Raw genomic sequence first — 56,468 nt, forward strand, 5'->3', positions numbered from 1 at the left:
ATGATCTACCAGATGGCGGATACGGCAATGAACCCGCGCCAGACGGTGCGCAATATCATCGGCCGACCGCTCTCCTTCTACTTCGGCATGCACGGCGCCCAGAAGACCGAGCGGGTCAGGGAATTGCTCGACCAGATCGAGATGGGACCACGTTTCCTCGACCGCTACCCGGCCGAGCTTTCCGGTGGCCAGAAGCAGCGCGTCGCTATCGCCCGGGCGCTCGCCGCCAGGCCGGAACTCATCCTCTGCGACGAGCCGACCTCGGCGCTCGACCCGTTGGTGGCCGAAGGCATCCTGAATCTGCTTCTCAGGCTTCAGGAGGAAACCGCTGTTTCCTATGTCTTTATCACCCACGACATTGCCATCGTCCGAGCCATTGCCGACAGCGTCGCGGTCATGCACCGCGGTCGCCTGGTGCGCTTCGGGCCGAAGTCGAAGGTGCTCTCGCCACCCTTCGACGACTATACCGACCTGCTCTTGAAGTCGGTGCCGGAGATGGAAATCGGCTGGCTGGAAAAGGTGCTGAAGACGCGGCGCATGGAGAGCGCCGGCAATTGATCGAGCGCCTCTCCCTGCCGCGGGGAGAGGGGGCCCATACAGGCTCTGTCCGCAGGCCGAAGACCGCTCTTCCTCCCTGCCGGCCGGCTCAATAGTCGGTCGGCACCGTCAGCACCTCGGCCGCCGGCGTCTCGAGAAAGCTCCTGACTGTCGAGGGCAATTGCCGAGATCCGAAGGCGAGCACGCCGCAACGCCCCAGCATCTGACGGATATCCGGCTCCTGTCCGATATGACGCCAGATCATGCGCGATGCGTAGGGCTGGTTTTCCTTGCGCCAGGAAACGCCCATGGTCGTGCCCCGGAGGTAGACGCGCTGATGCAATTCGAACGGCATCAGGATCGTTTGCGAAAGCATCGGCGCCCGACCGACGCTGCGTTCCGTGATGAAGATGCGGTTTCGCCAGAAGGTTGCGAGCCCGACATATTTTGAGAACTGCCGGATTTCGTTTGCGGCATCGCGGATGCGCTCGATCGATTTCACGCGGACGGAGCCGCTCTCCTCGTATATCCGCGTGCAGGAGCAGACAACGAGGCCCGGCCAGGACGGCGAAGTGTGATAGGTCTGGTAGTAGCCCAGGTGTCGCCTGAGGGCCGAGATATCGCCAGGAAAGCCTTCGAACAGCAATCTCGCTTCGGAGCGATCGCGGTCGGGACGCGTCATCCGCGCCTCGAACAATTTCGGCGAAAGCGAAAAATCCTGCGTCGAAAGCCCGAAGAACGTCGCGATCCGCGCGACATTGTGCGGCGACGGCCGCGCCTCGCCGTTGATGTAGCGGTTGAACTGCTGGCGGTTGATGCCGATTTCGCGGCAGATCTGCGAGATCGAACGCCGGGTCGCGCAGGCGAAACGCAAATTAGTGGTGAACGTATCGTCCTGCTGCACATCAGGCTCCTGAATTCTTTGCCTTCAGGCAGCGTAAACTAGCGTCAATCAGCGTCAAGTCGCGAAATTGTGTCGCGTCAGGTAGGCGCTAGGTTTTCGTCAAACAACACACAAAGGGAACCCGGAAATGACGGAATTCACGAAGCGTCCCGACGGCCTTATCGCCCCGACTGGCATCAACCGCCGCGGCTTTCTCGCAGGCACGGCAGCGCTGGGTTTCGGCGCCGGCCTCGGTGGCACCATGCTGCCGGGCAAGGCCCAGGCACAGGAACCTAAACGCGGCGGCCACCTGAAGCTCGGACTCAAAGGCGGCGCGACAACGGATTCCCTCGATCCAGCCGCCTATACCGGCTCCGTCTCCTTCGTGATCGGCCATCTCTGGGGCGACAAGCTCGTCGAATCCGATCCGGTGACTGGCGCGCCTCTGCCCTCGATCGCCTCGTCCTGGGAGCCATCCGCGGGTGCTTCGGTCTGGACCTTCAAGATCCGCAACGACATCGCCTTCCATGACGGCAACAAGCTGACGGTCGCCGACGTCGTCGCGACATTGAAGCGACACTCCGACGAGGGCTCCAAGTCGGGCGCGCTCGGCCTGATGCGGTCGATCAAGACGATCGAAGAAAAGGCCGGCGATCTCGTTCTGACGCTCACGGAAGGCAATGCGGACTTGCCGCTGCTGCTCACCGATTACCACCTGATCATCCAGCCTGGCGGTGGTGTCGAAGATCCTGCCTCCACGATCGGAACGGGACCGTACAAGCTCGTAAACTATGAGGCCGGCATCCGCGCGACCTTCGAGAAGAACGCCGCCGACTGGCGCTCGGATCGCGGCTTTGTCGACAGCGTCGAGATCATCGTCATGAACGATAACTCCGCGCGAATCGCGGCCCTTTCCTCGGGCCAGGTGCATTTCATCAACAACGTCGACCCCAAGACCGTATCGCTTCTCAAGCGCGCCCCTCGCGTCCAGATCCTTCAGACGCCAGGCAAGGGCTTCTACAGCTTCCTGATGCATTGCAACACGGCGCCCTTCGACAACAACGATCTCAGGCTGGCGCTGAAATACGCGATCGATCGGCAGGCCATTCTGGATCGCGCCGTCGGCGGCTACGGCAAGCTCGGCAACGACTATCCGGTCAACGAAAACTACGCGCTCGCGCCGACGGGCATCGAGCAGCGCGTCTACGATCCGGACAAGGCGGCCTTCCATTACAAGAAATCCGGTCATGACAGACCGATCCTGCTGCGCACCTCCGATGCCGCCTTCCCAGGCGCCGTCGACGCGGCGGTTCTCTTCCAGGAAAGCGCCCGCAAGGCTGGCATCGAACTGGAAATCAGACGCGAACCGGAGGACGGCTATTGGACCAATGTCTGGAACGTCCAGCCATTCTCCGCCTCCTATTGGGGTGGGCGCCCGACACAGGATTCCCGCTACTCTACCTCCTACCTCTCGAGCGCGGAATGGAACGACACGCGCTTCAAGCGCGAGGATTTCGACAAGCTCTTGTTGCAGGCACGCTCCGAACTTGACGAGGCAAAACGCAAGGAACTCTATCGTACGATGGCGGTTATGGTGCGCGACGAAGGCGGCCTGATCCTGCCCGTCTTCAACGACTACGTGAACGCCGCCTCCGCCTCGCTGAAGGGCTTTGTGCACGACATCGGCAACGACCTTTCGAACGGCTATGTGGGAAGCCGCGTCTGGTTCGACAGCTAAAGCGGAACAGGGAAAAGTGCGGGCGGTTTTCCGCCCGCATCCCGCGCTCTAATAGTCAGGCATGGATCGGGAGGTAGGCAATATGGCCGATCGCAACTTTTCCGTCATCGAGAACGAATGGATCACGCTCACGGACGGGACGCGGCTTGCCGCGCGCGTCTGGATGCCCGAGGGCACCGAGCAGAATCCGGTGCCGGCCGTACTCGAATATCTACCCTATCGCAAGCGCGACGGCACGTGCGCTCGCGACGAATCCACCTACCCGGTCTTCGCAGCCGCCGGCATTGCCGGCGTGCGCGTCGACATCCGCGGCTCGGGCGAATCCGACGGCGTGATCGACGGCGAATATACGCCGCGCGAGCTTTCCGACGGCTGCGAGATCATCGAATGGATCGCGTCGCAGCCCTGGTCCAACGGCAAGGTCGGCATGATGGGCATCTCCTGGGGCGGTTTCAACTGCCTGCAGGTCGCGGCCCTGAAGCCGCCGGCGCTGAAAGCCGTCATCTCGATCGCCTCGACCGTCGACCGTTACAACGACGACATCCACTACAAGAACGGCTGCCACCTCTCGGCGCAGCTCTCCTGGGCGGCGACCATGCTCGCCTATCAGTCGCGCTCACCAGATCCCGAACTTGTCGGCGAGCGCTGGAAGGAAATGTGGCTTGAGCGGCTCGAAAACGAACCCTTCTTCCTGGAGGAATGGCTCGAGCACCAGCGCCGCGACGATTTCTGGCGCCACGGATCGATTTGCGAGGACTTCGAGGGCTTTCCGATTCCCGCGCTGGTGATCGCGGGGTGGGCCGACGGCTATCGCAACACCCCGATCAAGGCTGTCGAGGGACTCGGTGGCAAGGCCAAGGCTTTGATCGGGCCCTGGGTGCACAAATATCCGCATTTCGCCTGGCCGAAGCCGCGCGCGGATTTCCACAGCGAGGCGATCCGCTGGTGGAACCGCTGGCTCAGGGACGAGAAAAACGACGCGGAACAGCTGCCGCAGATGCGCGCCTATATCCTCGACGGGCCGAGACCTGCGCTCAGGCGAAACGAAGACCCGGGGCGATGGATCGCCAAGGACGTTTGGACGGCGCCGGAAATGTGCGAGTTTGCCATCGCCGGCGACGGCAGCCTGACCGCGGGAGCCTCGGCGGCGAAGGGTGTCGGCGACATTTATCTCCGCTCGCCGCTCGATACCGGCACGGCCGCCGGCGAATATTTCACGCTGAAGCCGGACGCCGAAATGGCGGGCGATCAGCGCATCGACGACGCCGGATCGCTCACCTTCGAAACACACCCGCTGCTTGAAGCGCAGGATTATCTCGGACAGCCGGTCCTCCGTCTCGGCGTGTCCTGCAGCGCCGAAACCGCGAACCTCGTTGCGCGCCTCGTCGACGTTCATCCCGACGGCACCGCAACGCGCGTCGCCTTCGGCGTGCTCAATCTCGCCCACCGGAACGGCAATGCAACGCCGCAGCCGATGGAGAAGAACCGCAGGACGCGCGTCACGCTGACGCTCGACGCCTGTGGTTATCGCTTCCGCGCCGGCCACCGCATCCGCCTGTCATTGTCGACATCCTACTGGCCAATGATCCTGCCACCGCCAACCGATCCCGGCCTGACGATCGACACGGCCAGCTTGTCGCTGTCGCTGCCACTCCTCGGTAATCATCGCGAAATCGTCGTGCCGAAACCGGCGAATCCCGATCCCTTGCCGCATTACATCGAGCACTCGCCGGGAGAGACGCGCCGCACCGTCGAGCGCGACATGACGAAAGGCGTGACGCACTACCGGATCTACGAGGACACGGGTCTTCATGAGCACCCTGATACCGGCAACGCGACACGCGATATCCGCGACGAAACCTGGTCCATTGCACCTGACGATCCGCATTCCATGACGGGCCTTTCTACATGGACCTGCGTTGCGCAGCGCGGCGATCAGGTCGTCAAGACAGTCTCGACCTCACACCTGGCCTGCACGGAGGCGGAGTGGATCACCTCGGCAAAACTCGAGGCTTTCGAGGGCGAGCGGAAGATCTTCGAGAAGGCCTTCGAGAAGCGGTTCAGGCGGGATTTCATGTGAATAGGGGAGCGGACCCCCCTCATCCGGCCTGCCGGCCACCTTCTCCCCGCAAGCGGGGAGAAGGGACTCGCGGAGCCCGCTCGGTCCCCCTCCCGAAGACAAAGCCGCGCGACTTTTCAGGCGCGCAAAGGACGCTGTAGCACGTTGAAAGGAAACATGCGGTGGCAGATGGAGCGAACCAGCGTCGATGGCGAAACTGATGATGCGTCAACTGCGACGGCGTCCCCTCTCCCCGTCTTCGCGGGGAGAGGGCTAGGGTGAGGGGCGATTCACCCAGCTCAGTTGCTCCCGCGACTTAACCCTCTCAGCGCGTCCACCGCCCGCTCGGCGTCCGCCGCCGGCACGAAGATATGGTCGTGGTAATAGGCCGCGACGATATTGGCGCTGATCCCGGCCCGGGTTAGCGCCCCCGACACCGCCGCCGTCAAGCCCACGGCCTCAAGCGCCGAGTGCACGCCGAGGGTAATGAGTCGCAGAACCGGGCCATAGGAAAGCCCGGCCGTATCCGCCCGCGATCGTTCGAGAATGAGCGTCAGGCCTTCCGCTTCGCGGAACGTGCCGATCGGCTCCAGCGCAAGCCAAGGCGCGGCATCGCCTTGAACCGTGCAATAGACATATTCGCCTTCCTGCAGGATCGGCGTCATCTCCGCCAACAGTCGGGCAAGGTCGGTCTCTCCGCTCATGGCCCGCCCCTCACCTTGTCCCGACCAACCGCGCCACGCCGTGGACGAGGTGCAGAAAGCCTTCTTCTGCGCCGGGGCTCATGTGCCGGGCCCGAAGCCAGGCGTGGATCATCTGCGGTTCTTCACGATAGGTGACATCAACGCCCGCCTGTGCGAGCCGCGCGGCATAGTTCCGCGCGTCGTCGCGCAAGGGATCGAAATTCGCCGCGGTGATATAGGCCGGCGGCAAGCGGGAAAGATCACTGGCCCTGAGCGGATGGGCGAAAGGATTGTCCACCGGCGCCTGCAGCACCTCCCGGTAATGAGCGACATCCGCCGTTGCAAGACCAGGCGCCTCCCCCATTTCGATATAGGAGCCGCTGACGAGATCGCCGCCGAGAGCCGGGTAGATCAGCGCTTGACCTATGATGCCGGAAAGCCCCTCGGCCTTCGCCTTCAGCACGATGCCCGCGGTGAGATTGCCACCTGCACTGTCGCCGGCGACGACCACCGGGCGACCTCTCGCGAGCAGGCTCTCCAACACCTCATAGCAGTCATCGAACGCGGCCGGCCAGACATGTTCGGGCGCAAGCCGGTAATTGACCGCGACGAGTTCCACCCGCGCGCCATGTGCAAGCTCCGCACAGATCGCATCATGACTCTCCAGCGAGCCGACGACGGAACCGCCTCCATGGATGTAGAGGATGCGGGCCTCGGTCGTAACGTCCGCTGGCCGATACAGCCTTACCGGGATGCGTCCACCGACTCGCTCGTCCTGCCGCGTCAGCCCCGCCGGAGACGGCGCATCGAATTCGGCGCAAAGCGCGTCGTACCACTGGCGCTGCTGCTCAATGGAGGCGCTGACCGCATCCGCCGGATAAAACGCCTCGCAGCGTTCGTGAAAGGCGAGTATCTCCGGCTCGGTCGGCATTGATCGCGATGTTTTCGAAGCCATCCTGCTCTCCCTCGAAAAGACCTTACCATCGGCGTCTTTCTGCGCACGACAAAATGCGGCAGCGCAGGACGCAGCCGCGTTGCCTCGCTTGCCATCGGGTCCCTGCCCGGTGTTAAGTCCGTGCATGGCATTCACACTCCGGCAATTGCAATATTTCATCGCCGTCGCCGAACAGGGCTCGGTCACCCGCGCCGCGCAGAACCTTTCGATTTCGCAGTCCTCGATCACGGAAGCGATCAAGGAACTTGAAACCGACCTAGGAGTGGAACTCTTCGACCGTCACCCGCGCGGCCTGTCGATCACCCACAACGGCCACCAGTTCCTGCGCCACGCGACGAAGATCCTGGCTGACGTCTCCGATGCACGGCGCAGCTTTTCCGACAGCCGCGAGGAACTTGGAGGCAAGCTCAATCTCGGCGTTACCTCCCTTGTCGCGGGCTATGTGCTCTCCGACCTGCTCGCTCGCTACCGCCGCGCCTGCCCCGGCGTCGAAGTGAGCGCGATCGAGGACAATGGCTCCTATCTTGAGCATCTCCTGATCGGCGGCGAGCTCGACGTCGCCGTCATGGTCATCTCGAACCTGCGCGACCGTATGGCGCTGCAGGCGGAAATCCTCGAGACCTCCCCTTACCGTGTCTGGCTTCCGATCGGCCATCCGCTCGTCAGCGCCGACATCATCTCGGTCGACGACATCGCCAAGGAGCCGCTGATCATGCTCACCGTGGACGAAATCGAGGAGAACACCGGCAAGCTCCTGACGGCGCTTGGCGCCCGCCCGCACGTCGCCTTCCGCACCCGCTCGGTCGAGGCGGTCCGAAGCCTGGTCGCAACCGGCGCCGGTATTGCCCTCTTGCCCGATCTCGTCTACCGCCCCTGGTCGCTCGAAGGCGACCGGATCGAAAGCCGCGACGTCTCCGGCGCATTGCCGGTGGTGCAGGTCGGCATGGTCTGGCGGAAAGGCTCCAGCCTGCCGCAATCGGCCCGCGATTTTGTCGGCATCGCCGAAGCCCTTCGCAGCGCCCGTCCCCGCTAAGCGTGTGTTTGACTGGAGAGGTGCACACAGAACGCGCACCCTCGCATCAGCCCTCGATATCGGAAAAAGCGATAGCGACATTCTGATTAATGAATTTGCGAATACGGAGAAATCAAGGCACGCTTCGATCCGGGAACAAAGCTGCAGAAACGCGGCATAAACTGGGGAGACTTCCGATGAAGCAGATCTTGAAATCCTGCACGGCGCTTACTCTTTCGCTGGGCCTCGTCGCCCCTGCGCTCGCGCAGGAGCCGCTGAAGGAGTTGGGCAAGGGCGAAGGGGAGCTGTCGATCGTCGCCTGGGCCGGTTACATCGAGCGCGGCGAAACCGACAAGAACTACGATTGGGTTACCGACTTCGAGAAAGAGACGGGCTGCAAGGTCAGCGTCAAGACCGCAGCCACCTCGGATGAAATGGTCGCGCTGATGAACGAAGGCGGCTTTGACCTCGTCACTGCCTCTGGTGATGCCTCCCTGCGCCTCGTCGCCGGCAAGCGCGTCCAGCCGATCAACACCGACCTCATCCCGAGCTGGAAGACGATCGACGAGCGCATGCAGAGTGCGCCGTGGCACACGGTCAACGGCGTCCACTACGGCACCCCCTATGTCTGGGGCCCGAACGTGCTGATGTACAACAAGGACGCCTTCAAGGGCGAAGCGCCGAAGAGCTGGAACGTCGTCTTCGAGGAAATGACGCTGCCGGACGGCAAGTCCAACAAGGGCCGCGTCCAGGCCTATGACGGCCCGATCCACGTCGCCGACGCCGCCAACTACCTGATGGCGCACAAGCCCGATCTCGGCATCAAGAATCCTTACGAGCTCAACGAGGATCAATACAAAGCCGCACTCGACCTGCTTCGCACTCAGCGCACTCTCGTCGGCCGCTATTGGCACGACGCGATGATCCAGATCGACGACTTCAAGAACGAAGGCGTCGTTGCCTCCGGCTCCTGGCCGTTCCAGGTCAACCTGATGGAGGCCGAAAAGCTGCCGATCGCCTCGGTCATCCCGGAGGAAGGGGTAACGGGCTGGGCCGATACGACCATGCTGCACGCCGAAAGCGCGCACCCGAACTGCGCCTACATGTGGATGGAGCACTCGCTCTCGCCGAAGGTGCAGGGTGACGTTTCCGCCTGGTTCGGCGCAAACCCCTCTGTCGGCGCAGCCTGCAAGGGCAATGAGCTCCTGACCGACGCCGGCTGCAAGACCAACGGCTACGAGGACTTCGACAAGGTCAAGTTCTGGAAGACGCCGGTGACGAAGTGTGAAAGCCAGGGCGAATGCGTGCCCTACCACCGCTGGGTTTCCGACTATATCGGCGTGATCGGCGGGCGGTAAGCCGCCGCTTCCGCATCGCAAGCATTTGCCCCTCACCCTGACCCTCTCCCCGCTTGCGGGGAGAGGGAACGCCTCCTGCAAGGCTGCCGCATGAACTTTAGGCGCGGCGCCAACCGCGGGGTCCCTTCTCCCCGCCAACGGGGAGAAGGTGCCGGAAGGGCGGATGAGGGGCTTAAACCCGGAGCATCCCAATGACCACCGCCGTCCTCTTCGACAACGTTTCCCGCTACTTCGGCGCCGTTCGCGCCGTCGATCGCGTGAACCTCGACATCGCCGAGGGCGAATTCTTCGCCATGCTCGGACCCTCGGGCTCCGGCAAGACCACGTGCCTCAGATTGATGGCCGGCTTCGAGCAGCCGACGGGCGGCCATATCGAAATCTTCGGTGAGACGGCCGAAGGTGTCCCGCCCTACCGGCGCAGCGTCAACACTGTCTTCCAGGACTATGCCCTCTTTCCGCATCTCTCCATCCTCGACAATGTCGCCTATGGCCTGATGGTCAAAGGTGCCGGGCGCGAGGAACGGCGCAAGGCGGCCGAGGATGCTCTCGCCATGGTCAAGCTGCCGGGCTATGGCACACGCCGACCCGGCCAGCTCTCCGGCGGTCAGCGCCAGCGTGTGGCGCTCGCCCGCGCGCTCGTCAACAAGCCCAAGGTGCTGCTCCTCGACGAGCCGCTCGGAGCGCTCGATCTCAAGCTCCGCGAACAGATGCAGGAAGAACTGAAGAGCCTGCAGAAATCGCTCGGCATCACATTCGTCTTCGTCACGCACGATCAGGGCGAGGCGCTGTCGATGGCCGACCGCATTGCGGTCTTCAACGAGGGCCGGATCCAGCAGCTCGGCAGGCCGGAAGAGGTCTATAACCAGCCGAAGACCCGCTTCGTTGCCGATTTCGTCGGCTCGTCCAACGTGCTCTCGACGAAGCTCTGCCAGAGGCTCGGGCTGAAAGCGCCCTTCGCCAGCCTGCGGCCGGAGGCGATTGCCATCGCGGCCCCGAGCAACGGCGCTCTGAGCCTCGCCGGCACCATCGCCGGCCAGAGCTTCCTAGGCGCCACAAACCGCGTCGTCGTCGACGTCGAAGGCGCGCGCATCGCCGTGGCAAGCCCGGCCGCACACGTGGTCCCGGCCATCGGCAGCCCGGTCACGATCAGTTTCGCCGCGGGCGACCTTCACCCGATGGAGGACGCATGACCGTCGTCGCCGAAAACATCATCCTTCCGGAACGCCGCGGCACCGCCGGTCGTCTCTCGGATTTCTTCTGGAGGCACCCGCATGTCCTTCTCGCGGTGCTGCTCGGGCCGCCACTCCTTTGGCTCGGGGTCGTCTATCTCGGCTCGCTCTTCGCGCTCCTGCTGCAGAGCTTCTTCTCGATCGACGATTTTTCCGGCCTCATCAATTACGACTTCACGCTCGCCACCTACCGGCAGCTTTTGAGCGAGGCCAATCTCGACATCATCATCCGCACCGTCACGATGGCTGCGGCGGTGACGCTTGTCTCCGCGCTCATCGCCTTTCCGATCGCCTATTACGCGGCCCGCTACGCTCGCGGAAAATGGAAAGTGCTGTTCTATCTCGGCGTCATGCTGCCGCTCTGGTCGAGCTATCTGGTCAAGATTTACGCGTGGAAGCTGATCCTTGCCAAGGAAGGCATTCTCACCTGGTTCTTCGAGAAGCTTAATCTCCTCTGGCTGCTCGATGCATGGCTGGCGCTTCCGGTCGTCGGCGGCAATTCGCTATCGGTCAGCTACACCGGCACCTTCATCGTCTTCGTCTATGTTTGGATGCCGTTCATGATCCTGCCGATCCAGGCGGCGCTGGAGCGGGTACCGTCAAACCTGATCGAAGCGTCGTCGGACCTCGGCGGCACGCCGGCACAGACCTTCCGCTACGTGCTCTTTCCGCTGGCGCTGCCGGGCATCGTCGCCGGATCGATCTTCACCTTCTCGCTGACGCTCGGCGACTACATCATCCCGCAGATCGTCGGCTCGTCACGGCTCTTCATCGGCCAGGCGGTCTATGCCCAGCAGGGCACCGCCGGCAACATTCCGCTCGCGGCCGCCTTCACAGTCGTGCCGATCGTCATCATGGGCCTCTATCTCTGGATGGCCAAACGCATGGGGGCCTTCGATGCGCTCTGAGAAATCGAACCGCGCTCCCTTGGGCCTGAAGATCGCAGCGGCAGGCGGGCTCGCCTTCATGCATCTGCCGATCCTGCTGATCTTCCTCTACGCCTTCACGACGGAGGAGAAGAGCTATCAGTTTCCGCCACCCGGCCTGACCACACAGTGGCTCGGCGTAGCCTGGGACCGGCCGGACGTCTGGGCGGCGCTGGCGCTCTCGGTCAAGGTCGCCTCGATCGCGACAGCGACGGCGCTGGTGCTCGGCACGCTCTGCGCCGCCGCCGTCAGCCAGACCCGCTTCTTCGGCCGCGAGACGATCTCGCTGCTTGTCATCCTGCCGATCGCGCTGCCCGGCATCATCACCGGCATCGCGCTGCGCTCGGCCTTCTCGATGGCGGATATCCCGTTTTCTTTCTGGACCATCGTTCTCGGCCACGCGACCTTCTGCATCGTCGTCGTCTACAACAATGCCGTTGCCCGCTTCCGGCGGATCTCGGGGTCGTTGATCGAGGCCTCAATGGACCTCGGCGCCGACGGCTTCCAGACATTCCGCTACGTGATCCTGCCGAATATCGGCACGGCGCTGCTCGCCGGCGGCATGCTCGCCTTCGCGCTTTCCTTCGACGAGGTGATCGTCACGACCTTCACCGCCGGGCAGCAATCGACCCTGCCGATCTGGATGCTGGAGGAACTGATCCGCCCGCGCCAGCGTCCGGTGACCAATGTCGTCGCGATGATCGTGGTGGTCGTCACCTTCCTGCCGATCCTCGGCGCCTACTACCTGACGCGCGACGGCGACCAGATCGCCAGCGCCGGCAAATGACTTCGAACATAAAGGGAGAACAGACATGGACACCCAACTCTTGATCGGATCGCGCTTCGAGGCGGGAACCGAGGTCGAGGAGCACATCCTGAACCCGAGGACGGGCGCCAAGATCATCGATGTCGCGGAGGCTTCGCATGCGCAACTCGACGTCGCCGTCGACGCGGCCGAGCGCGCCTTCGTCGCCTGGTCGCAGACGACGCCCGCCGAACGTTCGAACTATCTTCTGAAGATCGCCGATGCGATCGAGAAAAACGCCGACGGCTTTGCCGCGCTGGAAGCGCTGAACTGCGGCAAGCCGATCAATGCTGTGAAAAACGACGAACTGCCGGCGATCATCGACTGCTGGCGCTTCTTCGCCGGTGCGGTGCGCAACCTGCACGCGCCGACGGCCGGCGAATATCTGCCGGGGCACACCTCGATGATCCGCCGCGACCCTATCGGCATCGTCGGCTCGATCGCACCCTGGAACTACCCGCTGATGATGATGGCCTGGAAGCTGGCGCCGGCCATCGCCGGCGGCAACACGGTTGTCTTCAAGCCTTCCGAGCAAACGCCGCTGACGGCGCTGAAGCTCGCGCGGCTGCTCGCGGAGATCCTGCCCGAAGGTGTTGTCAACGTCGTTACCGGCCGCGGCGAAACGGTCGGCAACACGCTCATCAACCATCCGAAGATCGCGATGGTCTCGATCACCGGCGATATTGCGACCGGCAAGAAGGTGCTGGCGGCCGCCGCCAAGACGGTCAAGCGCACCCATCTCGAACTCGGCGGCAAGGCGCCAGTCATCGTCTATGACGACGCGGACCTCGAAGCTGTCGTGAACGGCATCCGTACCTTCGGCTACTACAATGCCGGCCAGGATTGCACCGCCGCCTGCCGCATCTATGCCGAGGCCGGCATCTACGAGAGGCTCGTTGCCGATCTGACGTCCGCCGTCTCGACGATCCGCTACAACCTCGATGACGATACCGAAAACGAAATCGGCCCGCTGATCTCGAAACGGCAGCGCGACCGCGTCGCGAGCTTCGTCGAACGGGCGGCGGACCAGAAGCACATCGAGATCACCACCGGCGGCGCCGCGGGCAGCAAGGACGGCTTCTTCTTCAAGCCGACCGTCGTCGCCGGCGCCACGCAGGAAGACGAGATCGTCCGCCGCGAAGTATTCGGGCCGGTCGTTTCCGTCACGCGCTTCGCCGGCAGCGACGATGCCGTCGCCTGGGCGAACGACAGCGATTACGGCCTCGCCTCTTCCGTCTGGACGAAGGATATCAGCAAGGCGATGAAGGCGGCATCGCGCCTGCAATACGGCTGCACCTGGATCAACACGCATTTCATGCTGACCAACGAGATGCCGCACGGCGGCGTCAAACAGTCCGGCTACGGCAAGGACATGTCCGTCTATGCGCTCGAAGACTACACCGCCGTCCGCCACATCATGATCAATCATGGCTAATGGGAGGAAACCGATATGTATCGCCGTCAATTACTCGCCGCCGCCGGTGCACTGGGAATGAGCGCCCTTCTCTTTCCGCCGGCCGTCTTCGCCGCCGAGGCCGCACCTGCTGTGGTTGCCGCCTATGTCGCGGCATGGAACGCCCACGACTCGAGCAAAGCCGCGTCCTATTTCGCTGACGATGTCACCTACTACGATGCTTCCGTCGGCAAGCCCGTGAACGGCAAGGATGCTGCCAAGACCGGCGTCATCGACAATTTCCTGAATGCCGTTCCCGATGCCGTCTGGGCGGTGAAGGGCGAGCCGATCGCCGCCGGCGACAAGGTGTCGTTCGAGTGGGAGTTTTCGGGCACGAATTCGGGCGCCTGGGCTGACGGCACCGCTGCCACCGGCAAGCCGTTCAAGATCACCGGAGCCTCGATCTTTACCGTCAAGGACGGCAAGATTTCCACCCAGAGCGACTATTACGACGCGCTCGGTTTCTACAAGCAGCTCGGCTTGATGTAGTCGCCACTCGGCACTGCTGGCGCCTGTCCCGATTTCCAATCGCACCCGCACGCCCTCCGGCTGACCGCAGATCAACCGGAGGGCTTTTTTGCGCCTTCCGCTAGATCCCGAACATGAAAGAGCGCGGCACGCTGCGTAGAGCAGCTGTTGCAAATTTCCCACAAATTCAAAAACATGACTGTTAGAGTCATAAAAAGCCTCTTGCGCGACCTTAAATCATGAGTGAATAGGTCATCTTATAGAATTTCGCTTATCGATCAGAAAGTTGCATCGCATGCCCGCCACGAGACCCCCTCTCCTGCCGCTCATCCGCGCCGCCCTCGCCGGTACGTCCGTCCTCGCTCTCGTTGCCGCCGCGCACGCGCAGGATGCTGGGGAGGAGGCGACGTCCAGTGGCGATTCCACCGCACTCGAAACGCTGGTCGTCAACGGCGGCAGCGGCGGCGTCATCACCGCCGATGGCTATGTCGGCATCAGCAGTGCCACTGGAGCCAAGGTCGATACGCCCTTCCTTGAAACGCCGCAGTCGATCTCGACGGTGACGGAACAGCAGTTGAAGGACCGCAATCCGCAAACACTTCTCGACGTCCTGGCCTACACGCCTGGTTCACGCGTAAACGCCTTCGGCTTCGATCCGCGGTTTGACAGCTTCACGGTGCGCGGCTTCGATGTGACCTACACCGGTGTTTTCCGTGACAACCTGCGCCAGCCCGGTGCCAGTTCTTCGGTGTTCAAGAACGAGCCGTACGGATTGGAAGGCGTCTCCATTTTGCGCGGCCCCTCATCCGCCCTCTATGGTGCATCGGGCGCCGGTGGTCTCTTCAATCTGATCACCAAGCGTCCGACGGAAGTGCCCCTGCACGAACTGCAACTCCAATATGGCACCGACAACCGCTACCAAGGGCAGTTCGACTTCTCCGGTCCGGTCAACGAAACCGATCCTTTTTACTACCGTCTTACCGGGCTTCTACGGGACTCCGACACCGAGCAGGTAAGCGTGCCGGACGACCGCACCTATATCGCGCCTGCATTTACCTGGAAACCGGACGAAGACACGCGCCTAACCGTTCTCGGCGAATATTCCCGCACCAAAACTGGTGGCACGGCGGCCTACTACAACGATCCTTTGACCGGTGAAGTGACCGACATCTTCGCGGGCAATCCCGACTTCAACGACTCGGTGCAGAAGCAGGCCAGACTGGGATACGAATTCGAACATAGACTGAACGACACATTTACTTTCCGCCAAAACGCGCGCATCTCGACGCTTAATACGGACACTGACTGGGCCTTCGCCTATGCTCCGAACGCCATCGATCCTACACTGCTTGACAGCAGCGCGGGCACGTTCGACGAGCGGCTGACGGCCTTTGTCCTCGACAACCAGATGGTCGCCGAGTTCGGAACGGGCGCGCTCGACCATACCCTCCTTGCTGGTATCGACTATACCAAGCTCCGCTTCCGCTCGCTCGACGGCCGCGGCGTCTCGCCGCCACTCGACACAAACAATCCGGAACAGGGACGTCCGGTAAGTTCGATCGATTTCGATACTCGAACCGTGCAAGATCAATGGCAGCTCGGCACCTACCTGCAGGACCAGATACGCTATGATGCCTGGACCCTCACCGGCGGCATACGTCACGACTGGGTCTCAACCGACACCAGCATAACCGATCTTGCGACCGACACCTCGAGCCCGGTGTCACAGGACGACAAGGAATTCTCTGGCCGCATCGGCCTGACCTACGAATTTGATTTCGGCCTCGCCCCCTATATCAGCTACTCGACCGCCTTCTCGCCCAACGCCGGGCTTAACCAGGAAACGAACCAGCCGTTCAAGCCGACAGAAAGCGAACAGGAAGAAATCGGCATCAAATATCTCCTGCCGAACAGCAACACGCTGATCACGGCCGCGCTGTTCAATATCGACCAAACCAACAGCCTCTACTACGAGGTCGTCGACTTACCGACGGGACCCGCGAACATCCAGGTCCAGCGCGGCAAGGTACGCTCTCGCGGCTTTGAGCTGGAGGCAAATACCAGCCTCGACAACGGCCTGTCGCTGGTAGCCTCCTATACCTACACCGACGCAAAAATTCTCCAGGGCCCCGCGGACACGATCGGCAACTACGTCTCATCCGTGCCGCGCCACATGGCCTCTGTCTGGGCGTACTACACCTTGCCAGAGGATGGCCCGGGATATGGTCTCGGCTTTGGCGCGGGCGCGCGCTTCCTCGGGTCCAGCTACGGCAACGACCAAAACACGACGCGCAACTCTTCTCGCGTCCTTTTCGACGCTGCTGCCCACTACGACTTCGCAGCCATCGACAAAAAGTATGAAGGTTTGCGTCTGCAGGTGAATGCCACCAATCTCTTCGACCGTCGCGAACCGGTTTGCTCGGCAGGTTTCTGCTACCGCGACCAGGGTCGCGCCGTCATCGGCTCGCTGCGTTACAACTGGTAGAACCATGGCGACTAGCGGGCATGAAAGCATGGCGGAAGCCGGCGGGGCAAAACTCCTGTCGGCGGCGTTCGCGGGATCGCATGCCTGGTGCAACGAGAAGATGATGCTGGCGGAAGAGCTCTCCGACGGCATCCCGCTCGGCTCGTTCTTCGCCTCGGGCGCCTTCGAACGCGCGCTTTCGACCTATGCCGAGATTTCGAATGGTACCGACAGACGTGCCGTCGCCTCCATGTGGTCGCTCTATTATTTCTCCTGTCTCACCATCCCCTATGTCGTCGCCCGGGTGCTGGACCACCAGGCGCTGCCCGTTGCGTTCGACGAAATGACCGTGGCGCTTTCGGCCGATGGTCTCCCTCGCGCCTTCGGCGTCGCGACGTCCGGCGACTGGCGGGAGGATGGCGAGCAGGAGATTTTTTCCGTCCTCGCTCCGCTGATGGACGAACATCTCGCCAAGGTCATCGGTCATCTGAAGGCTGTCGGCGGGATTTCACCCAGGCTCGCCTGGAACAATGCCGCCGTCTACATCGACTATGCGCTTCGCACGGCCGGAATCGAGCCCTTGAGCGATCAGGCGGATGCCATGGTCGGCTGTCGCCTGATGCCGAGCGGCGCACCCAATCCCTTCTTCGATTGCCTGCGCCATGAGGAAGAGGATGGCGAACCCGTCTGCCGGCGCAAGATCTGCTGCCTGCGGTATCTTCTCCCTGGTATCCCGAGCTGCGGCAGTCTTTGCGCCCTTCCCAGCCAAAGGAAACAGTAATTGTCTCGCTCCCACCTCGGTCTCGCTACCATCATCCGGGTCATTACACTTCTGTCGATGATAGTGTTCTGCTTCGCCGCGCGCGCGGAATCCCAATGGCCAATGACCATAACCGACGCGGTCGGCCGGCACGTTACGATTCCGACGAGACCTAAGGCCGTTCTGCTTGGAAGCGGCTTCAATCTCGTCGCCCTTTCGCTCATCCATCCGGATCCCGTGAGCCTCGTCGCCGGCTGGTCCGGCGACATGAAGAACGACAATCCTGAAATCTACGAAAGCTTCGTTCGCAAGTTTCCGAGGCTCGCGGATGTGCCGCTGATCGATGACGGCAGCGGAGCGGGCCTTTCCTTCGAGGCACTTCTGACGCTCAAGGCCGACCTCGCGGTCCTTGCCAATTGGCAGGCAGATACGGAGCCGGGTAAGCGCGCGATCGAATATCTCGATAGCGTGGGCGTACCGGTGGTCGTCGTCGACTTCAACGGCGACCCCTTGAAGAACACCGCAGGCAACATGCGCCTGCTTGGCAAGATCTTTGAGCGAGATAAGCAGGCCGACGATTTCGCCCGCTTCTACGAAGAGCGGCTCGCCCGCATCCGCGAGCGGGTTGCGAAGCATCCAGAGCCCGGACCAACCGTGCTCATGGAGGCGTTCCCCGGTGTAGCCGCCTGTTGCTGGGCCTATGGCGTCGGCGGCCTCGGCGAATTCATTAGCATCACCGGCAGTCGCAACATCGTCGAAGGAAAGCTGCCGCGTCCCGGCGGCATGGTCAACGCGGAAGCGATCATGGCGGAAAATCCCGAAGTCTACATTGCCACGTCGTCGCCGGGCGGAAAATACAGCGGCTTCTCCATCGGGCCCGGCGTGAAGGCCGAAGACGCAGAGCGGACCCTGGCAGAAGCGGTCGGAACGCCGGTGATGACCAGCATTGCGGCGGTCCGCAACGGGCGCGTCCACGGTCTCTGGAATTTCTTCAACGCCGTGCCGCTGAACATCCTCGCCGCGGAAGCGTTCGCCTCCTGGCTGCGCCCGGACCTTTTTCCGGATGTCGATCCGGCAGCGAGCCTTGCGGAAATCAACACGCGCTTCGCCGCGGTTCCCTTCGAGGGAAGCTACTGGATCAGCCTGAAGACCGGAAAATAGCACGGCAGCTAGTGCCTTGATTCAAGGCATCTTATTCGCGTTCACCTCCTTCGAGCGGACGCGAGCGTCCGACAATTGCCAGGCACTCTCGACCCCATATAAGGTGCCGCGAGGAGGAGCTTCATGCTGTGGTTGATTGTCCTGCTGGTCGCGGTGGCGATCGTATATCTCGCGGCCCGGTACAGCCGCTTTCGCAATCGGGCCGAACTGGTCCTGTCAATTGCCGTAGCTCTTGGCCTGGTCGTCGCCTTCGTGATCTGGCTGAGTGATCGTGGCAACCAGCAAGCGCCGGCGCCAGAACCAACCCGTCCCGCGGGCCTCACGACCGCGGACATTGCGCTTGAGAGCATGACGTTCGAGCGCAACCAGTCCGAACGGAGCTACCGCGTCCGCGGCACGGTTCGCAACAGTTCCGCCTTCGCGCTCGAATATTTCCGGCTGACCGTCACGCTCGAAGACTGCCCAGACGGTGCCTGCGAGCGGATCGGCGACGACACGGCGCTCATCCTCGTCCGCGTGCCGGGCGGCCAGAGCCGCCCCTTCGAGACGTTCCTCACCTTTCCGTTCCGGGATGGAGAACCGCCAACCGCGCCGAAATGGACCTACGTGGTGAGCCAGGTGAGAGGCGCGGCGGCGCGTTAGATCATTTCACAGTTCCATTGAAACGGTGAAATGATCTAACACTTTGAATCTACGCAACTCCGGACGGAAAGCCGTTACACACTTTTCCTGGAATTGCTCTGGTTCTGGAGAGTGCCCGTGAAAAGGTCACCGGCTCCCTGCTCAAGATTCCGCCCGTCCATCGTCACGCAACGGCCGCGCCGCCGAGCGCCGCAAGCAGCTCGCCCGTCGTCACGACCGAGGCAAATTCCGCCCTCAGCGTCGCGACGTGCGCGCGATGGATATCCCGCGCGGAAACGACGCCGCCCGCACCGTCCGCCAGATCGAAACAATCGCAGGCGTCCTCCACGAGGACCACGCGATAGCCCATGTTGGCGCCGACCCGCACCGATGTCGAAACGCACATGTCCGTGGAGATGCCGAAGAGCACGACGGTATCGGCACCAAGACGCCGGAGCCGCAAGTCGAGGTCGGTGCCGATTAAGGCGGCGTTCACGCTCTTGGTGACGAGCGGCTCGCCGGCCTTGGGGCCGAAACCCGCACGGAATGCATTGCCAGGCCGCTCCGGACGAAGTGTCGATCCGTCCTCGACGCTGTCGTGCCGCACATGGATGATCGGCCGTTTCGCCGCGCGCCAGGCGGCAAGAAGCGCAAGGCCGTTCTCGTCGACGCGTTCGTTCCAGCGCTGCGGCCATGGCGCTGCATCGAAGGCCTGCTGCATATCGATCGGTATCAGGACGGCATTGTCGGGCAATTTCAAGCTGTTCATGGATGAGGCTCCCTCGTTGTTCCCCAACATTAACTGCCCTATCGTCCGGTTTCACTGAACATGATGTTGCCCGGGCCGGACATTCGTCCGGCAGAACCGGCAGGGGACGACGACTTGACCGAACTCGATGACAAGGACCGGCTGTTGATTGCCGCTTTGCGCAAGGATTCGCGCCAGAGTCTTGTGGCGCTTGCCCGCCATGCCGGGCTCTCCCGCAGCGCCACGCATGAGCGCCTCCGGCGGCTCGAGGCGAAGGGCGTCGTCGCCGGCTACACGATCCGCCTCGGTCAGGAGGACAAATCGCCGGTCGTGCGCGCACTTGTCGCCGTCGCCTTCCAGCCCGGCAAGAATTGCGACCATGTGGTGCCGCATCTTTCCGGCATGCCTCATGTCGTCAGTTGCTGGTCGCTGGCAGGGGCAACGGATCTGATGCTGCTCGTCGAATGCGATTCCAACGGCGACCTAGACACGATCCGGCGGCAGATCGCCACGATTTCGGGTGTCGCCACGGTTCAGACGCATGTGACGCTCAGGACGCATTTCGATCGCCGGGGCTGATCGCGCGAACATCTCCGCCCCAAGCTCGAAAGCGGAACCGCCCTGAATTGCCGTCAGCAATAGATCCTGAATTTTTCGCGGATCGCCCGGTCGATCTCGGGTGCGATCACCGAAGGTGCCGCCTCCGCGAGAATGCGGTTCTTCTTCTCGATCGCGCGCGCGACGAGATCCGGACGGCCGATCTCCACCCATTCCTTCGGGCTCGTGCGATCGGCGACCGCCGGATAGATATATTCGGTCTGCATCAGCCCCAGCGTCTGCTGGTGGCCGAGATAGTGACCGGGGCCGTCGAGGCAGACGGAGCGCATGGTTTCGAGCGAAACCGAATCCTCGGTCACGTCGATGCCGCGGATGCAGCGCTGCACCTGCCCGAGCATATCGTCGCCCAGCACCAGCGATTCGAGGCAGAAGCCGAGGAGCGAGGCATGCATGCCGACGGCCTCGTAGACCATGTTGAGGCCGGAAAGGCCGGCCATGACGTTGGAGATCGCCTGCTCCCAGCCGGCCTGCATGTCCGGCAGCTTCGCATCCGCGATGCCGGCCGCGGCACCGCCCGGCAGGCGGTAGAACTGGTGCATCTGCGCACAGCCCGCCGTCAGCAGCGCCTGCTCGCCGGAGCCGCCGGACATCGCCCCGGTCCTCAAGTCCGAAACGAAGGGCCAGGTGCCGAAGATCGCCGGATGGCCGGGGGACATGGAATTAACATAGACGACGCCCGCCAGGCATTCGGCGACCGCCTGTACGATCGCCGTCGCGAGCGGCGCCGGCGCCGTTGCCCCCGCCTGCCCGGCGGAAAGCAGGAGGATCGGCATACCGCCACGGATGCATTTCTCCATGGTGATGCAGCTCTCCTCCGCAAACTTCATCGGCGGCACGACGAAGCAGTTGGAATTGGAGACGAAGGGCCGCGCCCGCCACTTGTCCTCGCCGTCCGCAATCATGTGGATGAGGTCGAAACAGCCTTCGACATGCGACGGATCGGAAAAGCTGGTGCCGACATGCTTCGTCGTTCCGGCGCAACAGGCATAGAGCGTGTTGATGTCCATCAGGAAATTGTCGGGAACGTCGCGGCACACCATTGCCCGCTGGAAGAAATGGACGTTGTCGAGATGGTGGACGAGCTGGGCGGCGTTCAGCAGGTCCTTCGCGGTCGACTCTCGGTATTCCCGCTTTTCGACATCGACGACGTGAACCGCCGCGCCGGCCGTGCCGTAGTATACTCGCGTGCCGCTGAGCTCGAGATCCTGCTTCGGATCGCGGGCATAAAGCGTGATGTCGCGAGCGGCAACGGCCAGCATGTCCTCGACCAGCGCGCGGGGAAACCGGATGCGGCCGTCATCGCCGAGAATGGCGCCGGCACCGGTCATGATCTCGATGCCGGACTTCGGCGCATTGGCAAGACCGATCTCTTCCAGCGCATCGAGCGCGGCTTCATGGATGCGCCGGACATTCGCCTCGCTCAACGGCTTGTACTGACCGCCGGCGAGACCCGGCCGCACGGGTCGGATGTTCTCGGCAAGCGGCGCCGAGCGAAGCGCCATGCGCGCCGCCCGTCCGCCGGACCGTCTCGAAACCGCAACTGCGCATTCCTCAGCCATCATTCATCTCCCAATGGCGCTGTAGCTCTTTGCCCCTCACCCTAACCCTCTCCCCGCACGCGGGGAGAGGGGACTGGACGGCGCGGCATATCCCTTCTCCCCGTCAAAACTGGGAGAAGGTGCCGGCAGGCGGATGAGGGGCAGTCATTTTCAGGCTCGCACCCGCTCCGCCTTCGGATCGTACATGGGCTTCAGCGAAGCCTCGGCCTTAACCCTCGTTCCGGCGATTTCGATCTCGTAGCTCGATGCCAGCACGTCCGCCTCGCTCTCACCCGCGCAAGGCACGTAGCCGAGCCCGACTGCGCCGCCGAGATGATGACCGTAATTGCCCGAGGTGATCGTGCCGACGATCTCGCCGTCGCGGACGATCGCCTCGTTGTGGAAGAGCAAGGGTTCGGGATCGGCGAGCCTGAACTGCAGCAGCCGGCGCGCCAAGCCCTTGTTCTGCTTGGCAAGCACGGCCTCACGGCCGATGAAATCACCCTTGTCGGCCTTCACTGCGAAGCCGAGACCGGCTTCCAGCACATGATCCTCGTCGGTGATGTCGTGTCCGAAATGGCGGAACGCCTTTTCGATCCGGCAACTGTCGAGCGTGTGCAAGCCGCAAAGCTTGAGCCCGACATCGCCGCCTGCAGCCCCCAGCGTCTCGAACACATGTGCTGCCTGGTCGGTCGAGACGTAAAGCTCCCAGCCGAGTTCGCCGACATAGGTCACCCGGTGGGCACGGGCGAGACCCATGCCGATCTCGATTTCACGCGCCGTGCCGAAGGGATGCGCCTGATTGGAAAAGTCGTTCGGGCTCACCTTCTGCATCAGTTCGCGCGCCTTCGGTCCCATCACGCAAAGCACGCTTTCGGCAGCCGTGACATCGGCAACCACCACGAAGTCATCGCGAACATGCTTGCGCAGCCAGGCGAGGTCGCGCTGCAGCGTCGCGCCAGGTACGATGAGGAAGAAGGCGGTTTCCGAAAGTCGGGTGACTGTAAGGTCGCTCTCGATGCCGCCCCGCGCGTTCAGCATCTGCGTGTAGACTATCCGGCCCGGCTCGACGTTCATCTCGTTGGCGCAGAGCCGCTGCAGGAAGGAGAGCACGTCTCGCCCTTCGACCCGGATCTTGCCGAACGACGTCATGTCGAAAAGACCGACGCCGCCGCGAACCGCAAGATGCTCGGCCTTCTGGTTCTCGAACCAGTTCTGACGCTTCCACGAATAGCGATATTCGCGCTCCTGTCCTTCGTTGGCGAACCAGTTGGCGCGCTCCCAGCCCGCCACCTCGCCGAAGACCGCGCCGCGGGCCTTCAGATGTTCATGGAGGGGCGAACGGCGGACGCCGCGTGCCGTCGCCATCTGGCGATAGGGGAAATGATCGGCGTAGAGCAGGCCAAGCGTTTCAGAAACGCGCGCCTTGAGGTAGCTGCGGTTCTTCTGGAACGGCTGCGCGCGGCGAATATCGACCTCCCAGAGGTCGAAGGGCGGCTCGCCGTCGTTCATCCATTGCGCCAGCGCCATACCGGCGCCGCCAGAGGAAACGATGCCGATCGAATTGTAGCCGGCGGCGACCCAATAGCCTTTGAGCTCAGGCGCCTCGCCGAGATAGTAGCGGTCGTCAGGGGTGAAACTCTCGGGTCCGTTGAAGAAGGTGTGGATGCCCGCCGTTTCCAGCATCGGCATGCGATTGACCGCCATTTCGAGGATGGGTGCGAAATGGTCGAAATCCTCCGGCAGCTGGTCGAAGCAGAAGTCCTCGCGGATGCCGTCCATGCCCCAAGGCTTGGCATGGAGCTCGAAGGCGCCGACCAACATCTTGCCGGCATCTTCCTTGTAATAGGTGCACTCGTCCGGCACGCGCAGCACCGGTAGGCGCGTCAAGCCGGGAATCGCCTCGGTGACGATATAGAAATGCTCGCAGGCATGGAGCGGCACGGTCACGCCTGACTGGCGCGCCACTTCCCTGCCCCACATGCCGGCGCAGTTGACGACATGCTCAGTTTCGATCGTGAAGCTCTCGCCGTTCTGCTCGCAGGTGACGCCAGTGACGCGGCCGTCTTTCCTCAGAACGGACGTGACCTTTACGCCCTCGATGATCTTCGCGCCGTTCTGGCGGGCGCCCTTGGCAAGCGCCATCGCGATATTGGCCGGATCGCACTGTCCGTCGAGCGGCAGATGCACCGCCGCCTTGACGTCGGACGTATTGAGATGCGGGTACATCGCCTTCACCTCGTCCGGCGTGATCTCGCGAACATCGACGTTGAACGCCCGGGCGAGAGAGGCCTGGCGGTAGATCTCTTCCTTGCGCTCGTCCGTCAGAGCGACCGTAATCGACCCGTTCTGGCGCATGCCGGTGGCAATACCGGTTTCGGCCTCCAGCTTGACATAGAGGTCGGCCGAATATTTCGCGAGCCGCGTCATGTTCTGCGAGGCGCGCAGCTGGCCGATCAGCCCAGCCGCATGCCAGGTTGTGCCGGAGGTCAATTGCTTGCGCTCAAGCAGTACGACGTCGGTCCAGCCGAGTTTCGACAGGTGATAGGCGACCGAGCAGCCGGAAACGCCACCACCGATGATGACCACGCGCGCCTTTGGGGGAATGGGCTTCGTCATGCTCTCAGTCTTTCATTCGAGGGGTCCCAGAGCGGTTGGTCCGGCTGAACGACCGCCTTGAAGCGGTCGCCGAAAATCTCGACCTCGATTTCCTTGCCGGCGACCGCGAGATCGGCGCGCAGCATGCCGAGCGCGATCGATTTGCCGACGCGATAGCCCCAGTTTCCGGAGGTCGTCTCACCGACCACCTCGCCGCCCGACCAGAGCGTCGACATGTAGGGCGCGTCGGATTCGCCGGCATCAACAGTCAGGGTGACGAAGCGCTTGCTGACGCCCTGCTGCTTCTCGCGCTCCAGCGACGCCTTGCCCTTGAATGCCGGTTTGGACCAATCGACGAAGCGTTCGAGCCCGCCCTGCAGGATCGTATAGTCGGTCGACAAATCACCCTTCCAGGCGCGGTAGCCCTTTTCGATGCGCAGGCTGTCGAGCGCCTCCATTCCGAAGGGTTTGAGACCGTGTTTCTGGCCGGCCGCCCAAACCACGTCGAAGATCGCGGTCGTGTCGTCCACCTTCGTGTGGATCTCCCAGCCGAGTTCTCCGGCAAAGGAGACCCGAACAAGTCGGCAATAACGCCCGGCGATTTGCGCCGTCTGGTGAGTGAGCCAGCCTTTCGAAAGGTTGGCGTCGGAAACCTCGGCAAGGATGTCGCGCGATTTCGGGCCTGTCAGAATCTGGCAGGAGAAATTCGCTGTCACATCGTCAAGCGTGAAGGCCGCGTCCGCCGGGCGGTGTTTCTTCAGCCACTCGAAATCATGCCATTGCGCAGTCGCCGCGGTGATCAGGAAGAAGAAGTCCTCCTCGATCGCCATCACGGACATTTCGGTAACGATGCGCCCCTTGTCGTCGGCGAAATAGGCAAGGCCGATGCGTCCCGCCTTCGGCACGCGGCCGGTGATCAGGCCGGTCAGCCATTCCCGCGCGCCCTCGCCCTTGACGCGGAACCGCGAAAAGCCCGGCAGGTCGAGGATACCGGCTGCATCGCGCACCGCCAGGCATTCCTCCTCGATGCGCCTCGCCCACGGCCCCTCGCGGCCCCAGGTCTGCGTCGCTTCCTCGGAGAGGTCGTCGCCCGGCTTCGCGTACCACATGGCCCGCTCCCAGCCGTTATAGGGCTTGAACTGGGCGCCGAGCACGGCGATGCGGTCGTGGATCGGCGACAGCTTCTTGCCGCGCCCCGCCGGCCAGTAATGCTTCGGGAAATGCATCGCATATTCGTGGCCGTAGATTTCCATGCCCTTGGCGGTGCAATAATCCTCATCGGTATAGTCGGTGTAGCGGCGCGGGTCGCAGGACCACATGTCCCATTCCGTCTGGCCTTCCGTCACCCATTCGGCGAGCACTTTGCCGGCCCCGCCCGCCTGGCAGATGCCGAAGGTGAAGACGCAGGCCTCGAAAGCGTTCGGCACGCCGGGCATCGGCCCGATCAGCGGGTTGCCGTCCGGCGCATAGGGAATTGGCCCGTTGATCACGCGCGACAGGCCCGCGGTGCCGAGGATGGGCATCCGCTCGACGGCGTCGTTCAGATACCATTCCAGCCGGTCGAGGTCGTCGGGGAAAAGCTGGAACGAAAAATCCTCCGGCATCGGATCGTCCGGCGTCGTCCAGTGCGCCCGGCAATTCTTCTCGTAAGGCCCGAGATTCATGCCGTATTTCTCCTGCCGGAGATAATAGGACGAATCGACGTCGCGGAGCAGCGGCAGCTTGTGCCCCGCCTCCTTCGACCAGGCGGCAAGTTCCGGGATCTCGTCGAAGAGAATGTATTGATGGCTCATCACCATCATCGGCACGTCGCGGCCGAACATCTTGCCGACTTCGCGGGCATAGTAGCCGGCGGCGTTGACGACATATTCGCAGCGGATCTCGCCCTGCGGCGTGACGATTACCCATTCATCGTTTTCGCGGCGCGCGCCCGTTACCGGACAGAAACGGATAATCTTTGCGCCTAAATCGCGCGCACCCTTCGCGAGCGCCTGGGTGAGCTGCGCCGGGTCGATATCGCCGTCATAGGGATCGTAGAGCGCGCCGGTCAGCTCGTGGGTTTCGAGGAAAGGATAACGGCCGCGCATCTCGTCCGGGGTAAGGGTGTCGAGATCCATGCCCTGGTAGCGGCCCATACCGACGACGCGCTTGAACTCCTGCAGACGTTCCTTCGAATGGCCGAGGCGGATCGACCCGGTGACGTGGTAGTTCATCGGATAATCGACCAGCGCTCCGAGGTCGCGGTAGAGCGAAGCCGAATAGCGCTGCATGTTCATGATCGACCACGACGACGAGAAGGTCGGCACATTGCCGGCCGCATGCCAGGTCGAGCCTGCGGTCAGCTCGTTCTTCTCCAGAAGCACGCAGTCCGTCCAGCCGGCCTTGGCAAGATGATAGAGCGAGGAGGCGCCGACCGCTCCCCCGCCGATGATCACGACGCGCGCGTGAGACGGCAAATTCGACATGCGTAGTTCCCTCTTTTGAGGGGATATTTGACGAGGAGCGTAAGGCTATCAAGCAGCGGAACTAGGTTTTATTGATCGAGATTTTCGATTAGGCTCGCCGTGTTTTAGAGGCAGCGTGTCGCAAAGATGCAAGTTGAACTGATCGAGACATTTCTGGACCTGATGGAAACGCGGAGCTTCAACCGCACGGCCGAGCGGCTGAACATCACGCAGTCGACCGTTTCGCATCGCGTGAAGGCGCTGGAGGCGCAGTTCAACCGCAAGCTTTTCACCCGCAGTAAGGGCGGCACCGTGCCGACGGCTTCAGGTCTGCGTTTTCTAGACTACGCAAAAGCGCTTCAAAATCAATGGCATGAAGCGACGCGCGCGGTTGCCAGTGCCGGCGCTTTCGAGCGTTCGATGCGGCTCGGGATCCAGCACGATCTCGCCGAGACCCTTGCTGGCGACTGGCTGGCCGCCATCCGCCGCGAGTTGCCACAGACCGAAATTTATATGGAGGCGGATTATTCCAACCAGATGAACCGCGATCTCGCGGCCGGGGAACTTGACCTCGCGATCCTTTATACGCCCCACTACCTACCCGATCTTCACTACGAACGGATCGGCGAACTGCATTACAAGCTGGTCAGCACGCAAGCCTGCGACATAGCCCGCGTGAAGCCGGAGACCTATATCCGCTCCAGCTATTCGCCGGCCTTCGACCGCGCCCATCGCCTCGCCCTGCCGCATCTCTCCGCCGCCCCGCTCGCGGCGGGGCAGAACATGGCGATCACCGGCCTGCTTCGCGCACTTGGCGGGGCCGCCTATGTCACCGGCGCGACCGCAGCACGGCTTGCCGAACTCGGCGTTGCGACCGCGGTCGCCGACGCCCCGGTCATTCCGCAAACCATCTATGCCGCGACCAGCCTTCGCACGCGCCATGCTCATCAGCACCGCAAGATCATCGGTGCCATGGAGCTGCTGCTCTCGCCGGCGCCGGTGCCGGAGTAGACAAGTCGAAATCGTCAGAACTTGCCCTTGAACTGCGCCTTCAGCCGCGTGACGTCCTCAGGTCTGACCGCCGTCGGATCGGTCACCGCCACCCAGGCGTCGATGTAGTGCTCCGGCGCGTAGACATGGCCGTAGCCGATCGGCGACGTCGTCGCCAAAGCAATGTCGGCGAGAAGCTGCAGTCCGGTCACCACGGGAAACCAGCTTAGCGCCGGCGAGACATCGGGCCCCCGCGGCGCTTTCATCCATTGCGGCTCGCGATAGAAGGAATGGGGATCGAAGAACGTCACCGGATCGCTCGCATATTGCAGATAGACGATCCGCATCGCGCCCCAGCGCGCGCCCGGAATATCAAGCGCATTCCGCTGGTTCGTGAAGCGGATGATCGAACTGTCCCGGTAGCGCGGCAGCCAGGCGGGGGACGCAGGATCGCGATCCGCCGTCACCGATTGCCACAGCTCGCTCGGAAAGGGAGGCCCGCTCCAGAGCGCGCCCTGGAAGGGATCGCTTATGACGTCGAACAGATCAACCGACCCTTGCGAGTTCATCGCGCCAAGGCTCAGGCCGTGGAGATACAGCTTCGGCCGCCGGTCCTTCGGCAGCGTGCTCCAGTAGCTGTAGACCTCGTCAAACAGCGCATTGGCGGCGTCGGCCCCGTAGCCTGGCTCCACCAGCAGCGACAACCAGCTCGAGAGATAGGAATATTGGACCGCAACACTCGCGACATCGCCGTGCAGCAGGTATTCAACGGTATCGAGTGCCGCCGGATCGATCCAGCCGGTGCCGGTTGGAACGACGACGATCAGCGACTTGCGTTCGAAACCGCCGGCGCGCTTCAGCTCATCCAGGGCGAGCTTCGCCCGCTCCCTTGCGGAGTCGGCAGAATTCAGCCCCACATAGACCCGTACGGGCTCCCGCGCCTGACCGCGGAAGAAGGCGCCGATCTCGGCACCCTTGGGACCGGAAGCGATAAACTCACGGCCCCGCCGCCCAAGCTCATCCCAGTTGACCAGCGATGCGGCGCTGCCGGTCTTGGCCGGATCCGATGGTGGTGGGACCTCTGCGTCGATATAGGCATCCAGCGTCTGGAACGAGCTGTCGGCGGCGCGCAATGCGAACTTGAAGATCAAGCCATCGGCCACGGACCAGAAAAGTGCGATGGCTGCAAGCCCGCCGATCGCCCTCGCGATGGGTCGCGTAACGAGGCGTTCCAGCATGCGCGAGAGAAAATGGAATGTCAGCCGGAACAGCCGCGCCAGAAAGACGAGCACGACGAAGACCGACGCGGCGGCGAGACCGAGCTTCAAGGGTTCCGCCGTTTCGATCGGTTCGAGACCCATGATGTTGCGGACGGTGTTCTGCCATCCCGCGGTCTGCCACAGGAACACCGCAACTGCCGCGCCGCAGACGAGCCCCGCCACGATTTTCAAGGTACGTTGGCGCCGCAGGGAAGCGTCCGGAAGTTCGAAGAAGGACCAGAGCCAACGCAGGAACACGCCGATCGCATAACCGGCCGCGAGCGAAGAGCCAGATATCGCTCCCTGGATCAAGTAGGGCCGCGGAATTAGACTCGGCGTCAGCGAAACGGCGAAGAACAGCACGCCGACGAGCAGCCCGGTCGCGGAAAACGAATCCCAGAAGCTTGCAGTATGGCTTGAGGGCCGCGGCTTCGACATGTCCGTCCGTTGAAGGTGTTCCATGCGGCCCTCCACTCTACAGCGCCGTGCGTCTTTTCAGACGCACAAAGGTCGCTGTAACACTTTGAATCGCTGCATGTTTTCATCCTTAAATCGAATACGATTTAAGGAAACATGCAGTAGAGGCACTATCACCGGAATGTCCGGCGCGAGCGACATGCGCAGGGAGCAATGTCGCCTCGCACTCTCCTGCAGTCAATTGTTGCGGCCGGTGCGATGCAGCCTAAATGCGTCGCTCCTTGATCGTGTTCATCACGAAACTCGTCTCGATCGAAGCGACGCATTTCAACCGGGCGATCTTTTCCTTGATGAAGCGCTCATACTGTTCGAGCCCCGCACTCATCACTTTCAGAACATAATCGCGCGAGCCGGTGACAAGGTGGCATTCGAGCACCTCGTCCCAGCCGCGGATCGCCTCCTCGAACATCACGATTTCGTCCTCGTGCTGGCGGCTGAGCCGGACGGTGGCGATCGCCGTCATTGTCCAGCCTTCGATCGCCGGATCGACGAGCGCCGTATAACCGCGGATGACGCCGTTTTCCTCCAGCCGCCGCAGGCGCCTGAGGCAGGGCGAGGCCGACAACCCGACCCGCTCGGCGAGCTCGTTGTTCGTGATCCTGGCGTCGGCCAGCAGTTCCTTCAGAATCCGGCGATCCATTTCATCGGCAATTTTCTGCGTCATTTTTCTTCGGTTCCGGCAAATATTTGCGCCCATCAAAGCGAAGTGATCGCAAATAGCAAGGATCGGTCCAAGCGTCTGATATAATTTGGCTGTTAGCGAATCCGCTTCGTTCGAGGAGAAAAGCCATGACCGCGCCGCATCCTTCCAGGACCCATATCGGCAACCACAAGCTGCACCCCGAAACCCTCATGCTGAACTATGGTTACGATCCGGAGCTCTCGGAGGGCGCGGTCAAGCCGCCGGTCTTCCTGACTTCGACTTTCGTTTTCCGCTCGGCCGAGGAAGGCCGCGATTTCTTCGATTTTGTTTCGGGGCGGCGCGAACCGCCGGCGGGCGTCGGCCCGGGTCTCGTCTATTCCCGCTTCAACCACCCGAACAGCGAGATCGTCGAGGACCGGCTGACTGTCTTCGAACGGGCCGAAAGCGGCGCCGTCTTTTCCTCCGGCATGGCGGCAATCGCGACGACGCTGCTCGCCTTCGTGCGCCCGGGTGACTCCATCCTGCATTCGCAGCCGCTTTACGGCGGCACCGAAACGCTGCTCGCCAAGACTTTTCTCAATCTCAACGTGTCGGCAGTCGGTTTTGCCGATGGGGTCGACGAGGCCGCCGTCAGGGCCGCGGCGGAAGAGGCGATGGAGAAGGGACGCGTCGCCGTCATCCTCATCGAGACGCCCGCCAACCCGACCAACAGCCTCGTCGATATCGCCATGATACGCCGCGTTGCCGAGGCGATCGGCGAAAGACAGGGGCAGCGGCCGATCGTCGTCTGCGACAACACGCTGCTTGGCCCGGTCTTCCAGCACCCGATCGACCACGGCGCCGACGTTTCTCTTTATTCGCTGACCAAATATGTCGGTGGACATTCCGACCTGATCGCCGGCGCCGTGCTTGGCCCGAAGGCGATTATAAAGCAGATCAAGGCGCTGCGCGGCGCGATCGGCACGCAACTCGATCCCCACTCCTGCTGGATGCTCGGCCGCTCGTTGGAAACGCTGGCCGTCCGCATGCACAAGGCAAACGACAATGCCCGCATCGTCGCCGAGTTCCTGCGTGACCATCCGAAGGTCGAGCGTATCCATTACCTCCCCTTCCATGACGAGGCCTCGCCCGTCGGGCGCGTTTTTGCCGCCCAGTCGACCGGCGCCGGTTCGACCTTCTCCTTCGACATCGCCGGGGGCCAGGACGCCGCATTCCGCTTCCTCAACGCGCTGCAGATCTTCAAGCTCGCCGTCAGCCTCGGCGGCACGGAATCGCTCGCAAGCCATCCCGCCGCGATGACGCATTCGGGCGTGCCGATCGAGGTGCGCCAGCGGATCGGCGTGCTTGAGTCGACCATCCGCCTGTCGATCGGCATCGAGCATCCGGACGATCTCGTCGCAGACGTCGCCAATGCCCTGACGACCGTGTGAATTTATGTCTTTCCGGAGCGCGATTTGAGCTCCGCAGAATGCGACAGGATATTAACGATGTTGCCGAACGGGTCGCGTAGATAGAACCGCCGCACGCCCCAAGGCTCATCGCTGATATCGTAGACGATCTCCGTAGCGGCGCGCTTCGCGCGTTGATAGACCTCGTCCACGTCATCCACCTCGATCGAGAGCGCCGGCACCGGCGTTCCCGATCCACCCTCGATGGCGAAGCTCACCTGCGGCATGGCTAAGCCGCCCTTCGCTGCGAAGGTGAGGATCCAGCCATGATCCATCACCACCTCGAGGCCGAGCAGATCGGTGTAGAAAGCGCGCGCACGCGGTGGGTCGGACGTCTGGAGATTGGGCACGATGCGTCGGACGGCCATGTTCTCCTCCGGTTTGGCCGGCATTTCGTCACCGGCTGGAAAGCGCGGGTGTGATCAGCGATGCCGCCGCCATTCCCGCCGTTTCCATATAGCTCGGATCGCGATGGAGCAAAACGACGGCGAAGCTGCCGTCGAGAAGCAGCAGAACCTGACGCGCTAGCAATTCTGCGCCGTCGATGCCCTCGTCTTCTAGGCACTGCCGTAGCCAGTTCTCGAATTTCTTCTTATGCGCTGCCCCGATGCGCATCGCCGGATGCCCCGGCATGTTCGCCAGTTCGGCGGAGGTGCGCAGGAAGCCGCAGCCTTTCCATTTCGGATGTCGGGCGGCGCGTGCCAGATTGCGAAAGATGCCCTCCACCCTTGTCGCCACGTCGCCCTCGGTCTCGGTAAACCATTTCTGGAAGAGCTTGAGGTTAGGCTGGTCGCGGCCATCGAGATAGGCGGCGATCAGATCGTCCTTGCTGTCGAAATGATAGTAGAGCGTGCGCTTCGTAACGCCGGCTGCTTCCGCTACGGCATCGACGCTGACGGCGCGGATGCCCTCCGCGTAGAAAAGCTTGGCTGCGGCAGAAACGATGCGGTCGCGGGTGGAGGAAGCAGTCGTCATGACCATGTATACCGCCTAGTGAATACACAACTGCTTATCGCTCGCCTAGCCTGCTTCCGTCAACACCACGGGAGATAGCCATGTCCGGTACAGTGCTTTTCGATGCCGCCGACGGCGTCGCGCTGCTCACCCTCAACCGGCCGGAAAGGCTGAACGCATTGAGCTACGACCTGATAGACCGGCTCCTTCACCTCCTCGACCTGATCGAGGTGGACGATACCGTCCAGGCGGTCATCCTCACCGGCGCCGGAGAGCGCGCTTTTTCGGCCGGCGGCGATATTCATGAATTTTCCAACAGCGTGGCGCAGGGCGTAAGTGCCGCCGTCCGCGATTTCGTGCGGCGCGGGCAAGCGCTCACTTCTCGGTTGGAAGCCTTTCCGAAGCCCATCATTGCGGCCGTCAACGGCCTTGCCTATGGCGGCGGCTGCCAGATCACCGAGGCCGTGCATCTGGCGATCGCCAGCGACCGGGCGCGTTTTGCCAAGCCCGAGATCAGGCTTGCCATGCCGCCGACCTTCGGCGGCACCCAGCGCCTTCCACGCCTCGCCGGTCGCAAGCGCGCGCTCGAACTGCTTCTCACCGGAGACGAGTTTTCCGCGAGCCGGGCGCTCGAGGTAGGACTCGTCAACAAGATCGTGCCGCACGACGACCTCATCGCTTCCGCTCGCGCCCTGGCCGCGCGCATCACACGCCACTCGCCCCCTGCCGTCGCGGCGATCATCACCGCGGTCACACGCGGTCTCAACATGACGATCGGCGAAGGCCTACTGAACGAGAGCGAGCAATTTCAGCGCATGGTACCGAGCCATGATCTCACCGAGGGACTTACGGCCTGGAAAGAACGGCGTGAGGCGCATTACACCGGACGCTGACGCCGTAGAATGCAGCACTAGCTCCGTGCGAATCCGAGCACGAAGAGCGCCAGCGCTCCGATTGAGGCGAATGTCCGCACGTGGTTCCACCAGACCCAATCGGTCAGGTATCGCTTCTGCCAGATCTCGCGGGCTGCCTCGCGTGAAGCGGCCGCAAGCGCGTCATTCAACGGCACATTGAAGACGATCGTCACCAGCAACGTTCCGACGACATAGGCAAGCCCGCCGGCCGCCAGCAGCCAGCCACCCTGCCCTCCCGAAAAGAAGGCAGCGGCGACGAGGATCAGCCCCAGAAGCGCCGTTCCCATGAAAGCGGTGAGGAAGAGCGGGTTCTGGATCACCTCATTGATGGCATTCATCGCGGCGATTCCTTGCTCGGGCGGCAACCGCGACAAGGCCTGCATGATGCAGACGGAGAAGATGAAGAACAGACCGGCCATCAGGCCGGAGCCGATGACAGCAGCGAAAGCCAGGGCAGGAATCAGGGCAACCATCACATCATGCTCCAGACACCGGCTGCTGTCGTGTCCCGAGCATAATCGGCAAAATCGCGCGGCTTACGTCCGAGCACCCGCTCGACATCGTCGGAGAGATGCTGATTGCGGCCGTCGAGCACGGAGGTGAAGAGGTAGACGACAAGCGCTACGTAGTCATCCGGCAGGCCATCTGCGCGCAATTGCGCAGCGAAATCCTCAACCGGTATCGGCTGGTAACGAATATCGCGCCGTGTAGCGGCGCCGATCTCGGCGACCGCTTCGGAAAAGGTCATCAGCCGCGGTCCAGTCAATTCATAGACGCGGCCCTGATGCCCGTCCGCTGTCAACGCCGCAACCGCGATGTCGGCGATATCCTCGGCGCTGATGAACGGCTCACGAACGTCTTTCGGCGGCAGGGCGACGAGGCCGCTCTGAACTGCGTCGGTCAGGAAACCTTCGCTGAAATTCTCGAAGAACCAACTCGCCCTCAAGACCGTCCATTCGGCGCCCGCGGCTCGCAGTTCGGCCTCGGCGGCCTGCGCGTCATCCTCGCCGCGACCGGACAACAGGACCAGCCGCTTCACTCCGCTCTTCACCGCGAGGACAGAAAAGCCGCGGATCGTATCCGCGGCGCCAGGAACGGCCAGATCGGGCTGATAGCTCACATAGACCCGATCGACGCCATCGAGAGCCGGGGCCCATGTCGCCTCGTTCGCCCAATCGAACGGAGGCATCGCCGATCGCATCCCGAGACGCACCGGCACACCATTCGCCAAAAGTCGTGCCGCAATCCGCCGCCCGGTCTTGCCGGCGCCACCCAGAACCAGGGTCGATTTCTCTGACATCTTATCCTCCCGACTGCTGTTCGATGAATATGAGTATTCCTCACGTTTGCAAATGTGATAAATCCTCGTATTTTGAGAGTCAAGGCAAAATGTGAGGAGTGCTCATGATTGGAGAAGCAAATCCGGCGATCGGATCAGCCGAAGAGGAAACAAGCCTTCGCCGTACACCAAGCCAGAAGCGCAGTCGCGAGCGCGTCGAGCATATCCTCTCCCGCGCCATCAGGCTGATCGAGGAAAAAGGAAGCGACGCCATGCGCATGAGCGACGTCGCTGCGATGGCCGGCATCTCCATCGGGTCACTCTATCAGTACTTTCCGGACAAGGCGGCGATCGTGCGCACCCTCGCCGAGCGCTACAATGCCGCCTGCCGGGACTGCATTGCTGCGGAGTTCGCAAAGGTCACCACGCCCGCCGAATTGCGCAGCGCCTTTTCGGCGCTCTTCGACACTTACTACGACATGTTTCTCGCCGAGCCTGTGATGCGCGACATCTGGTCGGCGATGCAGGCGGACAAGGCGCTGCGTAAAATCGAGCTCGCCGAGAGCCGGTTGAATGGGCGATTGCTTGCCGACACCTGGATGAGGGTTGTTCCGGAAGCGCCGCGCGAAAAGATCGAAGATGCCGCGTTCCTCATGATGCATCTTGGCGACTGCACGATGCGACTTGCGGTCTCGGTCGACAGGTCGGAAGGCGACCGCATCGTCAAGGCCTATGAGCACATGATCCTTCGTGAATTTGTCGCGGATGCAGCGTGAGAAGCCGCAAGTTCAATTGACATCGCCCGCGACCGATCCTAATCATCGGGGATCGATTGGTTCCCGGAAAGCGAACGCGTTCCGGGAGTAAACGGGAACGTGACGGATGGACCCAAACTGGGCATCTCAATCACGGCCGACCCCGCGACTGTAGAGCGGCGTGAATTTGCCGTTCCGGAGCGATCCGGAAGAAGCCACTGGGAAAAACCGCGAGAGGGCGGTTCGATCCTGGGAAGGCGAGGCAAATCCTTGGTGAAAACCACCTGACGCCGTGAGCCAGGAAACCTGCCAAGCGATGCGGGCATCGTGCCCAAACCGGGAAACATCCCAACGCCATCACGGAGGTTGTCATGGCTACGTCTACAGCTTCGAGCATTTCGCTCTCCCTTAACGATCGTCTGGTCGCGGGCATCTCCGCCCTGTTGATCGGCGCCTTCCTCGTCTTCGGTGCGGGCCTCGCGAATTCGGCCGTTCTGCACGACACGGCGCACGACACCCGCCACTCCTACGGCTTCCCCTGCCACTGATCGATGCCATGGAACGCCTTACAGCGCCGCGCGTCTTATCGGACGCGCAAAGGACGCTGTAGCACTTTGAATTGCTGCATGTTTTTATCCTTAAATCGGCTACGACTTAAGGAAACATGCAGCAGGCGTTCCATCTCGAACAAGAGCGGAGCGTTCCTCCGGCGCATAGCACGCGGGCGCAGTTCTCGTTTGGCATGCGCTCCGGCATGCTCCGCTGGCGTTTTGCATCCACGGAAACCGGAAATGGCGCCGGCTGTGGCGTCTGCATGGCGTTGGCGCATCTTGAATGACGCGCCGCGCTTCGGAGCGGCCGCGCGCCCGATTGAGGAATTTCGACAATGATCGTCAAAACACTTCTGGCCGCAATCGTGGCCGGGCTGATTGCCGGCGTCTTCATGACCGCCGCACAGGAAATGCGCGTCGTGCCGCTGATCCTGCACGCCGAGGAATATGAGATCCAAGCGCCGGCAACGCAGGAGCCCGCAGCCGCTGGCCACGACCAGCATTCGTCGCTGAACGGCACTTCACCCGCCGGCGCGCTGCTTTCCGCGCTCTCGCCGGTTACACCGGCCTATGCGCATGAGCATGAGGGCGAGCACGAGGAAGGCGGCATCATGTTCGGCCTGAGCCGTTTCTCCGGCACGCTCCTCGCCAATCTCGTGACAGGCGCCGGATTTTCGCTGCTGCTTGCCGGCGTCAGCCTTGTGATCGGCTATCCGATCACGCTCGCGAATGGGGCGCTCTGGGGCGCCTGCGGATGGCTCGCCGTGCACTTGCTGCCGGCGATCGGCCTTCCGCCCGAACTGCCGGGCTTTCCGGCGGCCGAACTCGGTGAACGGCAGGTCTGGTGGGCTGCGACGGTGCTGCTTTCGGCAGCCGGCCTCTATCTGCTGGCGCTGCGTCGCGAACTGGTCGCCAAGATCGTGGGTCTCGCGCTCATCGCCGCACCGCAGATCTATGGCGCGCCGCAGCCGCTCGACATCTCCAGCAACGTGCCCGCCGTCCTCGGCGCGGAATTCGCCGTCGCGGCGCTTGCGACCACCCTTGCCTTCTGGCTCGTGCTCGGGGTGGTTTCCGGCTTCATCAACGACCGGTTCGTCAAGGTGCGTTAGGTCACGTTCTGATCTTTGCTGCCCCTCACCCTGGCCCTCTCCCCGCTCGCGGGGTGAGGGACGGCAGGCGGACAAGAGCCGAAAAACTCACCCTATTTGATCGCGGGCGGTATCGATCAAATGCGCCCGCAGTCGCTCGCGTCGGGCCTCGGGCTCGAGCAACACGCAGCTGTCGCAATAGCTGCCGCCGTCGGTGCGGTAATAGAGGCAGCACCCGCCGCGCATCCTGTAGGTCCGCGAAAGATCTTTCCCATCCGCGGCCGCGACTTCGATCTTCTCGTAGCAAAGCGCCTCGGAATGCAACGGGGAGCCCGCGCGCTCGACCATCGCTAACGCCTGCGCGATCGCCTCCGCCTCCGTTCCGCGCCGTCGTCCGATTTCGAGAAAGGCACCTGCCAGGCTGTCGGCCGCAAGCCGCCATTGCGCGCGCAGCGACAGGCCGCAGCGCCGCTTCAGATGAGCGATGACCGGCTTCAGATGAGCGACAAAGAGATCGTGGAAAAGCCTTTCGGCATCCTCGGGGTCGCCGCCGGAGCCTTCCTTAAGTCCCATGCAAAAAAGAAAACGTCCGGCGTCGACGGCGCCCGCCTCGAGCGGACGCGCGTAGCGCTCGAAGCGCAACCCGGTCACGTCCGGAACACGACTGCTACAGAGATAGATGGCGGCGGACACGAGGCTGAGCTGATGGCTATAGAAGGCGATGAGATGTGCCGCCCGCACCTTGTCATCCATCCCCACGCCGAAGCGCTCCTGATAGGCAAGACAGGTCTCCACATCGGGCGATGCCTCGGCCCAGAATGCAGACGGGAGCCGCACGCCCTCGTCCGGGGCCCGCGAGCATGCGACCTCGGGAAACTCGGCCTGGAGCCAGGTGATGGCGGCCCGCGCCTCCCCTTCGCCCGCGGCGTCCCGGATCTCCCGCTTCCGCGCATTTTCCATCCCGCCTCCGTCGCGCTCAGACTTGTGGGCCGCCCGCCGACAGCCAGCCGCCCTCGAAACCGGCCCGCCGCAGTCCGCGGCCAAAGGCGGGAATGTTGCGCGTGATCTCCCAAAGCAAACCGCTTCTCCAGTTCTCGATCATCATGACGGACAGGCCCTGGTCAAGTCCGACCACCCTGTCGTCCACCCAACCTTCGGCGCCCTCGCCCGGCAGGCTCGGATTGAAGCCACCTGGAAGGCGGTCATCGCTGAGCAGCGCCGGATAACGGGAAAGCAGATGGTCGAGGCCGCCAAGGCTGGCCTCCGGCTCGAAGGGCAGGCAGGCGAGCGCCGCCCAGGGCACGAGGGTCCCGTCGTCGACACCAAAAGGCGCGCCGCGCGCCGCGTAGCCGAGCATCCGCTGCCAACGGCCGTCGCGCAGCCGCAACCGACCTTTCGGCGCATGGCAGGCGCTGAAGCCCCAGAGATCGCGGCAATAGCCGGCGAAGGCGCCGGCATTGTCCTCCGCATGCGTGCGCTGGAACGCAATCGCCCGACGGGTGTTCTCAAAGTAGTCACTCGCCGCCTTGCGCATCGCCGCATCGCGAATGGCGCGAAAATCGATCCAGGCATGAGGAAAGAGATGAATGAAGAGCGCACCCGCATGAAGATGCCGGGCGCCGTCGATCGCCAACCACTCATGAGCCGCGGTGAAAGCGTCATAGTTGTCCGGCGCGATCGCATGGCGCGGCCCGGCAAGCGCCAGCACATAGAGCAACAGCGCCTCGCTATATCCGCGCCAGCGATGCCTGAGAAAGCGGCCCGGCGGCCGCCACCCCATCGTCAGCGTGTCGCCGCGATTGAGCGCCCATGCCCAGTCCGCCCGCTCGAAGAGCCGTTCGGAAAGGCTGCGGATCTCCATCTCGTCCTGCCTGCGCTCCGAGAAATAGGCAGCGGCCGTCAGCATGCCGGCAAAGAGCAAGGCACTATCGATGGTGGAAAGCTCGCAGTTCCAGCTGCGCTCGCCGGTGCGCATATCGAGAAAATGATAGTAGAGGCCACGATAGCCGGTGGCGCGCGCATCGCTTGCCTGCCTGCTGGCCGCGAGAAACCGCAACACTTTCAGCACACGACGCGCAGCCTCTGGACGGCTGATCCAGCCACGCTCGACCGCGACCGGATGGCAGGCGAGCCCGAAGCCTGTGGCGGCGATGCTCGATGGCGATCCCTCGCGTGATGTGTCTGCAACGAGACCGGTCCCGGCATCGCAATATCGGAGAAAATAGCCGAAGGCAGCGCGTTGCAAGCGATCGATCCGCATGATGTCCGTATTCGACGTGGATTGAAGCATCCCAGGTCCCGTCTGAAGCGCAGCGCGCATGCCGGCTGCGCCAGCGATATCCGACATGTCGAAAGCAGCGATGCTTTCGCCCGTCGATAGAATTCCTTCAAGGGCAAAATCGGACAACGTTGGGGTTCGCCTTGTGCCCAACGATATTGCCGATCACCGAATATTGTAGAGGTAGTCGTTCGCAACGGTCGCGCAACGCCAATCCTGTGCTACATTCTTCCCGATGCCTTGATTTTGGCGTGATGAAATCCAAACTCACAGATGTGATCGATTTTTGAAGCGCAGGGTGCGGCAGACCGCCTCACACATTGTTCCGCATCCAGCCCCGAACTGACCACGCAATAACTGGTTGATGCGATGTTGAGCACGTTGGCATTGATCCTGGCCCTTAGTGGGAGTCCGGTCCAATCGGCCGCCACGCAGACGGATGTCGATGTGGAACTGGTACTGGCCGTCGACATGTCCGGATCGATGGACATGGAAGAGGCGCGGGTGCAACGGTCCGGCTATCTGCAGGCATTGCGGCATCCGGACTTCATCAACGCAGTCAGGGGCGGCCTGCTCGGGCGTATCGCGATCGGCTACTTCGAATGGGCGGGACTGGTGAACGAGCAGTCGGTTGTCTCTTGGCAGATCATCGACAATTCCGAGGACGCCGAGGCCTTCGCCGCGAAAGTCGAGGCGAGGCCGATCGGCACGCGCCGCGGCACGTCGATCTCCAATGCCATCCTGTTCGGCACGAACCTGATCGATTCCAACGCCTTTTCCGGCGCGCGTCGAGTGATCGACATTTCGGGCGACGGGCCGAACAATACCGGCCCGCCGGTTACGCCAGCCCGCGACGGCGCCATCTCACGCGGCATTATCATCAACGGCCTTGCGATCCTGATCCGCCCCTCGGTCTCGACCGGACCGCTCGACCAGTACTACGCGCAATGCGTCATCGGCGGACCGGGGTCCTTCGTGTTGCCGGTTCATGAAGCGGAGGATTTCGCGATCGCGATCCGCCAGAAACTGATCCTTGAAGTGAGCGGCCTGCCCCCGCCGCCCACCCTGCAACTCACGGCCACGACTCCTGGCGCTGACTGCCTGATCGGCGAAAAGCTCAGGCCGGGATTTCTCGACCGGATCTATCCCGAACTCGACCGATAAGACCTCGGCTCCTCATTCGCTGCCGGGCATGAGCGCGGAAACACCGCCGTCGACGAAAAGCGTCGTGCCGTCGATGAAATCGGAATCGGCGGAGACCAGGAACAGGATGGCGCGGGCGAGATCGTCCGGAACACCCGGCCGGTCGCGCAAGTTCACGACGGGCCGGGTCGGATCGAAGGTATCCTTGCCGACCGGCGAACCGATCTTGTTCGGCACGACGCAGTTGACACGGATCTTGTGCTTGGCGAGTTGGATCGCCAGCGAGCGCGAAAGGTTGGTGACACCCGCCTTGGCCGCCGTGTAGGCGACGGCACGCGGACGTCCGTAGAAGCCCGAGGTCGAGCCGACATTGACGATGTTTCCGCCATGCCCCTGCGCCACCATCTGCTGGGCGAAATATTTGCTCATCAGGAACGTGCCGGTCAGCGTCACCGCGATTACCCGATCCCACTCGTCCTTGGTCACGTCGAGGACGTGCTTGTTGTCGCTGATGGCGACGTTGTTGACGAGGATATCGACCTTGCCGAAGCGGTCGGTCACGCCCTTGACTAGCGAAATGACCCCTTCCTCATCGGCAACGTTGGCGAGGAACACCTCGGCGGTGCCGCCTGCCGCGCGGATCTCCTCCGCGACACGTCCGGCACGCTCGGCGTCGATGTCGGTCACGGCGACGCTCGCGCCCTCCTTGGCTAACAGCCTCGCCGTGGCCTCGCCAATGTTCCGGCCAGCGCCGGTGACGACCGCTACTTGATCGATCAGTTTCATTCTGTCCTACCGTTCTTTGCTGTGGAGTGATCTGGCCGGCCGCTCAGGACCGGCCCGGAAATTAGAGCTTGTTGTCCGGCCGCCAGCGGTCGAAGCGCCGCTCGATCATCCTGAGGATGTTGGTGAGAACGACGCCGGCCGCGGCAATCAGGATGATGCCGAACATGACCCGGTCGGTCTGGAATGTGGCGCCGGCGACGGAAATGAGATAGCCGACGCCCGCCTGTGCCGAGTACATCTCGCCCACCACGATGCCGATCAGCGCGTGGCCGAGACCGAGGCGCAGGCCTGTCAACAGAAAGGGAACGGCCGCCGGGAAGGCAACTGTCAGGAACATCTGCCTGTCGTTCGCGCCGAAGGACCGAGCCACCTTGATATAGTCGCGCTCGACGGTCTGGACGCCGGCGGTCGTATTGATGAGGATCGGGAACACGGCGCTCAGGAAGATGATCGCGAATTTCGAGCCGAGGCCGATGCCGAACCAGATCATGATCAGCGGCAGCAGCGCAATGCGCGGCGTCGCGTAGAGCGCCGAAATGATCGGATCGAACGCGGCGTCGAAGCGACGGTACCAGCCCATCAGGATGCCGAGCGGCACGCCGACGATGATCGCCAGCCCATAGCCGACGATCAGTTCCAGTCCGCTGATGGCGAGGTGCGGATAGATGCTGCCGTCGGCGAACATCGCATAGCCGGTTGCAATGATCCGGCTCGGTGAACTGGTGAAAAGCGGATTGACCAGGTCGAGGCGGACGACTCCCTCCCAGAGCAGGAGCGCCACGATCATCGTGAAGCCGCCGAGCAAGGCGTTCTCATGGCGCACCAGGAAATCGTAGACGGCGAATTCCGACTTGCGCTGTCTTGGGACTTCTTGTTCTTCGGTAACGGACGTCATCTCTCGCTCCCTTAATGCACGCGCAGAAGGCCCATGCGGGCACTTTCTTCTTCGATCAGCCGCCAGATATGGCGAAAGATCTCCATGAAGCGCGGCGTATGCTTCAGATCGAGCGTGCGCTCCTTCGGCAGATCGATCTCGACGATTTCCTTCACCTTCGCCGGGCGCGCCGAAAACACGATGACGCGATTGGAAAGGAAGATCGCCTCGTCGATCTGGTGGGTAATGAACAGGCCCGTCTTCTGGGCCCGGTCGAGAATGCGCAGCAGTTCGAACTGCATGAATTCACGCGTCTGCGCGTCGAGCGCGGCGAAGGGTTCGTCGAGCAGCAGCAGTTCCGGATCGACGGCGAGCGCCCTCGCGATGTTGACGCGCTGGCGCATGCCGCCCGACAGTTCGCTCGGATAACTGTCCTCGAAGCCGGCGAGCCCGACGAGTTCGACGAACTTGCGTGCACGGGCGGCGATCTCCTGCTTGCTCAAGATCTTCTGGATCTCCAGGCCGTAGGCGACGTTGCGCTGGACGGTGCGCCACGGAAACAGTGAATCCTGCTGGAAGACGAGGCCGCGATCCGGCCCCGGTTTGGTCACCTCCCGCTCGTCGATGAGGATCCTGCCGCCGTCGATCGAGACGAGGCCGTCAACGGCGGCGAGAAAGGTCGATTTCCCGCAGCCGCTCGGGCCGACGATGCTGACGAGTTCACCCTCGTTGACGCTGAAGTCGATGCCGTCGAGTACGCTCAGATCGCGCTTGGTGCGATCATTGTAATAATTCAGTTTGACGCTATCGGCCTTCAGCTTGACCGGCGTTGCCTGCAACATGGGTGTCTCCTCCCGCCTTGTCCGCAGTTTCAGTCGAGCGCCTTGAAGAAGCCTTCGCTGTCAAGCGCATCGAGCGTGCTTGTGTCGACTATCGATTCCGGCTTCACCGAGGCCGCAGCCGGCAGCGTTTTCGAAAACTCCGCCAGGACGGCCGCCACACCCGGCATCGAGGGGCGCAGATCCTGCGGGTACACCTTCTCCGAATAGAAGCGGAACGCCTGTTCGACCGACGGTCCCTTCTCAAGCTTCAGGAACGACGCCGTCACCTCCATCGCGTCCTGCGGATTGGCACGGAAACCGTGCAGGCCCTCGCCCATCGCCATGAAGAAGCGCTTCACGACATCGGGATGTCCGGAAAGGTAGTTCCGCGACGTCACATAGGCGGTGTTCGGGTAATCCTTGACGATCTCTGTCACATCGACGAGCATCTTCGATCCGGCATCGACTATTTCCTGGGTGCGCGGATATTGCGACATCAGCCCCTGGACCTGATGGCTTTCATAGGCAGCCGCCCGCGTTCCCTCGCCGCCGAGTTGGAGAATGTTGACATCCGTTGCCTCGAGGCCGAGGGACTTCAGCGCAAACTTGAGGGCGGTGTCGGTCGAGGATCCGAACTTGCTGATGGCGATGCTCTTGCCGCGCAGCTGATCGGCACTCTGGATCGAGGCATCGACGACAAGCTGGAACGGCAGTTTGTTGGCCATGCTGCCGATGATGACGACATCGGCGCCGGCAACGGCTGCCGAGATCGACGGGGTGTAGCCGTTCTGGGCGATATCGATCGAGCCGCCGACGAGTGCCTGGGTGAGCACCGAGCCGCCCTCGACATAGACGAGGTTGACGTCGAGGCCGTGTTTCTTGAACAGGCCCTTGGCAAGCGTGTACTGGATCGGCGCGCTCGTCATGGTGAAGCCGTCATAGGCGACATTCACCGTGGTCAGGGCTTCGTCTGCCCTTGCCGGCGACAGGGCACCGGCAATGAGGCCCAACCCCGCTGCAAAAACTGTCTTCAATAGATTTTTCATGCTCTCCTCCCACGGTTGGTTCGCCCTCACCCGGCTCTCCTCCGAGCTCTGGATGAGGGTGACTGGATTCAGCTAAGCAGGCTCTGCATTCGTTCCCTGTTCATGGACTTCATGAGCTGGTCGACGAGACCGTTGAGCGGCAACGGCAGCTTGACGCTCTGCGCAAGGTCGAGGGCGACGTCCATGTCTTTCTCCGCCCACTTGCCGGTGCTCTTGCCCCAGCGCGACAGCGACCAGTTGGCACCGGAGGAATGCATCAGCGCGGAGACCAGCGTCGGCACGTCGGCGCCGAGCTGCTTAGCGAGGCTGAGCGCTTCAAAGTTAGCGCAAATGCATGCCCAAAGCAGCATGTTGTTGGCGGTTTTGGCGATCTGGCCGGTGCCGCTCGGTCCGATATGCAGGATATTGCTGCCGAAGGCCGAGAGCACGGGATGCGCCTTCTCAAGCCATTTCGCCTCGCCGCCGACGAAGACCGTCAGCGTGCCGTTGTCGGCCGCTTCCTGGCCGAGCACCACCGGCGTGTCGAGAACGCCGACGCCCTTCTCGGCCGCCTCGCGCTCAAGCTGCCGACAGGTGTCGGGCGCAATCGAGCTCGCGATGCAGATCACAGATCCCGGCGCGAGCGAAGCGAGAAGTCCGCCATTGCCGATCACGTCGATGACCTGCTTATCGGTCTGCACCATGACGACGACGACCTCGGCGCCGCTGCCGACCGCGGCGATATCCGCCTTGGTCGGAATGCCGATCGCCTGAGACTTGGCCGTGGCTTCTGCCGAAACGTCATAGCCGGCAACGATGAAGCCCTTCTCCTTCAGGTGCCGGGCCATCTGGTAACCCATCGCACCCAAGCCGATCACGCCGGCCGTCGGTTTCGTGTTCACAATTCCATCCATAGTTTTCCTCCTGATCTCGCTTCAAGCCGCCCCGGCTTTCGAGCGCGCCGCTCGCAGTCTCTGCGTCGCCTCCTCGTCGAGGCTCGGACCCTTCGGCCCGGCCACCAACACCACGCCATAGTCGCGTCCGGCCGCCTCAACGGAGACATATCCTTCCCTGACGTCGGCAAGCACCGATACCGGATCGCGCGTCAGCGGATCGCCGTAGCCACCGCCCCCCGGCGTTTCGAGTTCGAACACGTCGCCGGCCTTGAGCGGATAGTCGGCGTAGCGCGAAGGCAGGCGCTTCCACCCGTCTCCATCCGGATTGATCCGGATGTCGCCCGTCCGTCCCGGCAGGCCGTCTGCATAGCCTTCTGCGGGGATGACGTGCTTGGTCGAGCGGATCGAGAAGCGCGCCTCGGTGAGGTTCAGATATTTGCGCCGGATGCCGAGCCCACCGCGAAACTTGCCGGCCCCGCCCGAGTCGCGGATCAGTTCGAAGGCAAGCAACCGGGTCGGAAATTCGCTCTCGATGATCTCCACCGGCGCGATCTTGGCGTTGCTCTGGTTGACCGTCGTTCCCGAGGCCCCGTCGCGTGTCGAGCGTGCGCCCGCTCCGCCACCGACGATCTCGTATTGCACGTAGCTGCTGCCGGTATTCGTCCCGCGGCCACCGAGGATGATCGACCGGCTGCCGCAGCCGTCGGCCCGCGATCGTTCCGGCACCACCTGCCCCAGCGCCGCAAAAATCGCGTCGACGACGGCATGCACCGTTGGATTGTAGGTGTTCACCGGCGCCGGATAACGCGGGTTCAGCACGCTTGAGGGCCGCGTTTCGACCGTGAAGGAGCGCAGAATACCGCTTGTGATGAAGATGTTCGGATCGACCAGCGAGATCAGCGCGTAGGCGCAGGCCGCCTGGACGAGCGGCGGGCGGATGTTCGCCGGTCCCCGCGTCTGATCGGCCGAGGCGGTGAAGTCGAAGCGGATGGCGTCACCCGCCTTTTCCACGCGGACGTGGATGCGCACCGGCTTGGATAATTCGACGCCGTCGTCGTCGACATAGCGTTCGGCCTCGAAGACGCCGTCCTTCCAGGTCTTGATGATCGCCCGCATCCGCCGCTCGGCGATGCCGCCCAGCTCATCGAAGGCGGCGACGCACTTGGCGAGGCCGAACTTTTCCAGAAGGGTGGCAAGCCGACGCTCGCCGAGGCGCGCGGAGCCCAGCTGGCCGCGAATGTCGCCAAGCACCAGTTCCGGCGTGCGACTGTTGGCGGCGATGATCCTCTCGACGTCGCCAAAGGGCAGGTAATTGCGCTGGTAGCGCACCGGCGGCAATTGCAGACCCTCGTTGAAGACTTCGCGCGCCTGGCCTGAGCAGCTTCCCGGGACCGGGCCGCCGATATCGCCCTTGTGCGCAATGCTGGCGCAGAAGGCGACCAAGGCGTCGTCGAAGAAGAGCGGCGTGATCACCGCCATGTCCGGCGCGTGTGGGCTGCCGCCCTCGTAAGGATCGTTGATGAGGAATGCGTCGCCGGGCGCGATGTCCCCGGAAAACGCCCGCAGCACCGCCTGCGTGCAGGCTGGGAAAGCGCCGATATGCAACGGCAGCACCACGTGCTGCGCGATGACCGCCGCGTTGGCGTCGAGCAGCGCGCAGGAGGCATCCTGCGATTCCCGGATGATGGTGGAAAAGCCGGTGCGGAACAGCGAGTTCTGCATTTCCTGCACGATGCCGCCGAGGCTCGCGCGGATCACTTCAAGTTCGATGGCAGTGGGCCTGCCAAGCGAAGCGCTACGCTGCAGCATCACGCGACCTCCGTTACGATGAGATTCTTGAATTCGTCGATCCGAACCTGCTGACCCGGCAGGATGACGGTCGTGCAGTCGAACTGTTCCACGACGGCCGGCCCGGCTAAGACGAGCCCGACGTCGAGGCGCTCGCGCTGGTAGACGGCGCAGTCGAGGTTTTCGCCGTCAAAGCGGACCGGACGGCGGCCGAGAAAGGCATCGGTAAGCTTTCCGCCGCTCGGCTGGTAGCGCTTGGCATTGACCGGCGGCACCAGACCGACGGCCTTCACCCGGTAGGAGACGATCTCCACGGATTCGCCCGACGCCTTGTGGCCGAACATCACCTCGTGCTCGGCATCGAACGCGCTGCGCACGGCATCGACATCCGTTGCATCTGCAAGCGCGCCAATCTGGACGGTCAGCTCGTATCCCTGCCCGGCATAGCGAAGATCGAGAGCCCGCTCGATGCGGATGCGGTCTGCCGGGAAGCCTTCCTCGGCGAGATCGGCAAGCCCCTGCGCTTCCATGCCGGCGAATATCGCGTTGAGTTCGCTCGCGGACGCTCCATCAAGCGGCGTCAGGCGCGAACGCACATAGTCGTGCGTGACATCCGACATCACCAGGCCCATGGCCGAGAAGACCCCGGCATGCAGCGGCACGACGAGACCGGCCATGCCGAGCTCACGGGCGATGCGGGCGGCATGCAGCGGACCGGCGCCGCCGAAGGGCAGCAGCATGAAATCGCGCAGGTCGTGGCCGCGCATCGTCGAGATGGCCTTGATCGCCTCCTCCATCTTGACGTTGATGATCCGGACGATGCCTTCCGCCGCTTCCAGCACATCCATGCCGAGCGGAGCCGCCACATGGGTTTCGACGGCCAGGCGCGCTTTCCGCGCGTCGAGACGCATCTTGCCGCCGAGGAAGTTTTCTTCCGAAAGATAGCCGAGCAGCAGGTTGCAATCGGTGATCGTCGGCTTGGTGCCGCCGCGGCTGTAGCAAGCAGGACCCGGAATAGCGCCGGCGCTTTCCGGCCCGACCTGGAGGACGCCGAAACGGTCGACTTCGGCGATCGTGCCGCCGCCGGCGCTGACCGTGTTGATGTCCATCATCGGCATGGCGATGTCGCGGCCCTCGACCTTGCCGCGGTTGGCGATCACCGGCGCGCCGTTCTTGATCAGTGCCACGTCGCAGGAGGTGCCGCCCATGTCGAAGGTGACGATGTCGTGGTAGCCGGTCGAGCGCGCCATCGCGACGCTCGCGGTCACCCCGCCTGCGGGACCGGAAAGCACGGTGGTGACACCTTTCCTCGCCGTCGCCTCGAAGGTCGCCATGCCCCCGTTCGACTGCATGATGTATTTCTGCGGTGTCTTCACGCCCGCCGCTTCCAGCCGATCGGCGAGCCGGGCAATGTAGCGGGCGAGGACCGGCTGCAGGTAGGCGTTGATCACTGTCGTGCTCAGCCGGTGGTACTCGCGGATCTGCGGCACGATTTCCGACGAAAGCGAAACCTCGCAGCCCGGCAGTTCCTCGCGGACAATCTCGCGGATCCGTTCCTCGTGGCGCGGGTAGAGGAAGGAGAAGAGCAGGCAGACGGCGACGGATTCGACGCCCTGGCCGCGGAGTTCGGCAAGCGTCTCGCGAAGCGCGGCTTCGTCGAGCTCGGCAAGCACGCTCCCGTCATGGACGACCCGCTCTGATACTTCGCCGGTCAGCGACGGCAGCACGATCGGAGCAGGTTTTTCATAGAGGATATCGAAGATCGCCGGCCCATGCGGACGCGCCTGTTCGCCGACTTCGTAGATACCGCGAAAACCTTTGGTCACCAGGAGCCCGGTCTTCGCCCCCTTGCCTTCCAGAAGCGCGTTGGTCCCGACCGTCGTGCCATGGCAGAAATAGCTCACGTCGTCCGGGCGCACGCCGCGCTCCAGGAGAATATCGATCCCGGACAGGATTGCCCGCGACGGGTCGTCCGGCGTCGATGGCACTTTGGAAATCGACGTCTCTCCCGTCGTTTCGTCGAGATAGACGAAGTCCGAAAACGTCCCGCCGGTGTCGACGGTCACGCGATAGCCTCCCATGCGGCAGCCTCCCAAAATGCGCTCCAAACGGCCCTATATTTCGGCCGGCCGGCGTTCTCTCCTGACCGCGCCGGACTTGATATAAGGCAAGCCTAGTGGCGCGAAGACGGGCTGTCCAAGACCGTTGAAAGCGGCGAGCTATAAGTTTTTCGCTATGGCTGGATGATGTCGCAGGGCGTCAGGAAGACGCCCCGGCGATCTCGAAACGCGGATCGACGATGATCGCGTAAGGGGCCGAGGCGCGGCAGATGTGACGAACCACGTCCTGCAGGAACGGTCCGATGAGTTCGTCTTCCAGAAGCGAGCGCTCCTCGCGCCGGCTCACCATGTAAAGCGTGCGGCTCGGCACGGGGCGCTCTATCCTGCGGATGGCGAAAATGCCACGGCTGACGCCGTCGGCGACGCTGCCATAGGGTAGAAGGCTGGCGCCGCCCTCGGCGATCCGCGCCCGGATCGCCGGCACCGACTGCATGTCCGAAACGATGTGTGGTTCGAGCGACAGATGCTGGGCCATGCGGCGGACGAGCGTGACGATGCCGCGCTCGCCGGCAAAGAAGAGTTCTTGGGAAAGAGCCTCGGCAAAGGTGATGGGGCTGTCGTCCGGCGCATTGGCGCGCGCGGTCACGAACAGCAGCTCGTCCTCGATCACCGCCTCGCGTACCAGGCCCGGACGCCCCTCGACGTCGTAGGCGAAAGCAAGGTCGATCTCCTTGCGCTCGAGGGCGGCGATCAGCGCGAAGCTCAGTTCCTCGACCAGCTTCAGCGATGTCGCCGGCAGCTTCGTCCCCGCCGCGATCAACACGTCGGCCCCGACAAGGCGCATATGGCTCGGCGTCAGGCCGATGACGAATGGCCGCGGAGCCGGGCTGCCGGCGGCGGAGCGAACATCCTCGAGCGTCCGCTCCAGGAATCGCTCGAGTTCGTTGTAGCGCTCGTACAGCACCTCGCCGGCCTTCGTCGGCACGACGCCGCGCGAATGCCGCTCGAACAGGCTGACGCCGATCTCGCGTTCGAGGTCGCGAATCTGAATGCTGATCGCGGTCTGGGCGAGCTTGAGCCGGGCGGCGGCATGCGACATGCCGCCGGTTTTGACCACCATCGCGAAATAGCGCAGCTGCCGAAGGTTTATGGCTGAGCCTCCCCATGTCGAGGCGGCAGGACACCGCCGATCAGGTTGCCGTAGGGTCCCATCCTCTCGGCGAGCCGGCCGATCATCTTGTCGAGAAAGGCGAGCAGCGCCGTCTCGTGAACGAAAGACGGAGCATCCGACATGCGGTTGAGGCAGAGCGTGCGCTTGATGGCCGGCTGGCGGATCGGGCAGGCGACGATCAGCCCCTGCTGGATTTCCTCCGCCACCACTCCATAGGGCACCACGCTGGTAGCCGCTCCGCGCGCGACCAGCGTCTTGATCGCCGGCATCGACTGCACCTCGAAGGCGACGTTCACCGGAAGCCCCTGCCGGCCGGCGAGGTCGTGGATCAACCGCCAGACGATATCGCGGTCGCTGACGAGCGCGAGCTCGGTGCGGATCGCCTCCTCGAAGGAGATCGTTTCTCCGAGCACACGGGACCCGGTCCCGGCGACGAAGAGCAATTCCTCCTCGATAAGCGCGGTCGCCGCGAGCCCGGGACGGTTCTCGAACTCATAGGCGAGCGCAATGTCGAGTTCGCCGCGCAGCAGCGCGTCGATCAGGATGAAGCTCAATTCCTCGACGACGCGGAACGAAACTGCCGGGATCTCGTCGCGGGCGGCAAGGAGCAGTTCCGGCCCGATCAGGGCCTGGATGCTGGGCGTGACGCCGAGATTGACGACCTCTCGCCGCGCCGCCCCATGCGCCATCACCTCCCGGCGCGCCTCCTCGACGGAACTGAGGATGGCGAGCGCATGCCGGTGCAGAACTTCCCCCGGCTCGGTCAGCGAAATGCCGCGCGAATGGCGAACCAGAAGCCGGACGCCGAGCGATTCCTCCAGATGCCTGATCTGCTGGCCGAGCGCCGTCTGCGCGACATTCATGCTCTCCGACGCCCGGGTGATATTCCCGGTCTCGACCACCTTCACGAAATAACGAAGCTGCCTGAGATTAATGGTCTCCTCCCAATTCCGCGGACCGCGGGAATGGTATCGCTCGCGGCGCCGAGCGCGCAATGGTATTTCGCTTTTAGGTTCAGCTTACCATCATGCCCGGTCAAGCCTGCAGCCGGTGTCATGCGGCGAAGATGCGGAGCTGTTTGCTCCGGTCAGCGTTGGGTGGTTTCTACAATGATCTCAAAGAAAATGGTGGGCCCGGAGGGTAAAAAGAGAGTTGGAAAACAACGGGTTACCGAAAGGTTAGCCAATCAAGTTGCCCTAACGTTCTCGATGTTTGGCGAATCTTCGGGCCGCTGCGCACCAGCAGGAACGCCAATCTCATGTCACTTAGGAACTGCAGATTTGGCGATATCGAGCACCAAACCGTTTATTCCGTAGTAAACCATCGCAGTGTTGGCTAGTGCGAACGCATATAATAGCCGCTTGAACCAAATGTGGTTTGTCGCTCGGCTAAAAACTGATATGGCGCAGAAGCCATAAACAAAGCTCAGAAAGCCATCCAGTGTTTGTGCCTCAGGAAAAAATAAGACGCGGGGCCTTGAGCAAAAGCTAGCCTAACGATCATTCCAATGAAATCAGATAATATTTCTTCAGAATCAAAATTACGCTGCGCATCCTTGGAAAACTCTTCGTCGCTCATCCTATGCAAGTTAAAAATAAGCCTTCTCGAATTAAAATGGTGAAACAGAGCAAAGAGAGACTTCAACCTACGCATATGCCGAACCGAAAAGCAGAAGTTAATCTATTGATCCGGGTTAAACACAGTTTGCAATCATAGTCGAGTGACCAGCGTGGTCTGGTACGGTTGGGTGGGTTCGAGCCGCGGCGGCACTGTAGCAAAAACAATTACTTAGAAGTAAATCGAACTTCCTTGTAGTGCAAACTGGGGTGCAAAACTGGACGGAGTTTGAAGCGGATCGTCGCAGCCGACGAGTCGCCCAAAACTAACGATCAATCGGCCCTTGCAAGCGATGTCAAGTTGTACCAATAGGCTTGCAACTGTTGGTAGGGACTTCATATGAAACGAAACACGATCGGCATCGCACTTGCGATTTGCCTGTTAGCTGCATTCCCGGTACGCGCCGCCGATGGTGCATACGAGGCCTATTCGCAGGGAGACTACGCGACCGCGCTCAGGTTATGGCTCCCGATGGCAGAACGAAACGATCCCGAAGCCCAGTACAGACTGGGCGCCATGTATTTCAACGGTCAAGGGGTCGCCATTGACGAGGCCCAGGGGCTTAAGTGGCTGCGAAAGGCCGCGGATCAGGGATATGCCAATGCCCAGTTTAGCCTCGCTGTGAGATATGCCAACGGCAAAGGTGTCACCAGAGACGGTGCCCGGGCCGCTTCCTGGTTCCGCAAGGCGGCCGACCAGGGACACGTTAAGGCTCAATACAACCTGGCACTAATCTATTACAACGGAAGTGGCGTCCCCAAGGACGAGGGACAAGCAATTGCTTGGGGCCGTAAGGCCGCCGACCAAGGTTATGCGAAAGCTCAAAACAACCTAGGGATCATGTATTACAACGGCGAAGGCGTCCCCAAGGACGAGAAACAGGCACTTTCCTGGTTTCGCAAGAGCGCCGATCAGGGCTTCGCGAGCGCTCAATACAACGTCGGAGTTGCGTACGATGAGGGTAAAGGCGTCCCTGTAGATGACGTCGAAGCAGTCGTCTGGTATCGCAAGGCCGCTGAGCAGGGTGATGCCGGCGCTCAGTACAGCCTTGGCACCATGTATGACGACGGCGCGGGGGTGCCGGAGGACGACGCGCAGGCGGTTACCTGGTACTATGCCGCAGCCGAACAGGGCCTTGCCGATGCGCAATTCGCCCTTGGCAACATGTTCGCCGACGGCAAAGGGGTAGCTCAGGACGACGTTGAGGCTGCCGTTTGGTTCCGCAAAGCAGCTGAGCAAGGTCACCCTGACGCTGATAACAACCTTGGCGTTCTGTACAGACGGAACTTGCACAGACCCGGCCTGTTTATCCGATAACGGCAGTCTGCAAGGCCGCATGTCGCTATGGCCCGCATCACCCGCACGCTTCCGAGACATCCATGAATTTGCTGAAGACTCTCTCGCTAAACCTCGTTGCCCTAATCTTCGCGGGTGCGATAGGGCTCGTCGCGATCTCCCAGGTGGCCTACATGCACGAAATTCCGGTAGGGGCACGCCCAATTGCGCCGTGGGTGAGGGCCGCCTTCGTCACGATCATTGTGGCCGCGGCAGCTCCGAGAACAGGGTTCAGAGCAAGGCTCTCGGTTTTTGCAGGGATTTACCTGGTCGAATTGGCTTTGTCCGTAGTCACCACTGCCGCCGCCATTGAAATAGTCTATTCCTACTTTGACGGGGATGGTGAAGCCGCGAAGCCTTGGACTTATTTTGGCGCGATCACCCCGTTCATCAGTGGCGCCGCGGGGTACTTCACGTTGCGCCAGTTTCGGAGGCCGATTGCCAGAATAGGACCGTGAAGTGCTTCGTGTGGTGCCCCATGCCGGAGAAAGTTAAGCGGGCAAAATCAAACGCTTGAGAGTTTGGGGGACATAAAGGCGGCGCGACGCTTCATTACGTTTTCCGTCGCACATGTCTCACAGGCCGCTGGCATGCACCGGCCGGCAACATGTAGCTTGTGGCGCCCGACGTCCCGCAAGATGGTGGGCCGACGCCGGAGCCACCACGCGGCAGCTCATGGACACGCTTGGACACGACGATATCGAGCATCCGGAGCTCTATAGCCGCAAAGCAGAGCAGCAGCGACTCGCTCGCGATGCCATGCCCGCTGACTAACGATTGGCTAACCCTGATGGCCAACCAGATCGTATCTTATTGATTTTGCAAAGAAAATGGTGGGCCCGGAGGGACTCGAACCCCCAACCAAGCGGTTATGAGCCGCCGGCTCTAACCATTGAGCTACAGGCCCGTGCCGGTCATCTGCCGGTGACCGCGAACCAATGGTAATTCGCGGGTCGCAATGGCTCTAGCGGAAAAGCTATTTGACGACAAGCCATTGCCGTAATGCCTACACAATCGATAAGCAAGAGTTCGGCATAAAACAACCGGAGAGAAATAACCATGATTTCTACACGCATCGCCCGCACGGTTCATGTCGCTGCCATGGCCGCTGCCTTTGCCGGCGCTTTTGCGGCCGCCGCTGTGGCGGATGAGAGCAATGCCAACAAGAGCGGCGGCAACGGGCGTCCCGAAGGGGTCAGGGGCCGGCAGGCGCTGATCAAGGTCTCCGGTGAGGGCCGTGCAACCGCGGCGCCCGACATGGCGATCGTGCAATTGAGCGTCGTCAAGGATGCCAAGAGTGCGCGCGAGGCGCTCGACGCCAACAACAAGGCGATGGCGGAGGTGCTTTCGGCGCTCAAGCAGGGCGGCATTGCCGAGCGCGACCTGCAGACCAGCGGCTTCGCCATCAACCCGCAATACAACTACCCGCAGGGCAACGACGGCACCAACCGGCCGCCGGAGTTGATCGGCTATCAGGTCGTCAACGGTGTCACCGTGCGCGTGCGCGATCTGAGCAATCTCGGCGAGATCCTCGACAAGTCCGTGACCCTCGGCATCAACCAGGGCGGCGGCATCGAATTCACCAAGGACAAGCCCGACGAAGTGATCACCGAGGCCCGCAAGGCGGCGGTTTCCGACGCGATCGTCAAGGCGAAGGTCCTGGCCGAGGCGGCCGGCGTCTCGCTCGGCCGGCTGATCGAGATTTCGGAACAGGCTTCCCGCCCGGAACCGGTTCCGATGGTGCGCAGCATGGCCAAGGAATTCGCTGCCGATGCCGTTCCGATCGCGACCGGCGAAAACGCCTACAACGTCACCGTCAACGTGACCTTCGCCATCGAGCAGTGATGCGTTGGGCCCGGCGCAGAGAAGGAACCCGCGCCGGGCCTCTTTCGCGCGAAGACACAGACAAAGCCCCGGCGAATTGCATCGCGCGGGGCTTTTCGAATCAAAAGCCCCTCACGGTTTCCGTGAGGGGCGCATTTCCGCCGGCCGGGGGAGACGAGACGGAAATCCGGCAGCTTACCAGCGGCCGATCACCGGGCATCCACGCACATTGGCGAAGATGATCGCCTGGCGGTAACCATGGCGGCGACCTTCGACGACGACCTGGCGCCGCGCGACATTGGCGACATGGGCCCGGCGCAGACCGCGGTCACGCGCCTTTTCGACGGCAAGCCACGGGTCGCAACGGCCGCGGCGCTCACCGTCCCAGCGGGGGCGATCCCGGCGCCAGTCGCGATCGTAGTCACGATACTGGACACCCTGCGGCGAGCCAAACTCGAATATCACCGATTGGGCAGAGGCCGTGGTGGCTGCGCCCGCAAGACCGGTCGACCCGATGACAGCAGCAACGGCAAGGTTCACGAGGAATTTTTTCATGACTTTCTCCGAAGGATTCAAAATTGGCGATTACCGCTCTCGACGATTGAGCCAACCATAGTCCGAATAAACTGAACGCTATCGGAACCCTCCGTTCATGCGGTGTTCAGGTTGATGGATCTCGCAGGGACGAAACGGCAAGCAATGCGATTCGCTTCCCGGCCGCGCCCCATTCCTCCGCCCCGGATCCGATCCAAGGAGTAAAACACCCGGACATTCAGCATGTTAAGCGGGAGCAGGCTCAGCCCGCCAGTTCGCGCTCGAAGATGCGGAGATTGCGATAGTGGCTGAGGCGCGTGATGGCGCCGTCCTCGATTTCGAAGATGAAGACGCTCGGAATGGAGTAGCTCTGACCCGAGGCCGCTGGAAAGCCCGACATGGTTTTGCGATAGGTGCCGCGCGCGGTCATGTCGGCGGCGACCCGCTGCCCAAAGGCATCATGCATCAGCACGACATCGCTGAACGTCTCGTCGAAATGGCTGAGATAGCTCATGATCCAGGCCCTCAACGGACCGACGCCCACGGTTCGCTGGCCGGTCAGCGAATCAAGCGCGACATCCTCATCGACGAGCCGGGAAAGCGCATCGAAATCGCGGCTGTTGACGGCCTCGACGAAACGGCTGGCAATGGTCTGGGCGTCTGTCATCGTCTTTCCCGAAGCTGTGGTCACTTAACTCTACCGCAGAATCGCCGGCCGGAGCAGAGCTCAGTTGAGCGCCGATCACGCGCCAAGGTGCAGCACGATTTCGCGCCGATGCGGGCGATCGCGATGCTCGAACAGATAGATCCCCTGCCAGATGCCGAGCGCCATGCGCGCACCACTTACCGGGATGCAGATCGAGACCTGATTGAGCGCCGCCTTGATATGCGCCGGCATAT

The 56,468-nt window shown here is 62.6% G+C and carries 52 protein-coding genes, 1 tRNA gene, 1 pseudogene and 1 riboswitch (2 of these 55 cut by a window edge); of the genes and pseudogenes, 26 read left to right on the forward strand and 28 right to left on the reverse strand.

What is annotated here, in order from left to right; genetic code table 11:
• A protein-coding gene (locus RB548_RS12890) for an ABC transporter ATP-binding protein (RefSeq protein ID WP_331371694.1) crosses the window boundary here: on the forward strand, positions 1-558 show its final stretch. The gene continues 1,074 nt to the left of window position 1, outside the view; the window shows 558 of its 1,632 coding nt (coding positions 1,075-1,632); the start codon falls outside the window, past its left edge; it ends in the stop codon at positions 556-558.
• Between the two features lie 88 nt (positions 559-646).
• Here RB548_RS12890 and RB548_RS12895 read toward each other — a convergent pair whose 3' ends face one another.
• On the reverse strand, positions 647-1,441 hold the full coding sequence (locus RB548_RS12895; RefSeq protein WP_331371695.1) for a helix-turn-helix domain-containing protein: 795 nt from the start codon (positions 1,439-1,441) through the stop codon (positions 647-649).
• 127 nt (positions 1,442-1,568) lie between these two features.
• On the opposite strand from RB548_RS12895, the gene RB548_RS12900 reads away from it, so the two are divergent.
• A complete protein-coding gene (locus RB548_RS12900) occupies positions 1,569-3,158 on the forward strand; it encodes an ABC transporter substrate-binding protein (RefSeq protein ID WP_331371696.1) in 1,590 nt (529 codons plus the stop codon).
• Between the two features lie 82 nt (positions 3,159-3,240).
• A complete protein-coding gene (locus tag RB548_RS12905) occupies positions 3,241-5,238 on the forward strand; it encodes a CocE/NonD family hydrolase (protein WP_331371697.1) in 1,998 nt (665 codons plus the stop codon).
• Positions 5,239-5,516: 278 nt separating this feature from the next.
• On the opposite strand, the gene RB548_RS12910 is transcribed toward RB548_RS12905, so the two are convergent.
• Positions 5,517-5,921: an ACT domain-containing protein gene (locus RB548_RS12910; RefSeq protein ID WP_331371698.1), complete on the reverse strand. Its 405-nt coding sequence runs from the start codon at positions 5,919-5,921 to the stop codon at positions 5,517-5,519.
• A gap of 10 nt (positions 5,922-5,931) precedes the next feature.
• Entirely contained in the window at positions 5,932-6,855 is a 924-nt protein-coding gene (locus tag RB548_RS12915) for an alpha/beta hydrolase (protein ID WP_331371699.1), read from the reverse strand.
• Positions 6,856-6,979: 124 nt separating this feature from the next.
• Between RB548_RS12915 and RB548_RS12920 the strand changes: the two genes are divergently transcribed.
• The 11 genes from RB548_RS12920 to RB548_RS12970 all read left to right on the forward strand — a co-directional run bounded on the left by RB548_RS12920 (position 6,980) and on the right by RB548_RS12970 (position 19,133).
• Positions 6,980-7,888 carry a LysR family transcriptional regulator gene (locus RB548_RS12920; RefSeq protein WP_136506594.1) on the forward strand — a complete coding sequence of 303 codons (909 nt, stop codon included), beginning with the start codon at positions 6,980-6,982 and terminating at the stop codon, positions 7,886-7,888.
• A gap of 176 nt (positions 7,889-8,064) precedes the next feature.
• On the forward strand, positions 8,065-9,225 hold the full coding sequence (locus RB548_RS12925; protein ID WP_331371700.1) for an ABC transporter substrate-binding protein: 1,161 nt from the start codon (positions 8,065-8,067) through the stop codon (positions 9,223-9,225).
• A 191-nt stretch (positions 9,226-9,416) separates the two neighbouring features.
• Positions 9,417-10,415, forward strand: a complete 999-nt coding sequence (locus RB548_RS12930; RefSeq protein WP_331371701.1) for an ABC transporter ATP-binding protein — start codon at positions 9,417-9,419, stop codon at positions 10,413-10,415.
• On the forward strand, positions 10,412-11,362 hold the full coding sequence (locus RB548_RS12935) for an ABC transporter permease (RefSeq protein WP_331371702.1): 951 nt from the start codon (positions 10,412-10,414) through the stop codon (positions 11,360-11,362). The genes RB548_RS12930 and RB548_RS12935 overlap by 4 nt, the downstream gene beginning before the upstream one ends.
• The gene (locus RB548_RS12940; RefSeq protein ID WP_331371703.1) at positions 11,352-12,167 is read left to right on the forward strand and encodes an ABC transporter permease; all 816 of its coding nucleotides are present in this window, start codon (positions 11,352-11,354) and stop codon (positions 12,165-12,167) included. The genes RB548_RS12935 and RB548_RS12940 overlap by 11 nt, the downstream gene beginning before the upstream one ends.
• 25 nt (positions 12,168-12,192) lie before the next feature.
• A complete protein-coding gene (locus tag RB548_RS12945) occupies positions 12,193-13,620 on the forward strand; it encodes a gamma-aminobutyraldehyde dehydrogenase (protein WP_331371704.1) in 1,428 nt (475 codons plus the stop codon).
• Between the two features lie 15 nt (positions 13,621-13,635).
• Positions 13,636-14,127: an ester cyclase gene (locus tag RB548_RS12950; RefSeq protein ID WP_331371705.1), complete on the forward strand. Its 492-nt coding sequence runs from the start codon at positions 13,636-13,638 to the stop codon at positions 14,125-14,127.
• Positions 14,128-14,401: 274 nt separating this feature from the next.
• Positions 14,402-16,591, forward strand: coding sequence for a TonB-dependent siderophore receptor (locus tag RB548_RS12955; protein ID WP_331371706.1), 2,190 nt, complete (start codon positions 14,402-14,404; stop codon positions 16,589-16,591).
• Positions 16,592-16,595: 4 nt separating this feature from the next.
• Positions 16,596-17,351, forward strand: coding sequence for a siderophore-iron reductase FhuF (gene fhuF, locus RB548_RS12960; protein ID WP_331371707.1), 756 nt, complete (start codon positions 16,596-16,598; stop codon positions 17,349-17,351).
• A gap of 57 nt (positions 17,352-17,408) precedes the next feature.
• Positions 17,409-18,491 carry an ABC transporter substrate-binding protein gene (locus tag RB548_RS12965; RefSeq protein WP_331374962.1) on the forward strand — a complete coding sequence of 361 codons (1,083 nt, stop codon included), beginning with the start codon at positions 17,409-17,411 and terminating at the stop codon, positions 18,489-18,491.
• 123 nt (positions 18,492-18,614) lie between these two features.
• Positions 18,615-19,133, forward strand: a complete 519-nt coding sequence (locus RB548_RS12970; protein WP_331371708.1) for a hypothetical protein — start codon at positions 18,615-18,617, stop codon at positions 19,131-19,133.
• A 163-nt stretch (positions 19,134-19,296) separates the two neighbouring features.
• Here RB548_RS12970 and RB548_RS12975 read toward each other — a convergent pair whose 3' ends face one another.
• The gene (locus tag RB548_RS12975) at positions 19,297-19,881 is read right to left on the reverse strand and encodes an isochorismatase family protein (RefSeq protein WP_331371709.1); all 585 of its coding nucleotides are present in this window, start codon (positions 19,879-19,881) and stop codon (positions 19,297-19,299) included.
• A 114-nt stretch (positions 19,882-19,995) separates the two neighbouring features.
• Here RB548_RS12975 and RB548_RS12980 point away from each other — a divergent pair, with 114 nt between their 5' ends.
• A complete protein-coding gene (locus tag RB548_RS12980; RefSeq protein WP_331371710.1) occupies positions 19,996-20,439 on the forward strand; it encodes an Lrp/AsnC family transcriptional regulator in 444 nt (147 codons plus the stop codon).
• Between the two features lie 53 nt (positions 20,440-20,492).
• Here the strand turns inward: RB548_RS12980 and RB548_RS12985 are convergent, their stop codons facing one another.
• From RB548_RS12985 to RB548_RS12995, 3 genes are all read right to left on the reverse strand, one after another.
• Positions 20,493-22,037, reverse strand: a complete 1,545-nt coding sequence (locus RB548_RS12985; protein WP_331371711.1) for a trimethylamine methyltransferase family protein — start codon at positions 22,035-22,037, stop codon at positions 20,493-20,495.
• A gap of 150 nt (positions 22,038-22,187) precedes the next feature.
• Positions 22,188-24,635: a GcvT family protein gene (locus tag RB548_RS12990; RefSeq protein WP_331371712.1), complete on the reverse strand. Its 2,448-nt coding sequence runs from the start codon at positions 24,633-24,635 to the stop codon at positions 22,188-22,190.
• Positions 24,632-27,079 carry a GcvT family protein gene (locus RB548_RS12995; RefSeq protein WP_331371713.1) on the reverse strand — a complete coding sequence of 816 codons (2,448 nt, stop codon included), beginning with the start codon at positions 27,077-27,079 and terminating at the stop codon, positions 24,632-24,634. Before RB548_RS12995 ends, RB548_RS12990 begins: the two co-directional genes overlap by 4 nt.
• Before the next feature lie 126 nt (positions 27,080-27,205).
• Between RB548_RS12995 and RB548_RS13000 the strand changes: the two genes are divergently transcribed.
• Positions 27,206-28,069, forward strand: a complete 864-nt coding sequence (locus RB548_RS13000) for a LysR family transcriptional regulator (RefSeq protein ID WP_331371714.1) — start codon at positions 27,206-27,208, stop codon at positions 28,067-28,069.
• A gap of 14 nt (positions 28,070-28,083) precedes the next feature.
• Here RB548_RS13000 and RB548_RS13005 read toward each other — a convergent pair whose 3' ends face one another.
• Both RB548_RS13005 and RB548_RS13010 read right to left on the reverse strand, forming a co-directional pair.
• Entirely contained in the window at positions 28,084-29,769 is a 1,686-nt protein-coding gene (locus RB548_RS13005; RefSeq protein ID WP_331371715.1) for an alpha/beta hydrolase, read from the reverse strand.
• Between the two features lie 220 nt (positions 29,770-29,989).
• Positions 29,990-30,448 carry an Lrp/AsnC family transcriptional regulator gene (locus tag RB548_RS13010; RefSeq protein ID WP_331371716.1) on the reverse strand — a complete coding sequence of 153 codons (459 nt, stop codon included), beginning with the start codon at positions 30,446-30,448 and terminating at the stop codon, positions 29,990-29,992.
• Between the two features lie 125 nt (positions 30,449-30,573).
• On the opposite strand from RB548_RS13010, the gene RB548_RS13015 reads away from it, so the two are divergent.
• A complete protein-coding gene (locus RB548_RS13015; protein WP_331371717.1) occupies positions 30,574-31,857 on the forward strand; it encodes a cystathionine gamma-synthase family protein in 1,284 nt (427 codons plus the stop codon).
• Positions 31,858-31,859: 2 nt separating this feature from the next.
• Here RB548_RS13015 and RB548_RS13020 read toward each other — a convergent pair whose 3' ends face one another.
• Both RB548_RS13020 and RB548_RS13025 read right to left on the reverse strand, forming a co-directional pair.
• Positions 31,860-32,243: a glyoxalase superfamily protein gene (locus tag RB548_RS13020; RefSeq protein ID WP_331371718.1), complete on the reverse strand. Its 384-nt coding sequence runs from the start codon at positions 32,241-32,243 to the stop codon at positions 31,860-31,862.
• 28 nt (positions 32,244-32,271) lie between these two features.
• A complete protein-coding gene (locus tag RB548_RS13025) occupies positions 32,272-32,850 on the reverse strand; it encodes a TetR/AcrR family transcriptional regulator (protein WP_331374963.1) in 579 nt (192 codons plus the stop codon).
• 80 nt (positions 32,851-32,930) lie between these two features.
• On the opposite strand from RB548_RS13025, the gene RB548_RS13030 reads away from it, so the two are divergent.
• Complete coding sequence (locus RB548_RS13030) at positions 32,931-33,722, forward strand: crotonase/enoyl-CoA hydratase family protein (RefSeq protein ID WP_331371719.1); 792 nt, start codon at positions 32,931-32,933, stop codon at positions 33,720-33,722.
• A gap of 17 nt (positions 33,723-33,739) precedes the next feature.
• Here RB548_RS13030 and RB548_RS13035 read toward each other — a convergent pair whose 3' ends face one another.
• Together RB548_RS13035 and RB548_RS13040 are read right to left on the reverse strand one after the other, a co-directional pair.
• Positions 33,740-34,216 carry an anthrone oxygenase family protein gene (locus tag RB548_RS13035; RefSeq protein ID WP_331371720.1) on the reverse strand — a complete coding sequence of 159 codons (477 nt, stop codon included), beginning with the start codon at positions 34,214-34,216 and terminating at the stop codon, positions 33,740-33,742.
• Complete coding sequence (locus RB548_RS13040) at positions 34,216-35,043, reverse strand: Rossmann-fold NAD(P)-binding domain-containing protein (protein ID WP_331371721.1); 828 nt, start codon at positions 35,041-35,043, stop codon at positions 34,216-34,218. Before RB548_RS13040 ends, RB548_RS13035 begins: the two co-directional genes overlap by 1 nt.
• A gap of 104 nt (positions 35,044-35,147) precedes the next feature.
• Here RB548_RS13040 and RB548_RS13045 point away from each other — a divergent pair, with 104 nt between their 5' ends.
• From RB548_RS13045 to RB548_RS13055, 3 genes are all read left to right on the forward strand, one after another.
• On the forward strand, positions 35,148-35,798 hold the full coding sequence (locus tag RB548_RS13045) for a TetR/AcrR family transcriptional regulator (protein WP_331371722.1): 651 nt from the start codon (positions 35,148-35,150) through the stop codon (positions 35,796-35,798).
• Between the two features lie 40 nt (positions 35,799-35,838).
• Positions 35,839-36,105: riboswitch (cobalamin riboswitch) on the forward strand.
• 43 nt (positions 36,106-36,148) lie between these two features.
• A complete protein-coding gene (locus RB548_RS13050) occupies positions 36,149-36,325 on the forward strand; it encodes a CbtB domain-containing protein (protein ID WP_136506572.1) in 177 nt (58 codons plus the stop codon).
• 338 nt (positions 36,326-36,663) lie between these two features.
• Entirely contained in the window at positions 36,664-37,437 is a 774-nt protein-coding gene (locus tag RB548_RS13055; protein WP_331371723.1) for a CbtA family protein, read from the forward strand.
• Positions 37,438-37,524: 87 nt separating this feature from the next.
• On the opposite strand, the gene RB548_RS13060 is transcribed toward RB548_RS13055, so the two are convergent.
• Entirely contained in the window at positions 37,525-38,376 is an 852-nt protein-coding gene (locus RB548_RS13060) for a ferric iron reductase (protein WP_331371724.1), read from the reverse strand.
• Between the two features lie 16 nt (positions 38,377-38,392).
• Positions 38,393-39,706, reverse strand: coding sequence for a glucoamylase family protein (locus tag RB548_RS13065; protein WP_331374964.1), 1,314 nt, complete (start codon positions 39,704-39,706; stop codon positions 38,393-38,395).
• Between the two features lie 357 nt (positions 39,707-40,063).
• Between RB548_RS13065 and RB548_RS13070 the strand changes: the two genes are divergently transcribed.
• On the forward strand, positions 40,064-40,858 hold the full coding sequence (locus tag RB548_RS13070) for a DUF1194 domain-containing protein (RefSeq protein ID WP_331371725.1): 795 nt from the start codon (positions 40,064-40,066) through the stop codon (positions 40,856-40,858).
• A gap of 12 nt (positions 40,859-40,870) precedes the next feature.
• Here the strand turns inward: RB548_RS13070 and RB548_RS13075 are convergent, their stop codons facing one another.
• From RB548_RS13075 to RB548_RS13115, 9 genes are all read right to left on the reverse strand, one after another.
• Positions 40,871-41,623: an SDR family NAD(P)-dependent oxidoreductase gene (locus RB548_RS13075; protein ID WP_331371726.1), complete on the reverse strand. Its 753-nt coding sequence runs from the start codon at positions 41,621-41,623 to the stop codon at positions 40,871-40,873.
• Positions 41,624-41,684: 61 nt separating this feature from the next.
• Positions 41,685-42,518, reverse strand: a complete 834-nt coding sequence (locus tag RB548_RS13080; protein ID WP_331371727.1) for an ABC transporter permease — start codon at positions 42,516-42,518, stop codon at positions 41,685-41,687.
• Positions 42,519-42,529: 11 nt separating this feature from the next.
• Entirely contained in the window at positions 42,530-43,339 is an 810-nt protein-coding gene (locus RB548_RS13085) for an ABC transporter ATP-binding protein (protein ID WP_331371728.1), read from the reverse strand.
• A 29-nt stretch (positions 43,340-43,368) separates the two neighbouring features.
• Entirely contained in the window at positions 43,369-44,364 is a 996-nt protein-coding gene (locus tag RB548_RS13090; RefSeq protein WP_331371729.1) for an ABC transporter substrate-binding protein, read from the reverse strand.
• A gap of 68 nt (positions 44,365-44,432) precedes the next feature.
• Positions 44,433-45,257, reverse strand: a complete 825-nt coding sequence (locus RB548_RS13095; RefSeq protein ID WP_331371730.1) for an NAD(P)-dependent oxidoreductase — start codon at positions 45,255-45,257, stop codon at positions 44,433-44,435.
• A gap of 21 nt (positions 45,258-45,278) precedes the next feature.
• Complete coding sequence (locus RB548_RS13100; protein ID WP_331371731.1) at positions 45,279-47,048, reverse strand: hydantoinase B/oxoprolinase family protein; 1,770 nt, start codon at positions 47,046-47,048, stop codon at positions 45,279-45,281.
• Positions 47,048-49,108 carry a hydantoinase/oxoprolinase family protein gene (locus RB548_RS13105; RefSeq protein WP_331371732.1) on the reverse strand — a complete coding sequence of 687 codons (2,061 nt, stop codon included), beginning with the start codon at positions 49,106-49,108 and terminating at the stop codon, positions 47,048-47,050. Before RB548_RS13105 ends, RB548_RS13100 begins: the two co-directional genes overlap by 1 nt.
• 178 nt (positions 49,109-49,286) lie before the next feature.
• Positions 49,287-50,207 (reverse strand): LysR family transcriptional regulator, encoded by a 921-nt coding sequence (locus tag RB548_RS13110; RefSeq protein ID WP_331371733.1) that lies wholly within the window; start codon positions 50,205-50,207, stop codon positions 49,287-49,289.
• A gap of 26 nt (positions 50,208-50,233) precedes the next feature.
• Positions 50,234-51,166 (reverse strand): LysR family transcriptional regulator, encoded by a 933-nt coding sequence (locus tag RB548_RS13115; RefSeq protein ID WP_331371734.1) that lies wholly within the window; start codon positions 51,164-51,166, stop codon positions 50,234-50,236.
• Between the two features lie 1,048 nt (positions 51,167-52,214).
• Between RB548_RS13115 and RB548_RS13120 the strand changes: the two genes are divergently transcribed.
• From RB548_RS13120 to RB548_RS13130, 3 genes and pseudogenes are all read left to right on the forward strand, one after another.
• On the forward strand, positions 52,215-53,192 hold the full coding sequence (locus RB548_RS13120) for a tetratricopeptide repeat protein (RefSeq protein ID WP_331371735.1): 978 nt from the start codon (positions 52,215-52,217) through the stop codon (positions 53,190-53,192).
• 62 nt (positions 53,193-53,254) lie between these two features.
• Positions 53,255-53,668, forward strand: coding sequence for a hypothetical protein (locus RB548_RS13125; protein WP_331371736.1), 414 nt, complete (start codon positions 53,255-53,257; stop codon positions 53,666-53,668).
• Positions 53,669-53,855: 187 nt separating this feature from the next.
• Positions 53,856-53,984: pseudogene (locus RB548_RS13130) on the forward strand (tyrosine-type recombinase/integrase); the annotation flags it as partial.
• Positions 53,985-54,041: 57 nt separating this feature from the next.
• Here RB548_RS13130 and RB548_RS13135 read toward each other — a convergent pair.
• Positions 54,042-54,117, reverse strand: a tRNA-Ile gene (locus tag RB548_RS13135).
• A gap of 152 nt (positions 54,118-54,269) precedes the next feature.
• On the opposite strand from RB548_RS13135, the gene RB548_RS13140 reads away from it, so the two are divergent.
• The gene (locus RB548_RS13140; protein ID WP_331371737.1) at positions 54,270-55,055 is read left to right on the forward strand and encodes an SIMPL domain-containing protein; all 786 of its coding nucleotides are present in this window, start codon (positions 54,270-54,272) and stop codon (positions 55,053-55,055) included.
• A gap of 174 nt (positions 55,056-55,229) precedes the next feature.
• Here the strand turns inward: RB548_RS13140 and RB548_RS13145 are convergent, their stop codons facing one another.
• The 3 genes from RB548_RS13145 to RB548_RS13155 form a co-directional block, all read right to left on the reverse strand.
• Entirely contained in the window at positions 55,230-55,589 is a 360-nt protein-coding gene (locus tag RB548_RS13145) for a hypothetical protein (RefSeq protein ID WP_331371738.1), read from the reverse strand.
• A gap of 241 nt (positions 55,590-55,830) precedes the next feature.
• Positions 55,831-56,235: a ketosteroid isomerase-related protein gene (locus tag RB548_RS13150; protein WP_331371739.1), complete on the reverse strand. Its 405-nt coding sequence runs from the start codon at positions 56,233-56,235 to the stop codon at positions 55,831-55,833.
• A gap of 75 nt (positions 56,236-56,310) precedes the next feature.
• Positions 56,311-56,468, reverse strand: the 3' end of a protein-coding gene (locus RB548_RS13155) for a secondary thiamine-phosphate synthase enzyme YjbQ (RefSeq protein WP_331371740.1). 265 nt of this gene lie beyond the right edge of the window; the window shows 158 of its 423 coding nt (coding positions 266-423); its start codon lies beyond the right edge, outside the window — the gene reads right to left on this strand; the stop codon is at positions 56,311-56,313.

The sequence above is a fragment of the Sinorhizobium chiapasense genome (assembly GCF_036488675.1).
In the GTDB taxonomy this organism is placed as follows: domain Bacteria; phylum Pseudomonadota; class Alphaproteobacteria; order Rhizobiales; family Rhizobiaceae; genus Sinorhizobium; species Sinorhizobium chiapasense.

What these genes read in the sequence shown, in the direction of transcription:
- RB548_RS12900 (WP_331371696.1), top strand. Translation starts at nt 1,569, where the DNA reads ATGACGGAATTCACGAAGCGTCCCGACGGCCTTATCGCCCCGACTGGC.
- RB548_RS12905 (WP_331371697.1), top strand. Translation starts at nt 3,241, where the DNA reads ATGGCCGATCGCAACTTTTCCGTCATCGAGAACGAATGGATCACGCTC.
- RB548_RS12910 (WP_331371698.1), bottom strand. Translation starts at nt 5,921, where the DNA reads ATGAGCGGAGAGACCGACCTTGCCCGACTGTTGGCGGAGATGACGCCG.
- RB548_RS12915 (WP_331371699.1), bottom strand. Translation starts at nt 6,855, where the DNA reads ATGGCTTCGAAAACATCGCGATCAATGCCGACCGAGCCGGAGATACTC.
- RB548_RS12920 (WP_136506594.1), top strand. Translation starts at nt 6,980, where the DNA reads ATGGCATTCACACTCCGGCAATTGCAATATTTCATCGCCGTCGCCGAA.
- RB548_RS12925 (WP_331371700.1), top strand. Translation starts at nt 8,065, where the DNA reads ATGAAGCAGATCTTGAAATCCTGCACGGCGCTTACTCTTTCGCTGGGC.
- RB548_RS12930 (WP_331371701.1), top strand. Translation starts at nt 9,417, where the DNA reads ATGACCACCGCCGTCCTCTTCGACAACGTTTCCCGCTACTTCGGCGCC.
- RB548_RS12935 (WP_331371702.1), top strand. Translation starts at nt 10,412, where the DNA reads ATGACCGTCGTCGCCGAAAACATCATCCTTCCGGAACGCCGCGGCACC.
- RB548_RS12940 (WP_331371703.1), top strand. Translation starts at nt 11,352, where the DNA reads ATGCGCTCTGAGAAATCGAACCGCGCTCCCTTGGGCCTGAAGATCGCA.
- RB548_RS12945 (WP_331371704.1), top strand. Translation starts at nt 12,193, where the DNA reads ATGGACACCCAACTCTTGATCGGATCGCGCTTCGAGGCGGGAACCGAG.
- RB548_RS12950 (WP_331371705.1), top strand. Translation starts at nt 13,636, where the DNA reads ATGTATCGCCGTCAATTACTCGCCGCCGCCGGTGCACTGGGAATGAGC.
- RB548_RS12955 (WP_331371706.1), top strand. Translation starts at nt 14,402, where the DNA reads ATGCCCGCCACGAGACCCCCTCTCCTGCCGCTCATCCGCGCCGCCCTC.
- fhuF (WP_331371707.1), top strand. Translation starts at nt 16,596, where the DNA reads ATGGCGACTAGCGGGCATGAAAGCATGGCGGAAGCCGGCGGGGCAAAA.
- RB548_RS12965 (WP_331374962.1), top strand. Translation starts at nt 17,409, where the DNA reads ATGATAGTGTTCTGCTTCGCCGCGCGCGCGGAATCCCAATGGCCAATG.
- RB548_RS12970 (WP_331371708.1), top strand. Translation starts at nt 18,615, where the DNA reads ATGCTGTGGTTGATTGTCCTGCTGGTCGCGGTGGCGATCGTATATCTC.
- RB548_RS12975 (WP_331371709.1), bottom strand. Translation starts at nt 19,881, where the DNA reads ATGAACAGCTTGAAATTGCCCGACAATGCCGTCCTGATACCGATCGAT.
- RB548_RS12985 (WP_331371711.1), bottom strand. Translation starts at nt 22,037, where the DNA reads ATGGCTGAGGAATGCGCAGTTGCGGTTTCGAGACGGTCCGGCGGACGG.
- RB548_RS12990 (WP_331371712.1), bottom strand. Translation starts at nt 24,635, where the DNA reads ATGACGAAGCCCATTCCCCCAAAGGCGCGCGTGGTCATCATCGGTGGT.
- RB548_RS12995 (WP_331371713.1), bottom strand. Translation starts at nt 27,079, where the DNA reads ATGTCGAATTTGCCGTCTCACGCGCGCGTCGTGATCATCGGCGGGGGA.
- RB548_RS13000 (WP_331371714.1), top strand. Translation starts at nt 27,206, where the DNA reads ATGCAAGTTGAACTGATCGAGACATTTCTGGACCTGATGGAAACGCGG.
- RB548_RS13005 (WP_331371715.1), bottom strand. Translation starts at nt 29,769, where the DNA reads ATGGAACACCTTCAACGGACGGACATGTCGAAGCCGCGGCCCTCAAGC.
- RB548_RS13010 (WP_331371716.1), bottom strand. Translation starts at nt 30,448, where the DNA reads ATGACGCAGAAAATTGCCGATGAAATGGATCGCCGGATTCTGAAGGAA.
- RB548_RS13015 (WP_331371717.1), top strand. Translation starts at nt 30,574, where the DNA reads ATGACCGCGCCGCATCCTTCCAGGACCCATATCGGCAACCACAAGCTG.
- RB548_RS13020 (WP_331371718.1), bottom strand. Translation starts at nt 32,243, where the DNA reads ATGGCCGTCCGACGCATCGTGCCCAATCTCCAGACGTCCGACCCACCG.
- RB548_RS13025 (WP_331374963.1), bottom strand. Translation starts at nt 32,850, where the DNA reads ATGACGACTGCTTCCTCCACCCGCGACCGCATCGTTTCTGCCGCAGCC.
- RB548_RS13030 (WP_331371719.1), top strand. Translation starts at nt 32,931, where the DNA reads ATGTCCGGTACAGTGCTTTTCGATGCCGCCGACGGCGTCGCGCTGCTC.
- RB548_RS13035 (WP_331371720.1), bottom strand. Translation starts at nt 34,216, where the DNA reads ATGGTTGCCCTGATTCCTGCCCTGGCTTTCGCTGCTGTCATCGGCTCC.
- RB548_RS13040 (WP_331371721.1), bottom strand. Translation starts at nt 35,043, where the DNA reads ATGTCAGAGAAATCGACCCTGGTTCTGGGTGGCGCCGGCAAGACCGGG.
- RB548_RS13045 (WP_331371722.1), top strand. Translation starts at nt 35,148, where the DNA reads ATGATTGGAGAAGCAAATCCGGCGATCGGATCAGCCGAAGAGGAAACA.
- RB548_RS13050 (WP_136506572.1), top strand. Translation starts at nt 36,149, where the DNA reads ATGGCTACGTCTACAGCTTCGAGCATTTCGCTCTCCCTTAACGATCGT.
- RB548_RS13055 (WP_331371723.1), top strand. Translation starts at nt 36,664, where the DNA reads ATGATCGTCAAAACACTTCTGGCCGCAATCGTGGCCGGGCTGATTGCC.
- RB548_RS13060 (WP_331371724.1), bottom strand. Translation starts at nt 38,376, where the DNA reads ATGGAAAATGCGCGGAAGCGGGAGATCCGGGACGCCGCGGGCGAAGGG.
- RB548_RS13065 (WP_331374964.1), bottom strand. Translation starts at nt 39,706, where the DNA reads ATGCTTCAATCCACGTCGAATACGGACATCATGCGGATCGATCGCTTG.
- RB548_RS13070 (WP_331371725.1), top strand. Translation starts at nt 40,064, where the DNA reads ATGTTGAGCACGTTGGCATTGATCCTGGCCCTTAGTGGGAGTCCGGTC.
- RB548_RS13075 (WP_331371726.1), bottom strand. Translation starts at nt 41,623, where the DNA reads ATGAAACTGATCGATCAAGTAGCGGTCGTCACCGGCGCTGGCCGGAAC.
- RB548_RS13080 (WP_331371727.1), bottom strand. Translation starts at nt 42,518, where the DNA reads ATGACGTCCGTTACCGAAGAACAAGAAGTCCCAAGACAGCGCAAGTCG.
- RB548_RS13085 (WP_331371728.1), bottom strand. Translation starts at nt 43,339, where the DNA reads ATGTTGCAGGCAACGCCGGTCAAGCTGAAGGCCGATAGCGTCAAACTG.
- RB548_RS13090 (WP_331371729.1), bottom strand. Translation starts at nt 44,364, where the DNA reads ATGAAAAATCTATTGAAGACAGTTTTTGCAGCGGGGTTGGGCCTCATT.
- RB548_RS13095 (WP_331371730.1), bottom strand. Translation starts at nt 45,257, where the DNA reads ATGGATGGAATTGTGAACACGAAACCGACGGCCGGCGTGATCGGCTTG.
- RB548_RS13100 (WP_331371731.1), bottom strand. Translation starts at nt 47,048, where the DNA reads ATGCTGCAGCGTAGCGCTTCGCTTGGCAGGCCCACTGCCATCGAACTT.
- RB548_RS13105 (WP_331371732.1), bottom strand. Translation starts at nt 49,108, where the DNA reads ATGGGAGGCTATCGCGTGACCGTCGACACCGGCGGGACGTTTTCGGAC.
- RB548_RS13110 (WP_331371733.1), bottom strand. Translation starts at nt 50,207, where the DNA reads ATGGTGGTCAAAACCGGCGGCATGTCGCATGCCGCCGCCCGGCTCAAG.
- RB548_RS13120 (WP_331371735.1), top strand. Translation starts at nt 52,215, where the DNA reads ATGAAACGAAACACGATCGGCATCGCACTTGCGATTTGCCTGTTAGCT.
- RB548_RS13125 (WP_331371736.1), top strand. Translation starts at nt 53,255, where the DNA reads ATGAATTTGCTGAAGACTCTCTCGCTAAACCTCGTTGCCCTAATCTTC.
- RB548_RS13140 (WP_331371737.1), top strand. Translation starts at nt 54,270, where the DNA reads ATGATTTCTACACGCATCGCCCGCACGGTTCATGTCGCTGCCATGGCC.
- RB548_RS13145 (WP_331371738.1), bottom strand. Translation starts at nt 55,589, where the DNA reads ATGAAAAAATTCCTCGTGAACCTTGCCGTTGCTGCTGTCATCGGGTCG.
- RB548_RS13150 (WP_331371739.1), bottom strand. Translation starts at nt 56,235, where the DNA reads ATGACAGACGCCCAGACCATTGCCAGCCGTTTCGTCGAGGCCGTCAAC.